Source organism: Ferrimonas pelagia (genome assembly GCF_039543565.1).
Classification (GTDB): domain Bacteria; phylum Pseudomonadota; class Gammaproteobacteria; order Enterobacterales; family Shewanellaceae; genus Ferrimonas; species Ferrimonas pelagia.
The window spans coordinates 1-52933 of the sequence record NZ_BAABJZ010000088.1 but is presented as its reverse complement, the minus strand read 5'-3'; the positions used below and the strand labels follow the sequence as shown (position 1 = coordinate 52933).

The 52933-nt window shown below is 55.5% G+C and carries 46 protein-coding genes, 1 tRNA gene and 2 pseudogenes; 21 read left to right on the top strand and 28 right to left on the bottom strand.

What is annotated here, in order from left to right:
- Window positions 1-384: 384 nt before the first annotated feature.
- The 3 genes from ABEA08_RS14010 to ABEA08_RS14000 form a co-directional block, all read right to left on the bottom strand.
- Entirely contained in the window at window positions 385-2127 is a 1743-nt protein-coding gene (locus ABEA08_RS14010) for an aryl-sulfate sulfotransferase (RefSeq protein ID WP_345335957.1), read from the bottom strand.
- A gap of 126 nt (window positions 2128-2253) precedes the next feature.
- Window positions 2254-3516 (bottom strand): hypothetical protein, encoded by a 1263-nt coding sequence (locus ABEA08_RS14005; protein WP_345335956.1) that lies wholly within the window; start codon window positions 3514-3516, stop codon window positions 2254-2256.
- A gap of 113 nt (window positions 3517-3629) precedes the next feature.
- Complete coding sequence (locus ABEA08_RS14000; RefSeq protein ID WP_345335955.1) at window positions 3630-4892, bottom strand: hypothetical protein; 1263 nt, start codon at window positions 4890-4892, stop codon at window positions 3630-3632.
- A gap of 208 nt (window positions 4893-5100) precedes the next feature.
- On the opposite strand from ABEA08_RS14000, the gene ABEA08_RS13995 reads away from it, so the two are divergent.
- Window positions 5101-5403 carry a hypothetical protein gene (locus ABEA08_RS13995; protein WP_345335959.1) on the top strand — a complete coding sequence of 101 codons (303 nt, stop codon included), beginning with the start codon at window positions 5101-5103 and terminating at the stop codon, window positions 5401-5403.
- Window positions 5404-5461: 58 nt separating this feature from the next.
- On the opposite strand, the gene ABEA08_RS13990 is transcribed toward ABEA08_RS13995, so the two are convergent.
- Window positions 5462-7261 (bottom strand): aryl-sulfate sulfotransferase, encoded by a 1800-nt coding sequence (locus ABEA08_RS13990; protein ID WP_345335954.1) that lies wholly within the window; start codon window positions 7259-7261, stop codon window positions 5462-5464.
- A gap of 317 nt (window positions 7262-7578) precedes the next feature.
- Here ABEA08_RS13990 and ABEA08_RS13985 point away from each other — a divergent pair, with 317 nt between their 5' ends.
- The gene (locus tag ABEA08_RS13985; protein ID WP_345335953.1) at window positions 7579-8277 is read left to right on the top strand and encodes a TetR/AcrR family transcriptional regulator; all 699 of its coding nucleotides are present in this window, start codon (window positions 7579-7581) and stop codon (window positions 8275-8277) included.
- Between the two features lie 319 nt (window positions 8278-8596).
- Here the strand turns inward: ABEA08_RS13985 and ABEA08_RS13980 are convergent, their stop codons facing one another.
- The 7 genes from ABEA08_RS13980 to pomA all read right to left on the bottom strand — a co-directional run bounded on the left by ABEA08_RS13980 (window position 8597) and on the right by pomA (window position 18254).
- Entirely contained in the window at window positions 8597-9202 is a 606-nt protein-coding gene (locus ABEA08_RS13980) for a peroxiredoxin (RefSeq protein ID WP_345335952.1), read from the bottom strand.
- A gap of 198 nt (window positions 9203-9400) precedes the next feature.
- The gene (locus ABEA08_RS13975) at window positions 9401-12496 is read right to left on the bottom strand and encodes an efflux RND transporter permease subunit (protein WP_345335951.1); all 3096 of its coding nucleotides are present in this window, start codon (window positions 12494-12496) and stop codon (window positions 9401-9403) included.
- Window positions 12493-13575, bottom strand: coding sequence for an efflux RND transporter periplasmic adaptor subunit (locus tag ABEA08_RS13970; protein ID WP_345335950.1), 1083 nt, complete (start codon window positions 13573-13575; stop codon window positions 12493-12495). The genes ABEA08_RS13975 and ABEA08_RS13970 overlap by 4 nt, the downstream gene beginning before the upstream one ends.
- A 166-nt stretch (window positions 13576-13741) precedes the next feature.
- Window positions 13742-14800, bottom strand: coding sequence for a 3-deoxy-7-phosphoheptulonate synthase AroG (aroG, locus tag ABEA08_RS13965; RefSeq protein ID WP_345335949.1), 1059 nt, complete (start codon window positions 14798-14800; stop codon window positions 13742-13744).
- A gap of 168 nt (window positions 14801-14968) precedes the next feature.
- Window positions 14969-16429, bottom strand: a complete 1461-nt coding sequence (thiI, locus tag ABEA08_RS13960) for a tRNA uracil 4-sulfurtransferase ThiI (protein WP_345335948.1) — start codon at window positions 16427-16429, stop codon at window positions 14969-14971.
- A gap of 125 nt (window positions 16430-16554) precedes the next feature.
- Window positions 16555-17484, bottom strand: coding sequence for a flagellar motor protein MotB (locus tag ABEA08_RS13955; RefSeq protein ID WP_345335947.1), 930 nt, complete (start codon window positions 17482-17484; stop codon window positions 16555-16557).
- Window positions 17485-17489: 5 nt separating this feature from the next.
- Entirely contained in the window at window positions 17490-18254 is a 765-nt protein-coding gene (gene pomA, locus ABEA08_RS13950; protein WP_345335946.1) for a flagellar motor protein PomA, read from the bottom strand.
- A gap of 195 nt (window positions 18255-18449) precedes the next feature.
- Between pomA and xseB the strand changes: the two genes are divergently transcribed.
- The 3 genes from xseB to dxs are packed head-to-tail and all read left to right on the top strand — an operon-like array spanning window position 18450 to window position 21464.
- Window positions 18450-18683 carry an exodeoxyribonuclease VII small subunit gene (gene xseB, locus ABEA08_RS13945; protein WP_345335945.1) on the top strand — a complete coding sequence of 78 codons (234 nt, stop codon included), beginning with the start codon at window positions 18450-18452 and terminating at the stop codon, window positions 18681-18683.
- 2 nt (window positions 18684-18685) lie between these two features.
- A complete protein-coding gene (ispA, locus tag ABEA08_RS13940; protein ID WP_345335944.1) occupies window positions 18686-19573 on the top strand; it encodes a (2E,6E)-farnesyl diphosphate synthase in 888 nt (295 codons plus the stop codon).
- A gap of 25 nt (window positions 19574-19598) precedes the next feature.
- Window positions 19599-21464 carry a 1-deoxy-D-xylulose-5-phosphate synthase gene (gene dxs / locus ABEA08_RS13935; protein ID WP_345335943.1) on the top strand — a complete coding sequence of 622 codons (1866 nt, stop codon included), beginning with the start codon at window positions 19599-19601 and terminating at the stop codon, window positions 21462-21464.
- Window positions 21465-21573: 109 nt separating this feature from the next.
- Here dxs and ABEA08_RS13930 read toward each other — a convergent pair whose 3' ends face one another.
- Window positions 21574-22188 (bottom strand): transglycosylase SLT domain-containing protein, encoded by a 615-nt coding sequence (locus ABEA08_RS13930; RefSeq protein ID WP_345335941.1) that lies wholly within the window; start codon window positions 22186-22188, stop codon window positions 21574-21576.
- A 361-nt stretch (window positions 22189-22549) separates the two neighbouring features.
- Between ABEA08_RS13930 and ABEA08_RS13925 the strand changes: the two genes are divergently transcribed.
- Window positions 22550-23170, top strand: a complete 621-nt coding sequence (locus ABEA08_RS13925; RefSeq protein WP_345335939.1) for a LysE family translocator — start codon at window positions 22550-22552, stop codon at window positions 23168-23170.
- Between the two features lie 409 nt (window positions 23171-23579).
- Here ABEA08_RS13925 and ABEA08_RS13920 read toward each other — a convergent pair whose 3' ends face one another.
- The 11 genes from ABEA08_RS13920 to ABEA08_RS13870 form a co-directional block, all read right to left on the bottom strand.
- The gene (locus ABEA08_RS13920; protein ID WP_345335938.1) at window positions 23580-24056 is read right to left on the bottom strand and encodes a phosphatidylglycerophosphatase A family protein; all 477 of its coding nucleotides are present in this window, start codon (window positions 24054-24056) and stop codon (window positions 23580-23582) included.
- Window positions 24053-25027: a thiamine-phosphate kinase gene (gene thiL / locus ABEA08_RS13915; protein ID WP_345335937.1), complete on the bottom strand. Its 975-nt coding sequence runs from the start codon at window positions 25025-25027 to the stop codon at window positions 24053-24055. The genes ABEA08_RS13920 and thiL overlap by 4 nt, the downstream gene beginning before the upstream one ends.
- Before the next feature lie 248 nt (window positions 25028-25275).
- On the bottom strand, window positions 25276-25686 hold the full coding sequence (nusB, locus tag ABEA08_RS13910) for a transcription antitermination factor NusB (RefSeq protein ID WP_345335936.1): 411 nt from the start codon (window positions 25684-25686) through the stop codon (window positions 25276-25278).
- 20 nt (window positions 25687-25706) lie between these two features.
- Window positions 25707-26177, bottom strand: a complete 471-nt coding sequence (gene ribH, locus ABEA08_RS13905; protein ID WP_345335935.1) for a 6,7-dimethyl-8-ribityllumazine synthase — start codon at window positions 26175-26177, stop codon at window positions 25707-25709.
- Window positions 26178-26335: 158 nt separating this feature from the next.
- Window positions 26336-27439 (bottom strand): bifunctional 3,4-dihydroxy-2-butanone-4-phosphate synthase/GTP cyclohydrolase II, encoded by a 1104-nt coding sequence (gene ribBA, locus ABEA08_RS13900; protein WP_345335934.1) that lies wholly within the window; start codon window positions 27437-27439, stop codon window positions 26336-26338.
- A gap of 14 nt (window positions 27440-27453) precedes the next feature.
- Window positions 27454-28116: a riboflavin synthase gene (locus ABEA08_RS13895; RefSeq protein WP_345335932.1), complete on the bottom strand. Its 663-nt coding sequence runs from the start codon at window positions 28114-28116 to the stop codon at window positions 27454-27456.
- A 3-nt stretch (window positions 28117-28119) separates the two neighbouring features.
- Complete coding sequence (gene ribD / locus ABEA08_RS13890) at window positions 28120-29247, bottom strand: bifunctional diaminohydroxyphosphoribosylaminopyrimidine deaminase/5-amino-6-(5-phosphoribosylamino)uracil reductase RibD (protein WP_345335931.1); 1128 nt, start codon at window positions 29245-29247, stop codon at window positions 28120-28122.
- Complete coding sequence (gene nrdR, locus ABEA08_RS13885; RefSeq protein ID WP_345335930.1) at window positions 29247-29699, bottom strand: transcriptional regulator NrdR; 453 nt, start codon at window positions 29697-29699, stop codon at window positions 29247-29249. The genes ribD and nrdR overlap by 1 nt, the downstream gene beginning before the upstream one ends.
- A 127-nt stretch (window positions 29700-29826) precedes the next feature.
- The gene (glyA, locus tag ABEA08_RS13880) at window positions 29827-31083 is read right to left on the bottom strand and encodes a serine hydroxymethyltransferase (protein WP_345335929.1); all 1257 of its coding nucleotides are present in this window, start codon (window positions 31081-31083) and stop codon (window positions 29827-29829) included.
- A 223-nt stretch (window positions 31084-31306) separates the two neighbouring features.
- Window positions 31307-32653 carry a hypothetical protein gene (locus tag ABEA08_RS13875; RefSeq protein ID WP_345335928.1) on the bottom strand — a complete coding sequence of 449 codons (1347 nt, stop codon included), beginning with the start codon at window positions 32651-32653 and terminating at the stop codon, window positions 31307-31309.
- A gap of 70 nt (window positions 32654-32723) precedes the next feature.
- The gene (locus ABEA08_RS13870; RefSeq protein ID WP_345335927.1) at window positions 32724-34949 is read right to left on the bottom strand and encodes a TonB-dependent hemoglobin/transferrin/lactoferrin family receptor; all 2226 of its coding nucleotides are present in this window, start codon (window positions 34947-34949) and stop codon (window positions 32724-32726) included.
- A gap of 402 nt (window positions 34950-35351) precedes the next feature.
- Here ABEA08_RS13870 and ettA point away from each other — a divergent pair, with 402 nt between their 5' ends.
- A complete protein-coding gene (gene ettA / locus ABEA08_RS13865; protein ID WP_345335926.1) occupies window positions 35352-37016 on the top strand; it encodes an energy-dependent translational throttle protein EttA in 1665 nt (554 codons plus the stop codon).
- A 73-nt stretch (window positions 37017-37089) separates the two neighbouring features.
- Here ettA and ABEA08_RS13860 read toward each other — a convergent pair whose 3' ends face one another.
- Window positions 37090-37599: a zinc ribbon-containing protein gene (locus ABEA08_RS13860; protein WP_345335925.1), complete on the bottom strand. Its 510-nt coding sequence runs from the start codon at window positions 37597-37599 to the stop codon at window positions 37090-37092.
- Between the two features lie 142 nt (window positions 37600-37741).
- Here ABEA08_RS13860 and leuS point away from each other — a divergent pair, with 142 nt between their 5' ends.
- From leuS to lipA, 14 genes are all read left to right on the top strand, one after another.
- Window positions 37742-40321, top strand: coding sequence for a leucine--tRNA ligase (leuS, locus tag ABEA08_RS13855; RefSeq protein ID WP_345335924.1), 2580 nt, complete (start codon window positions 37742-37744; stop codon window positions 40319-40321).
- A gap of 56 nt (window positions 40322-40377) precedes the next feature.
- Entirely contained in the window at window positions 40378-40884 is a 507-nt protein-coding gene (locus tag ABEA08_RS13850; protein WP_425557368.1) for an LPS-assembly lipoprotein LptE, read from the top strand.
- On the top strand, window positions 40881-41921 hold the full coding sequence (holA, locus tag ABEA08_RS13845; RefSeq protein ID WP_345335922.1) for a DNA polymerase III subunit delta: 1041 nt from the start codon (window positions 40881-40883) through the stop codon (window positions 41919-41921). The genes ABEA08_RS13850 and holA overlap by 4 nt, the downstream gene beginning before the upstream one ends.
- Complete coding sequence (nadD, locus tag ABEA08_RS13840; protein ID WP_345335921.1) at window positions 41918-42583, top strand: nicotinate-nucleotide adenylyltransferase; 666 nt, start codon at window positions 41918-41920, stop codon at window positions 42581-42583. The genes holA and nadD overlap by 4 nt, the downstream gene beginning before the upstream one ends.
- A gap of 38 nt (window positions 42584-42621) precedes the next feature.
- Window positions 42622-42951: a ribosome silencing factor gene (gene rsfS / locus ABEA08_RS13835; protein ID WP_345335920.1), complete on the top strand. Its 330-nt coding sequence runs from the start codon at window positions 42622-42624 to the stop codon at window positions 42949-42951.
- 3 nt (window positions 42952-42954) lie between these two features.
- Window positions 42955-43422, top strand: coding sequence for a 23S rRNA (pseudouridine(1915)-N(3))-methyltransferase RlmH (rlmH, locus tag ABEA08_RS13830; protein ID WP_345335919.1), 468 nt, complete (start codon window positions 42955-42957; stop codon window positions 43420-43422).
- The gene (gene mrdA / locus ABEA08_RS13825; protein ID WP_345335917.1) at window positions 43419-45326 is read left to right on the top strand and encodes a penicillin-binding protein 2; all 1908 of its coding nucleotides are present in this window, start codon (window positions 43419-43421) and stop codon (window positions 45324-45326) included. Before rlmH ends, mrdA begins: the two co-directional genes overlap by 4 nt.
- A complete protein-coding gene (gene rodA / locus ABEA08_RS13820; protein ID WP_345335916.1) occupies window positions 45326-46435 on the top strand; it encodes a rod shape-determining protein RodA in 1110 nt (369 codons plus the stop codon). The genes mrdA and rodA overlap by 1 nt, the downstream gene beginning before the upstream one ends.
- A 9-nt stretch (window positions 46436-46444) precedes the next feature.
- Window positions 46445-47410, top strand: a complete 966-nt coding sequence (gene mltB / locus ABEA08_RS13815; RefSeq protein ID WP_345335915.1) for a lytic murein transglycosylase B — start codon at window positions 46445-46447, stop codon at window positions 47408-47410.
- Window positions 47407-48198: a septal ring lytic transglycosylase RlpA family protein gene (locus ABEA08_RS13810; protein WP_345335914.1), complete on the top strand. Its 792-nt coding sequence runs from the start codon at window positions 47407-47409 to the stop codon at window positions 48196-48198. Before mltB ends, ABEA08_RS13810 begins: the two co-directional genes overlap by 4 nt.
- Window positions 48199-48284: 86 nt before the next feature.
- Entirely contained in the window at window positions 48285-49451 is a 1167-nt protein-coding gene (locus ABEA08_RS13805) for a serine hydrolase (RefSeq protein WP_345335913.1), read from the top strand.
- Window positions 49452-49668: 217 nt separating this feature from the next.
- Window positions 49669-49932, top strand: coding sequence for a DUF493 family protein YbeD (ybeD, locus tag ABEA08_RS13800; RefSeq protein WP_345335958.1), 264 nt, complete (start codon window positions 49669-49671; stop codon window positions 49930-49932).
- A gap of 78 nt (window positions 49933-50010) precedes the next feature.
- Entirely contained in the window at window positions 50011-50676 is a 666-nt protein-coding gene (gene lipB / locus ABEA08_RS13795; RefSeq protein WP_345335912.1) for a lipoyl(octanoyl) transferase LipB, read from the top strand.
- Window positions 50669-51637: a lipoyl synthase gene (gene lipA / locus ABEA08_RS13790; protein ID WP_345335911.1), complete on the top strand. Its 969-nt coding sequence runs from the start codon at window positions 50669-50671 to the stop codon at window positions 51635-51637. The genes lipB and lipA overlap by 8 nt, the downstream gene beginning before the upstream one ends.
- Before the next feature lie 64 nt (window positions 51638-51701).
- Here lipA and ABEA08_RS13785 read toward each other — a convergent pair whose 3' ends face one another.
- The 4 genes and pseudogenes from ABEA08_RS13785 to ABEA08_RS13770 form a co-directional block, all read right to left on the bottom strand.
- Window positions 51702-52052, bottom strand: coding sequence for a DNA polymerase III subunit psi (locus tag ABEA08_RS13785; RefSeq protein WP_345335910.1), 351 nt, complete (start codon window positions 52050-52052; stop codon window positions 51702-51704).
- Between the two features lie 89 nt (window positions 52053-52141).
- Window positions 52142-52218: transfer RNA gene (locus ABEA08_RS13780), tRNA-Trp, on the bottom strand.
- 346 nt (window positions 52219-52564) lie between these two features.
- Window positions 52565-52726, bottom strand: a pseudogene (locus ABEA08_RS13775) (IS66 family transposase); the annotation flags it as partial.
- A gap of 19 nt (window positions 52727-52745) precedes the next feature.
- A pseudogene (locus ABEA08_RS13770) lies at window positions 52746-52933 on the bottom strand (IS630 family transposase); the annotation flags it as partial.

The window sequence follows — 52933 nt, the reverse complement described above, 5'->3', positions numbered from 1 at the left end:
AGGTACTGAGTACTTAAGTAACTACCTCGGTTGGTGGCGTATTGTGACTCAGCGGAAACTTGAAACATCCAGAGCATGGCTCGAAGAAGGGATGCTGACGTGATCAACAGTTCCTTAAAACAGCGCCGTAGGGTACTGGTGCTTATCTTCGCCTCATTGGCAACACCCTTAAAATGAAAAGACACAATCCATTTTCGGAAATAACCCTGCGAGCAGCTTTGACTATCTCGAGTTACGTATTTTTAATCTTATGGCCATTACTGTATCCAGTTATAATTGTTTATGCATTCACAATATGCCCAACCAATAAACTTATCTTGCGCTTTTCCGCAAAAAAAATAAGATAGCAGCACATTTGTGCTGCCATCTTATAATGTTTTAGGCTTATTCACTAAACATCTTGTTGGGCTCAACAATGAGAGATCGGTAGTGCGGTGTGTGTGGTTTGGTATTAAACACATCGATCTCGACCTTCACCTCTTTGGTTTTGTAGTCGATCTCATTGATCCTACCTCGAGTCCCTTGCTCTGGATTGAAGATCTCAATGGAGCCTCCAAAGCCAAACATGGTATCGGTTTCCGGACGATACTCGGTGACGGAAGTGATTGGGCTGTACCAATCGTAACCACGTTCCTTACCGTATTCCCAAACTTGCTCAACCGTGCCTTGCTTCTCATTGACCTTGTACTCAACGAAGCGGGTGTACTTCATGCTAGGCAGTGCGGGTTGCTCCATATGTCGAGCTTCACCATTATCCAAGACGGTAATGGTGCCTTTCGAGGAGATCCAAGCGGTGTGCTGGCTCCAGGTAAAGTCGAAATTATCTTCGCATTTTCCGTTTTCGGTACAGTTGATCTTCTTGCCTTTGCTATTGACCGGCTGCAGAACCTTGCTGGCGAGTTCGTCATTCCAGCCGGCGCGGGCGGCGATGATCCAGGTTACTTCCTTATTACGTCCGATCTTGATGACGGCAGACTGGTGACGCGAGCTGATGATGATGCTGTCGTCTTTCTCGTCATAGGCGATGGAGTTAACGTGGGCCCAGTTACGGCCAGTACCGACACCGGGGATATCACCATAAGGGGCGTCAGGCTCAACCTTAACAGTCTGTCCTTCCTGCTCAGTATCAACGTTCATGCACACTGCGCCAGCGTCCATGCTGACTAAGAAATCATCACGCATGGGGTCCAGGATGGTGTTGAGATCCCAGACATCAACCAGTTGGCCTTTGGGGTCGATCTGCAGGATATGGTCTCGTACCGTGTGAACGATGGTGCCATCGGGGCGCAGATAGTTGCGCTTGGCGGCACGAACTAACACATCACCATTGGGCATCTCTACGGCTTCGTGAGTGGCGTCCTGATAACCACGAGGCAATCTTTCATCGCGGGCCATACGGCCGGTCAGATCCATCTCAAACAGTTTTTGGCCCCGAACAAACGTGTAACTGCCACGCTCGGTGGGGCGGATCCCCATTAGCGAGCCGCGCTTGTCAATATCACGGCCGTTGATGTCGTACATTGAGCTTTGATCCAGCCACCAGCGGTATTCACCCTGAGTATCGATGATGTAGACATTGGGGGCCAAATCAAAGTTAGCGGCGCCGGTACCGTCGCGCCATGCGAGGTCGGCACCATTGGGGTTGTAGGTGAATGAGTTGACCATATAGAGGCGATCTTCAAAGCCCGGTGCAACGGTTTTTACCTCCACGGCCTGAAGGTTGCCCAGGCTGCGGTTGTCGATGGCAATATCACTGATTGCCGGCGTTTGAATGGTGTAGGTTTCGTGGGTTGACTTACCATCGAGCTTATAGCTGACTTCGACGGTGTTACGGAAGTTGGCGTACATACCAACCACAGGAATGCCATCATGGGTTAATAGCGACTTGGGTCCGACCTCGTAGCTGATGTCTATGCCTTTTGCACCTTTGCCCTTGACCGTCACCTTGACGTCGGAGACGTTTTTATTGGCGGTTTCGATCACGGCCGACAGTGGTGCATAGTTGTATGGATTGTGGACGACACGGCCCAGTTCACCGGCGGCGGGTGCCGGCGGGATAGAGGCTGCTGAAAGCATCAATGGCGTAGAGATAGCCAGAGTAAGAACTGAGAGCTTTAAACCTTTCATGTACTTTCCTTAGTATTTATCTATAAATGTTTGGTAAGTAAATCAGTATTTCATATAGATTACACAAATAATATTAGGCGCATCGGTTAGGGCATATTTCATGCGCCCTAACCCTTGGTAACATAACTAGAAATGAATTGTATAATCTAAGGTAAATTTATTAAATGTCATATCTTCAAAAAGATAAAGGTTGCTAACCTTATCATCTCGATAGCCGTTATCTTGCCCGTTAACCCGATGATATTGGATCCAATAGGACAACTTAAGTCCCTTCAGGGCTGGCACCCATTGACTAAAATCTTGTGAGACCTGACTAACTACTTCCCATCGATTATAATCGTCAAACCCTTTTGCATTTTCACTCCACATCCCTTGAATATATCCAGATAAACCAGGCCAAAATACATGACTGAAGTCTTGATGAAGATTGACAAAATAGGCCCTTTCATCTTCAAATAATGGCACATCACCCGCCAAGATCGTATGGTGGCTCATCACTCGAGCTGTTGAACCAATCTGGCCATTAAACTGGTACATATCGCCACCATAGACTTGGTAGGCGGACATCTTCAACTTGGTTGTCGCACTAAGCTCCGTCCGAGTCGTGATAGCCACATAACCTGAATCCACATTCTCTAAAGTAAATTTATCCCCGGCACCGAAAACATTGACCCCAGTTAACTGAACAGTACTCGACATCGAAGGGATATCATAGCCTAATGAAAAGTAACTCCGCTGTAAGAAATCTAAAGCGTTAGAGTATTCGAACTGGTAATCCAGCTCTTTAAACTTGCCTTTGCTTCCTAGCAAGGCTAATAGCGAGATCTTGGTATCGTCATGCCCATACATATAATTCAGATAATCCCCTGAAGAATATCCCTGGAATTTATCCATGACCATCCCATAATAATGTGATCCGCCAATTTGATAATCTAGGTCAATGGCACGACTTGCACTATTAACAACTCGAATGGGATCCTCACCATAGAGTTTGTAAAACCTCCGGTTTTTACCAGCACCCATGCGTAATTTACCATCGCCAAGATCAAATTGAGTCTTCAAATAGAACACACCGATGTTGGAGAGCGTTTCACCATCGCTCTCCAAATTTTTACCCACATACCCTCTTTCATCATCTTTGCTACTCAAGCCTTTGGCAAGACCTGTCGTGTAAGCATGAAAATCGAGCCCTAACCAGTCACCGTACATCTTAGAGCGATATTGGAACTCCAAATTATAGGGGGCCTCTCTAAAATTGCGCGATTCGCTATAATTAAAATCATAATACTGTGCACGAGTTTTTAGAGCCACCGTACCCTCGGTAGCATTTCCTTCAAAAGGGGCACCAATCAACACAAACAAAAAAAAGGGTAAAACTCGCCTTACCATCAAGAACTCCAAGTCATTATTGTTATTTAAGCAAAGCTCTAAGTTGTTAAGATAAAGGCAACCTTACTTAGATTGCCTTTTCAGGCCTAAATTACGCCGATATAATGTTTTATCTAAAACTGGATGGTATAATCCAGAGTGATTCTATTAAGTTTGTAATCCTCAAAGAATCCGAGATTACTGACTTTACCGTCACGATAGCCGTTATCTTCACCACCGACATATTGATACTGACGGAAATAATTGATACTCAAACCCTTCAGGGCAGGGTTCAGCTTGCCGAAATCCTGAGTGATTCGACTCACAACCTCGCGGCGTTTGTAATCATCAAACCCTTCTGCATTATGACTCCACATACCTTGTATCCAGCCTGACAGGCCGGGCCACAGGATATTACTAAAATCCTGATTTATATGTGCATAGAATACTCTTTCATCCTCAAACATCGGAACCTCACCGCCCGGCGCCGCATGATGCGACATCGACCGTGAACTGGAACCTCCTCGAGCATGGAGTTGATACATGTCACCCCCGTATACTTGGTATCCAGAGAATTTCAACTTCGTTCCCGTATCGAACGTTGTCAGACTCGTTAAGGCAACATAACCGGATTCGTAATTCTCAAGGTCGAAGTGTTCACCCGCGCCAAATATATTAACTCCACTCAATTGTACGTTGGTTGATATCGCGGATACATCATGATCCAAGGAGTAGAAACTGCGCTGTAGGAACTCATAGGAATTCATATACTCAAAGGTATAATTAAAACCTCCCAAGTTGCCTTTGGTACCCAGCAAGCCAACAAACTTGAGCTCCTCACCATCAAGGCCATAGAAATGATCTAAATAATCACCGGATGTTTTGTCCTGAAACCTATCTACCATCATGCCATAGTAGTGGGCATTGCCTCTTTTATAGTCGAAATCAATCCCGCGGGTGGCGCTATTGTTTACTCGAATTAGCTGCTCATTATAAAGACGATACCAACGCCTATTTTTACCGGCTCCGATACGTAATTTACCGTCACCGACATCAAATTGGGTTTTTAGATAGAAAACACCAATATTGGATATCGTATCACCATCTGGATGAATGTTACCACCAGTATAACCAAGCTCATCATCCTTGTTGCTCAGACCTTTAACCATCGAGGTAGTATATGCATGAAAATCGAGACCTATCCAGTCGTCATACATACCTGAGCGGTATTGAAACTCAAGGTTTAATGGCGCTTCCTTGAAGTCTCTACTTTTAGAATAGCCATAATCGTAATACTGGAATCGAGTTTTTAACGCAGCACTACCTTCGGTAGCATTTACCGCAACAGGCGAAAGCGCGAGTAATACGGCAGGTAAAGCCAATCCATAGCGAAACATATATTCCTCCAATATGTACAAGGTGAGGTGCCTCACACCTCCCAATTTTGTTTTAATACTTACTTAACGCAACTTGTATTTAAACCCTGATGCGCTAGTAAAACTGTGAGCAAACACGCCAAGACAATTCGTTCAAAAAGGCTACAAATGCGCTAAGATGCACTACCCTGAGTGACACCGAAGAAACGAAAACTGTCAAAACCACTCCGTGAAAATTAAACTTGCCGACCCGTATAGCTTCATAAAAATGCAAGTTGTGCGTATCACAGTTGGTGAAGGCATAGTCAACACAGGCTCATTAACATTGATGTTTAGTCATACCCGTCTGATGACCAATTTTTTAATTGAGTTATCTCTTGATTTACTTGATCAACAACACCGGCTCCAAAAGCTACGTGGCAAGCTCAAGAAAATGTGGTCAGATGTAAAGCATCTTTATCCTACCGCCAAAAAGAAAGGACCGTGTGTTTCCACGACCGGTCCTTTATATACCTTGTCGCTATCCGCTTAGATATAAGCGACAACGCTTATCCGAACGGCATTGCAATAGATAATTGGCCCTTGTTCATTCAATCAGCAAATGGGGGGATGATGACGCTTGCTCTATATCCAGGTGTTCCTGGTGCATTTCCATGTACCCAGATCTCAACCGCTGGTTCATCTTCTCCGTGGGGGATTTCAACCACCTTGCCGACGGTTTTACCAGTGAACAGCCCTGTTGACATGGATGCGATGAGGTTGGAGTCTTTGTCGCTATTGTATTGAGTCAGTGAGGTAACCGGAGAGTGGAACTCATAGCCCCGCTCTTTACCGTACTGCCAAGTTTGCTGGACGGTCATCTTCTTCTGATCGATCTTGTACTCGACACCACGGGTGTACTTCTCCTCTGCCATGACCGGCTGCTCATTGAAGCGACCGTCACCGTTGTCCAATACGAACAGGTTGAAGTGGCGCTTGCCGGAGTCTTTACCTATGTAGGCGGTGTGCTGAGTCCAAGTGAAATCGAACTCGTCCGGATTCGGGCACTTACCTGCTTCGGTACAGTCGATCTTGCGACCTTTGCTGTCCACCGGCTGCAGGACTTTCTTGGCGAGATCACCCTTCCAGCCGCCGCGAGCGGAGAGGATCCACTTCACTTCGTTGTCCCTGCCTATCTTGACATTGGCGGACTGGTGCCGGACGGAAATGATGATGGAGTCATCCAGTTCGTCGTAAGTGACGGAGTTAATATGTGCCCAGTTTCGGCCCGTGCCTACACCAGGTATGTCGCCATAAGGTGCGGAGCGTAACTGATCTTTGTCGGCAGTCTGGCTAGCCTGGTCTTCGTCCACATTGAGACACACTGCACCCATATCTAGGCCCATCAATGTGATATCACGGTAAGGGTCCAAGATAGAGTTCAGATCCCACTCGTGGACTACCTTGCCGTTAGGATCGACCTCGATGATATGATCCCGGATGGTGCTTACCATATCACCCATATCATTGAGGTATTCTTTTTTGGCAACACGCATCAGCATGTTGCCGTTGGGACGGTGGTGAATATCGTGGGAATAGTCGGAGTAGTTGCCTGGCAAACTACGAGAAAAAACGTGCTCGCCCATCAGGCTCATGCGGTGGTAGGCTTGCCCTGCCCCCCAAACCAGATCCTTGCCAACTTGCTTCACACCCATGACGTAGCCGGTCTTACGATAGTGTTCGGCATCACGGAATTTCTGATAATCCATAAACCAGCGTAGATCGCCATTGGTATCAAAAATCATCAAGGTTGGTGAGCGATCCCATAGACCCGCTCCAGGTGCGCCTGGGTTGTTGTGTGATACCACGGCAGCTAAACTGCCATCGCCAAAGCCATCAACTAAGTAGAGTCGGTCCTTGAACCGCTCATCGGCCACCATCTTCGCTTCGCCCTGTGGATGGTTAGCCCATCCGTTGGCAAGAGGAACAAATGAGACTGCTCCAGTGCGCATAGTGTAGGTGTGGCTGTGCGCCTCGTTGTTCTCTTTCCATGATACTTCAACCTGATTTTGGTGTTCCGGATAGAGACCAAATACCGGGATCCCGCTGTGATGCAGGATCTCCGATTGGGAGACGTCATAGCGTAGATCAACGCCGTTATCCCCTTTACCCTTCACTAAGATTGAAACATCGCTGATCCCGCCTCGCCAGGAGGGCATTTCAATGATGGCAGTAAGAGGGGCAAGCCCATACTTGTTCATTTGAACTCTGCCTATCGCATCGCTTTGTTTTGAAAAGGTCGCCATACCACGTACTTTTTCAATACTACTTTTTTCAGCTGCGAGAGCCCCTACCGAAGTGAACGATAATATAGCCAAGGTCGCGATAGTAACTGTTGAAAGCTTATGCACAGATATCTCCCCGTTTTATAACGTTTTTTAGATGTCCCGAACAGGTTAGTTGTGAGCTTGTTTTTGAAACGAGACCTAGCATTTATTAAATACTTAGGACCAAAGTCGAGTAAGCAACCGTGAGCCCACTCGCAACGAATAACGACCCCAATGAGAAGTTATTCCCGCTCGACTTTTGATGTTGTGAGGTTGACGGTGAATCATATGGATTTGATTGGTGGCAATGAGTTGCCCATGTGACAATGAACTGACAATGAACTGACAATGAACTGACAATGCGCTGAGAAATTCTCGGAAACAACTAAAGATGGGATCAGATGAAGCGGAAAAGAGATAAAACTAGGCACAACTTGTTAGCCATCACCAAGAATATCATTCAACAGCAAGGGATCATCGGGTTTCGACTTTGTGACATATCGAAAGCCGCCAATATCTCTGCCGGCTCTTTGTATTCTCACTTTTCTAGTAAAGAGAGCTTGCTCATCTCGCTCTACCTTGAGCGCTTAGAAGCGACAATTGCCTTACGAAAAGAGATAAGCCAGAGTAATCTTTCCTACTATGAAAAGATTTTGGCTGTAAATTTGGTTCTGATAATGTTTAGTTTACATCACGATAGAGGTGATGGACTCAATTTCATGCTTGCTAACCGTAGCCTTTGGGAAAATGCAGAGCCAGCGCTGAAGATGCAAATGGAAGGTGGCTATGCTCTCTTACATGCGCAGCATGTGCAACTTTGGGACGATGCACGGATTAAAGGTGGATTGTTGTCTGATAACAAAATCTGTAACGACGTGAGACATCAACTCTTTTGCTATCAACGCGGCTGCGTCGTTTCTTTGCAGAACCCAATGATTCGAGGAGGGCAGGAACAAAAAACGAGCGCTCATTACTTAGAGATAATGATAAATATTATGAGGCAGTTATGCTGGGAACCAAAAACTGACAGCATAGATAAAAAACATCTTGAAACACACTGTCGAACTTTGGTCGACCAGAGTGATTTAGCTATTATATAAACGGGGACAATCGCCAATCATAACTATTATTTGTAGTACTCCAGATTTGACCTGACAGTGGCGTTGTTGATCAATTCATCCTCGGGACAGCTTCAGGGCGAGAACGCGAAAGGGGTGTAGGGCGGAGCCCCAGCTCTTTTGGTAGATCAAGCCGCCGGGCCGCTCCCGGCAAACCTACCGTGCGTCAGCACAAAAGCCCCGCAACACAGCCGCCAACACTGAGCGGTGCGCTAGCACATCCTCCCCGCGCTGCCAATCATTCACGAAAAACAAACACAAGAAAGCCGCCCCGAGGGGCGGCTTTTCTTAATGCGATAGCTTAAAGCTGGTCAGCATTCTCGGACAGGAAGCGAGCAACGCCGTCAGGCGATGCATCCATTCCCTTTTTACCCTTTTCCCAATTAGCTGGGCACACTTCGCCGTTATCTTCGTGGAACTGCAGCGCGTCGATCATGCGCAGCATCTCGTCAACGTTACGGCCCAGTGGCAGGTCGTTTACGACCTGATGGCGTACCAGCCCCGCTTTATCGATCAGGAACGAGGCACGAAATGCCACGCCCGCCTCTGGGTGCTCTACGTCGTACGCCTGACAGATCTCATGCTTCACGTCGGCAACCAGTGGGTAGCGAACCTGGCCGATACCGCCGTCTTCGATCTTGGTGTTACGCCATGCGTTGTGGCTAAACTGAGAGTCAATCGAGACCCCAATCACTTCAACGCCACGACTCTTAAACTCTTCAATACGCTTGTCGAACGCAATCAATTCGGATGGGCATACGAAGGTAAAATCCAGAGGATAAAAGAACACCACCGCTGGTTTGCCTTTGATCGCAGTCGCGAGATTGAAATTGTCTACAATTTCGCCGTTACCCAATACTGCTGCTGCCGTGAAATCCGGAGCACTGCGACCCACTAAAACACCCATAATATCTCTCCAATCCGAATACGATTTAATTTGTTTTTAATCCAAAAATTCTTTTATATGGCCGGCTGTTAACCGATAGGTAGATAATACGGTGTGCTATTCCCGCTGACCAACGCGTTCCTTCAATTGGGTTAATAGATAAAACCGAATAACGCAGACCAGACGCTCCATTAAGAGGGTTGGTAAGCCCACCACAGATCACACCTTGGCCGCCTTATCCAAAGCCGCATCAAGACGTTGACCTTGAGCTGCAGGAGAACCGGTTTTTATCGCCAACAAGCGGTAGATCCCAGGGGCAATCACCAGCGTCATGACCGTTGCCACCAGTACACCGGAGAAAATCACAATACCGATAGCGCTGCGCGACTCAGCCCCCGCACCGCTGGCCAAGATCAACGGCACGGAGCTGGCCAAGGTGGTGAGCGCGGTCATCAATACCGGCCGCAGCCGCGCGCAAGAACCATCGATGATGGCCTGTTGGTAAGGCACACCTCTGTCGCGCAATTGGTTGATGAACTCGACGATAAGGATCCCATTCTTGGTGGCCAGGCCGATCAACATGATCAGAGCGATCTGCACGTAAAGATCCAGAACCAGTCCAGTAAGCAGCATGCCGGCAAACGCACCGGTCAGAGCGAGGGGCACGGTCAAGAGGATCACCAACGGGTGAATAAAACTCTCAAACTGAGCCGCCAAAATGAGATAGACCACCAACAGCGCCATCAAAAACAGCAAGATCATTGAGCCGCTGGCCCGCTTGAACTCCAGCGATTCTCCCTTGTAATTCACCGTGGCTCGCTCAGGTAATACGGCAATGGCTTGCTGCTCAAGGAAATCCAGTGCCTCACCCAAGGTGTAACCGTCGGCAAGGTTAGCGGATAGGGTAATGCTCTTGGCTCGGTTATAGTGACGCAGTTGGCTAGGCTGACCTTCGATGGCCAGATCCACCAAGGTATCGAGTGAGATCATCTCGCCTTGATCGCTGCGCAGTTGGATCCGTGCCAGCTCCGCCATGGCATTAAAGTCGCCCCGATCCGAGCGGACATGAACGTCATACTCCTCGCCATCCTCCACAAAGGTGGTGATATTGCGTCCCCCCAATACCGTCTCCAATGCCGTGGCGATCTCGGACACAGGGATCCCCAACTCGCGAGCATAGGTACGCTTGATGGTAGTGGCGATCCTCGGTGTGGTTGGCTCGTAGTCGATGTCTAGCCCGACCAGAGATGAATTAGTCTCAGCGGCCTCTAGCAGCCGCAAAGACCATTGTTCCATTTGCTCGTAACTGCCACCGCCGATCACCAATTGAACCGGCGGTTGCGATCTACCGGAGATCGCTGCTGGCACCATGACGCGGGTTTGCAGGGCCGCCACCGGAGCCAGCAAACGTCGCACCTCAGCCGCGATCTCATGTACGCTCTGCTTGCGCTGATCCCAGTGGCGTAAATCGAAGGCGATCCGGGCTTCGTGCTCACCCCGAAGGGTCGGGGTCCGGATCGCAATCGCCGCCACGGGACCATCCTCTTCCATCAAAGGGGCCAGAAGTACCTCCACCTCTTTCAGCAATGGCAGCATGGCCGCTGTTCCTGTTCCTTCAGCACCACGCAATGATGCGTGCAGGATCCCTTGGTCGGCACTATCGACGAACGCCTTCGGGACCGACTGATAAGCATGTCCAACAAAGGTCATGGCCAAGATCACCGCCAACACGGGAACAACAGCAAAGCGCAGCATCAAAGCCAACAAGCGACGATAACCCAACTCCAGGGCGAGCAGACCTCGCCCTATCTGCCGCGTCAGCCAGCCCGGCCGCACATTTGCACTGAGCAAGCGGCTACCCAAAACCGGCCCAAGTGTCAGCGCGACAAAACAGGAGATCACCACACTGGCCGCTAGCGTGACCGCATACTCGCGAAACAACAAACCCGCAGTTCCGTCCATCAGGGTGATCGGCAGGAATACCGCCACCAACACTGCCGTGGTCGCCATAATTGCGGTGCCGACCTCTTTGGTGCCCCGATAGGCCGCCACCAGCGGGAGCTCGCCCTGCTCGATACGACTTTGAATGTTCTCAAGCACCACAATGGCATCATCCACCAGCAACCCCACCGCCAGCACCATCGCCAACAAGGTGATCAAGTTGATGGAGTAGCCAAACAGGGCCAGTACAGCAAAGGTTGCCAGAAGCGATACCGGCACACTCACCGCGGGGATAAGCGTTGCCCGGGCGCTGCCAAGGAAAGTGTAGATCACCGCAACCACAAGCAGTGCTGCCACCAATAAAGTGGTAAACACCTCCTCGATGGCATCATCAATAAACACAGAGGCATCCGTGATCTGCGTCACCGTCATGCCTTCCGGCAGAAAGGGGGTGATCCGATCCAACGCCGCCTTAATATTGTTCACCACCTCCAGGGTATTGGCGTCAGATTGCTTGATGAACTCCATCAGGATCTGATCCTGACCGTTGATCCGAAAGAACTGACTGCTGTCCGCTGCGCCGGTATCTATGTGAGCAACGTCTGACAACAGCAGAGTACTGCCATCGACATTACGACGCACTGGCAGGTTACGATAATCATCGATACTCTGGTAACCCCGCTGCAAGCGCAGACTGTAGCTCCGACCGGGATCGGATAGGTTTCCTGCCGGAGCCTCAATGTTCTCTCGCCTCAACGCCCGTTCAATGTCTGCGACTGTCACACCGCGAGAAGCCATCGCCGCTGGATCCAACTGCACCAGCAACGCATAGGGATGATAACCGCGCAACTCAACGCTGCTGACCCCATCGACCAAGCTCAGCGGGTTGAGCAACTGACGCTGAATGTGATCCCCCAGCGCCACCAACGACATTCGGTCAGAGCCTATGGCCACGCTGATAACCGGATCACCATCGGCATTCGCCTTCGCCACCACTGGCGGGTTCATACCACTAGGTAGATGACGCTGAGCTTTTGCCACAGCGTCACGCACATCGTTGGCCGCTGTATCGATGTCGATCCCGGCAGAAAACTCCAGGCCAATACGAGTCAGTCCATCGGTGTTGTTCGCCTCAATGGTTTGTAAACCTCGGATCCCAGACAATTGATCCTCAATCGCCTTGGTGACTCGTGACTCCATAATGTCAGCAGAGGCTCCCGGATAACTGGCCCGGATCGACACCTCGGGTGGCGCAGCATCAGGATACTCGCGCAGAGCTAGGGTGTTGAAAGCCAGCACACCAAACACGATAAGCAGCAGGTTGAGCACACACGCCACCACGGGCCGACGGATCGACAATTCTGACAGGATCACAACCCTTGCTCCTGCACCCGCACTTTACCGCCATCTCGCACCTTGTTGATCCCTTCGCTCACCACCCACTGTGTCGGATCCAGGCCCGACACGATAGCCGTTGTGGTACCGATAACTTGGCCCGTTTCTACCGCCACTTGGCGTGCTGTTTGCTCCCGTTCGACGACAAACACAAAGGCCTGTGCACCACGATAAAACAGACTGCTCGTGGGCACGGTTATTGCTTCTCGCTCATCAGCCAATAGCTTAACTCGAGCCAACATTCCCGGACGCAGACGGTGATCAGGATTGGCCAAATGGGTACGGATCCGTACATTGCGGCTGTGCGCATCAACCACAGGATCGATCAGTGCGATCTCGGTCGTGACAACTTGCTCCGGATAAGCATCGAAGCTCAGCGCCAGCGACTGGCCGAATTGGATCTGCCCCAAGTACTTACTTGGCAATGTGAAATCAACGTACAAGCTGTCTAAGTTGGTCAAGGATAAGACATCAAATCCTCGACGAAAATACTGGCCAGGGCTGATAGATTCCAACCCGATGACCCCACCAAACGGAGCGTGTACACGGAAATTGTTAAGGGTCGCCTGAGCAGCATCGAGCTGGGCCTTAGACTGTTCGACCAAAGCCTGTTGAGCCTGCAACGCTGAAGCGGAAACAGCTTGGCGTTTGGCCAACCGAGACAGTTCGGCAAGCTGGCGCTGCGCATCATCGAGTTGCACTTGCGCCTCCACTAGGCGGGCTTGCTCCTGAGCGCGTTCAAGACTGAAAAGTAACTGTTCTGGAACTACTTTTTGTCCAGGTTCAACGTGAACCTGTTCAATAAAACCATTCACCCGATTCGCCAACATCACCTGTTCATTGGCGTACACCGTACCCAAAGACTCCAGTGGCTGCCCCCAAGCTTGTGGCTCCACCAAAACGGTCCTAACCAACGGCTGTGCCCGTGGCTCGAAGGCAAACGATGAAGGCATATAGAGCACAACAGCACACAGCAGCAGCGCAATGGTGTACTTGAACGTTTGCTTCAACAGGGGAAGCAATAGGCACAACGAACCAGAGAAGAAAGCATGAAACATCACAACACCTGCTCGCCTTTAATAGGCAGTCTTTTTATGGGATCTGGGCAAGGCGCGAGGGTAGCCGGTGATTGCGGCAAGAGAGGGAATATTTGGTGTCAGTTTCATGACAACCGCAGCATCTGGGCGCTGCGGTTGTATTGGGGAGCGGTATCTGGGGTCAGTATCAAGCCTTACGGCGGGCCAGAACGGCTTGCGCTAGCTGGCCCAGCACGTTCTCGCTGTCATCCCAGCCAATACAGGCATCGGTGATACTCTGGCCGTAATTCAGAGCCTTGCCGTCGACCAGATCCTGACGCCCCTCATTGAGATGACTCTCGATCATCACGCCAACGATGGCGCGATCACCGCCCTCGATCTGGCCGCACACATCCTGACCCACATTCATCTGCCGCTGAAACTGCTTCTCGCTGTTGGCATGACTGAAGTCGATCATCACGTTAGCGCGCACACCGGCGCGCTCCATGTCCGCCACCACCGGCGCAACGTGCTCAGCGCTGTAGTTTGGTCCTTTATCGCCGCCGCGCAAGATGATGTGACAATCCGGATTCCCAGCGGTTTCAACAATGGCGGAGTGACCGTATTTGGTTACCGACAGGAAGTGGTGCGAGGCGCTGGCTGAACGGATCGCATCCAAGGCGATCTTGATGTTGCCGTCGGTGCCATTCTTAAAGCCCACTGGGCAAGACAAACCGGACGCCAACTCTCGGTGGACCTGAGACTCGGTAGTACGGGCGCCGATGGCCCCCCAGCACATCAGATCCGCCAGGTATTGCGGCGTGATCATATCCAGAAACTCGCCCGCCGTCGGCAGCCCCATGCTGTTGAGCTCAAGCAGCAGCTTACGTGCCGCCCGCAGGCCGTCATTGATGCGGAAGCTGTCGTCCATACCGGGATCGTTGATCATCCCTTTCCAGCCGACCGTGGTGCGCGGCTTTTCAAAGTACACCCGCATCACGATCTCCAGCGAATCACGGTACGTTTCACGCAGGGCAACCAAGCGCTGGCCGTACTCCAGTGCAGCCTTCGGATCGTGGATAGAGCAAGGACCGATCACCACCAACAACCGATCATCCTCGCCGTTTAGGATCCGCGAGATCGCCTGCCGTCCAGCAAACACCGTATTGGCCGCCGCTTCCGAGGCCGGGAAGCGCTCCAGGATCGCCACCGGCGGCAACAGCTCCTTGATCTCATTAATACGGACATCATCATTACGGTATGGCATAGCGCTTCCTTGGTGTGCAGTTTGTTATTTAACCTTCACCGTACCACACTTTTTTCCTGCATTGGCCATCCATACGGCTGCTTATGGTTTTATTTCTTACCAATTACTCGGCCCGGGATCAAAAAAGGCGGACCCTGCCGGATCCGCCTTTGTCGGTCATCGGTCCGCTTACGGACGGTAGACCTTGATATTGCTGTGGCCCTGCTCCTGCAGATACAGCGCCTGCAGTTTGCTCATCACGCCGCGATCGCAATACAACAGGTAGGTTTTATCCTGCGGTAATGCCGAGAATTGGCTGGCCAGCTTAAAGAAGGGCAGGGTCACCACCTCGTTGTCCACCAACTCCAGAGGGCTTTCCTCCTCCTCTTCCGGCGCACGAATATCCAATACCACTTCACCGGAGCCCGGTGTGGCCACGGTTTCCATCTCGACCTTGTCGCTTTCGATCTTACCCACCATCGCCAGATCTCGGATGTCGTAGTATTGGGTGGCTTCCACCACACGATCGACCAGATCGTCGGAGAACTTGGCTTCCTCCGCCTCGATCTTCGCTAGGATCGCCTTAACCGTTGGCTTGTTGGAGATCACGCCACAATACTCCGGCATCACCTCAGCGTACGGCAGGGTACCGATGGTGCGGGACAGATCGATGATCTCCTGCTTATCCCAGGTGATCAAAGGACGCAGTACCACCTTATCGGTCGCGCGATCGATCACGTTGAGGTTGGTCAAGGTCTGCGAAGACACCTGGCCCATGGCTTCTCCGGTCACCAGCGCCGGAATGCCGAAGCGATCCGCCACTTTGCCTGCCACCTTCATCATCATGCGCTTGAGCACAACGCCCATCTGACCGTTGTCGACCTTCTCTAAGATCTCTTCCACTACGGGCTCAAACGGCACCGACAGGAAGCGCACCTTGTGGGAGTTGCCAAACTTATTCCACAGGTAGTAGGACACCTCCTGCACACCACGCTCATGCTCGGCGCCGCCGAGATTAAAGAAGCAATAGTGGGTTCGGGCGCCCCGTTTGATGGTCTGGAAGCTGGACACGCCGGAATCGAAGCCGCCGGAGATCAAGCTCAGCACATCCTCTTGCGTGGCGATCGGGAAGCCGCCTAGGCCCGGGTGACGACACTCAACCAGATAGGCGATATCCTCTTCGATCTGGATGTGGATGGTCATGTCCGGATCTTTAAGCTTCACCCCGGCCGCATCGGTGTTCTGATTCAGGCCACCACCGACATAGCGTTCAACGTCCAGCGAGCTGAACTCATGCTTACCGGAGCGCTTGACTCGCACACAGAAGGTCTTACCGGCCAGCTCGTCAGCGAAGATCGACTGACACGCCTGATAGATATCATCGATGCTGTCAAAGCGGTGCTGGGTAACTTCCAAGAAATAGGCGATCCCTGGAATACAGGACAGACGCTCCACCAGCTCATCGCGCAGCCCGTCACGCTCGGTGCGGCAGGTCACGACGATGTGATCCCAGTTAAATCTGACCCGGATATCCTCATCCACCTTACGCAGTACGTTGCGGATGTTGGACACCAAAAGTTTGGAGAAGCGGATCCGCACCGGTTTGGATTTGATCATCACTTCCGGGTGCAGCTTAACGATAAATTTCATGATGTGCCTGTCACTGCCTTACAAAGGCGCGGGAGTATACCCTAGCCCACGCGCCTGAGCGAGAGTTGAGCAATAACTTCCGAGCATAGATCTCCCCTCGTCAGCACGCAATGCGATCTCCGCCATTAAGGCGATACCGAAATGGCCTCTGACAGCTTCGCTTTCCCCTGCTCAATGCTGATCTCCACTCGCCGATTCGCCGCCCGACCAGCCCAGGTGTCATTGCTCTCCTGTGGTTGGGTATCGGCCACACCGCGCAGGATCATCCGTTGGCCATCAAACTTTGGCACCGACAGCAGCTCATGCCCTACCGCCAGCGCCCGTTGCGAGGAGATATCCCAATTGGAGCGATACAGCTCGTTGCTGATCACCGTATTGTCGGTATGCCCGGTCACCGTGATGATCCCCGGCACCTCCGTCAGTAACTCACCGACGGCGTGCAAGACGGGTCGAAACCTGGGCTGCAGAAACGCCGAGCCCGCCGGGAAGGCCCCCTGCTCGCGGATCCGGATGATCAACTGCTGGCCCAAGGACTCGACCTCGATGGCACCGTCCCGGATCTGCTCCTCCAATTCCTGCGCCACCTTCTTGGCTAACTGATCCCATAGCGGCGCCGCCGCCGCTTGCTGCGCTTTCGAGCTTGGCGTGTTCTGGCTGGCGCTCTGACTGGTGCTGCCACCACGACTGTTGCCCGACAGATCTTCCTGGCCACCGGCATCGCTGCTGTCGCCCGGTTGGAAATCGAGCGCCTCGCGCTGATAATCGGCGGTCTGCTGCTGCACCACATCCAGCGGAGTCGGCTCGGGCCGTCCCGGCCGGAACTCCATGGCGATCACCGAGGTACCGCGGGGGATGTCCTGCACCTCGATCTGGTTTTGCACACCGAAGGCGTACTTCATCGAGCCCGCCACCTGTTTGAACTTAAGCACATCCATCTCAGAGAAGGCCAGCAACAGCACAAAGAAACACATCAACAGGGTCGACAGATCGGCAAAGGTCGACATCCAGGCCGGGGCCCCGGTCGGCTTTCTGCGCTTCGGGCCGAATTCACTCATTCGACTCAATCCTCGGTGGTTTCGATCACCCGCTGCTTCTCACGCAGGTAATTTTTCAAGAAGGCCTCGATGACACGCGGGTTTTGCCCATCCTGGATCGCCAACACCGCATCCAGGATCAAACGCCGATTGAGCATCTCTTCCTGCATGCGCAGCTCCAGCTTGTCGGCGATCGGCAGGGCCACCATATTGGCGATAATGGCACCATACAGCGTGGTCAGCAGGGCAATGGCCATCGCTGGCCCAATGGTTTTGGGATCTTCCATATTGTTGAGCATCGCCACCAGGCCGATCAGGGTCCCGATCATCCCCATTGCCGGAGCCACCTCGCCCAACTTGCGGAACACATCGATCCCCAAGCTGTGACGCTCCATGGTCAGGCCGATGTCTTTATTCAGCGTGCTGCGCACCGTCTCTGCATCATGACCATCCACCAGCAAAGCGATGGCCTTCCTCATAAAGGCGTTGCTGACCTCGGCCTCCTCCAGCGCCAAGAAGCCGCCCTTGCGCGCCGAGTCCGCCATGGTGACCGATTGCTCGATCAGCGCCTCCGGTCGATCCAGCCGAAACGCAAAGGCCTTAGCGGCGATCTTGACCGATCCCAGAAACTGCATCAGGTTAAATTTCATCATCACAACGAATAGCGAGCCGAGGATCACGATCAAGGCGCTGGGCGCGCTGATAAAAATGGTAGCGTCGCCACCTTGAACCATTGCCATAATGACAAAGGCGAATGCGCCAACCAGGCCGATCAGGGTTGCCAGATCCACACTTGCTCCTAACGATAAAAAATACCTTTCCAGATCCCTATAACGACCGGAATACTGAAAACTATACGCTTATTCTGCTTATCGCCCTGTGCAGTGGCAAGCTTAAACAATTTTTCTCCGGCCAAGGCGCCGTCGCATTGAATCTAGCGGGGCAAAACAGTACCTTTGGCCCCTTAATTGGACGGGAGCAGTAAAGTGGCCAAAAAACCGGAAAACCTGAGCTTCGAGCAATCCTTGCAGGAGCTGGAGCAGATCGTCGCCCAGCTGGAGCAGGGTGAGGTGCCCTTAGAGCAGGCACTGAAGCAGTTTGAACGCGGGATCGGCTTGGTCAGAGCCAGTCAAGCCAAGCTAGAGCAGGCGGAGCAGCAAGTCCGGATCCTCAGTCAATCGCCGGGCGCAGAGCCGGGCTTGGCCCCGTTCGAGGAATAAGCATGTCGACGCACGCACTCAGCCATTACCAGCAACGGGTCAACCGCACCCTGGAGCAGGCCTTCGACCGGCTGCCTCACTGCGCCCCACGGCTGCTGGAGGCCATGCGCTATGGCACCTTGCTCGGCGGCAAACGGGCCCGACCGTTTTTGGTCTATGCCACCGGCACCATGCTGGGCGCCGAGGAAAGTACCCTCGATCCCATCGCGGCGGCGGTCGAGTGCATCCACGCCTACTCGCTGATCCACGACGATCTGCCGGCGATGGATGACGACCACCTGCGCCGAGGCCAACCGACAGTGCACATCGCCTTTGATGAGGCCACGGCCATCCTGGCCGGTGATGCCCTGCAAGGCCTGGCCTACGAACTGCTAGCCGAATGCGACTTACCGCCCGAGCTGGAGAGCAATCGCATCGCCATGCTGCGCGTGCTGGCCAAGGCCTCCGGCTATCAGGGCATGTGTGGCGGTCAGGCGATCGATCTGGCCCAGACGGGTCAACCCATCGATCTGGCCACCTTGACGCAACTGCACGCGCTCAAAACCGGCGCACTGATCCGCGCCAGCGTCGAGCTGGGCAGCTTGGCGGTCGCCGGTGTCGACGAAACCCAACGCGCCCACCTGCGCCAATTCGCTGAAAAGATCGGCCTGGCCTTCCAGGTGCATGACGATATCCTCGATATCACCGGCGACACCGAACAACTGGGCAAGCCCCAGGGCTCCGATCTGGCCGCCGAGAAAAGCACCTTCCCCGCCCTGCTCGGCCTGAATGGTGCCCGTGATGTAGCGCAGGATCTCTATCAAGATGCACTGACAGCACTGGCCCAGTTACCTTACAATAGCGATCAATTGGAAGGTTTCGCCCGATACATCATCGAGCGCAACCAATAGTAAAGACAAATAAGTGAATCCTTGAATGAGCCAGGCCCTGTCTGATTACCCCTTGCTGTCCCAGGCTTTGATGCCGGATCAGCTTCGGCAGTTGCCCCAAGAGCAACTGACCCCACTGGCGGATGAAGTTCGTCAGTTCCTGCTGCAATCTGTGAGCCGCTCATCAGGACACCTGGCCTCAGGTTTGGGCACTGTAGAGCTGACGCTGGCGCTGCACTATGTCTATAACACACCGTTTGACCGCCTAGTGTGGGACGTGGGCCACCAGGCGTACCCGCATAAGATCCTGACCGGCCGCGCCGATCGACTCCATACCATACGCCAGAAGGACGGCTTGCACCCCTTCCCATGGCGCGGGGAAAGCGAATTCGACACCTTAAGTGTCGGCCACTCCAGCACCTCCATCAGTGCGGCGCTCGGTATGGCGATCGCCGCCGATAAAGAGGGTCAGGGTCGTCGTGTCGCCGCCGTGATCGGCGATGGCGCCTTAACCGGTGGCATGGCTTTCGAAGCGTTGAACCACGCCGGTGATATCCACAAAGACATGCTGGTGATCATCAACGACAACGAGATGTCGATCTCCGAAAACGTCGGTGCCCTCAACAATCATATGGCGCGGATCCTGTCCGGCAGCTTATACACCTCGATCCGAGAAAGCGGCAAGAAGGTGTTGGGCGCGATGCCACCGATCAAGGAGCTGGCGCGTCGTGCCGAGGAGCACCTGAAAGGGATGGTGGTACCGGGCACCCTGTTTGAAGAGTTAGGCTTCAACTACATCGGCCCTATCGATGGTCATGACGTTAACGGTTTGGTGGACACCCTACGCAATATGCGTAATCTCAAAGGTCCGCAGATCCTTCACGTGATGACCAAGAAAGGCAAAGGCTATCAGCCTGCGGAAGAGGATCCGATCGGCTACCACGGCGTGCCCAAATTTGATCCTGCCGAATGGAAGCTGCCCAAGTCTGCCCCAGGTCGGCCGACCTTCTCCAAGGTGTTCGGCGACTGGCTGTGCGACATGGCGGCGCAAGATCCAAAACTGGTGGCGATCACCCCGGCCATGCGTGAAGGCTCCGGCATGGTGGAGTTTTCCCAGCGATTCCCGGATCAATACTATGATGCGGCCATCGCCGAGCAGCATGCGGTCACCCTGGCAACTGGCTTTGCCTGCGAAGGGCTTAAACCCGTGGTGGCGATCTACTCCACCTTCCTTCAACGGGCCTTTGATCAGGTGATCCACGATATCGCCATCATGGATCTGCCCGTCCTGTTCGCCATCGATCGCGGCGGTTTGGTCGGCGCGGATGGTCAAACCCACCAAGGGGCGTTTGACCTGTCGTTCCTGCGGATCATCCCCAACCTGACCATCATGGCCCCGGCCGACGCCAATGAGTGTCGGCAGATGCTCTACACCGGCCACCAGCTCAACGGCCCGGCAGCCGTGCGCTACCCACGGGGCAATGGCATGGAGGTGGAGATCGAAAAAGCGATGACGTCGCTGCCGATCGGCAAGGCGCAGCTGCGCCGGCAAGGCCAGCGGATCGCCATCCTCAACTTCGGCACCTTGTTGCCGTACGCCCTGGAGGCAGCCGAGCAACTGGATGCCACCGTGGTCAATATGCGCTTTATCAAGCCTCTGGATGACGAGATGGTAAAACAGATGGCTGAAAGCCATGACCATCTGATCACCCTGGAAGAGAACGCCATCATGGGCGGCGCAGGCAGCGCGGTGCTGGAGTCGCTGGCCAAACAAGGGCTCTGCAAACCTGTGTTGCAACTGGGCTTGCCGGATCGCTTCGTCGAGCAGGGCACGCAACAGGAGATGCACACGGTCTTGGAGCTGGATGGCCCGGGGATCGTCAAGCGCGCCAAGGCCGCTTTCGACTGCTAAGAGCCAAGCAAAGCAAAACGCCGCTGTGGGAAACCACAGCGGCGTTTTTCATGCAACGGTATAAGACTCAAAGCCCGAGGGCGTCGCGCGCGCCCTCAGTACCCTGCCCCTAGCCGAAGAACAGGCGCCACAGCCAACTGCGATCGAGATCTTTTTTACACTCCCGATATTGCATAGCGTAACGTTTAGAGCGGTCATCGACCCGCCGAGACACCTGGATCAGCCAAGGCTTTTGATTGTAGGTTTGACGCTTATAGCCGCCCCACCCTTCGTGGTAATTCAGGTACTGATGGTACGCATCCCACTTCGACACGCCATTCACTGCATGGCTCTTATAGATAAACCAGCCCATGAAATCATGCGCATCGGCAAAGTTGCTGCGCCGGGCAAAAGAGCGGTTGTTCTCCCGCACATAGTCGTCCCAAGTCATGGTCTTGGCCTGCGCATAGCCATAGGCCGTGGACGCGCGTCCGACCGGAATAAAGCCCAGCCAGTATTGCATCGGTGGACGGGCGTTATGACGGAACGAACTTTCCTGATACATCATGGCCATCGGCACATGCACCGGCACGCCCCACTTCTGCTCGGTGTTCTTCGCCGCCTTATACCAGCTGCGATTCTCCTGAAAGATGTTACAGATATTCTCCGGATCCTTCGGTGGTGGCGTGGCACAACCGGCTAGGCCCCAGATCCACAACAACAACAGTGCGCTCATTCGATTCATTGTTTTGTTTTTTAAGCCTAAATAATTTTTGAAAAATTCTGCCTTGCTTAGGAACTTATTGGAAGGGCGCGAGTCTGAATTTACGAACCGATTTATTCGTTCATCATTATCCTCCTTTATTCGGGAACCTGATTCAGGCAGGGGTTCCCGATTTTTTTTGCCCCCTCGCTCCCAATCGACACAGCACAAACCGCTACCCTTGACCACAACAAGTGCACAATAAAGGGCGCAAGAAGGCGTCTTGACAAGTTTCCGTCCCAACAAGACAGGTCCACTTCGAGTTTTCCTCAACTCCACCTTTACAGACGACCAGCTCGCTGATTAAATATCGCGCCTCTTTACTCCAACTTGAACCGATCTGATGTCGACTGAGCTCTATCTGGTCTATCTGGCAACCGTCATAGTCCTGCTTGCTGCCCCGGGTCCCATGACCCTGATGACCCTCTCCACCAGCGTCCGCTATGGTCACGGCCGAGCGCTGTACACGATCTTGGGCTCAAACATCGCAGGATTGATCTTAATGGCACTGTCCGCGACTGGGATAGGCGCTCTGATCTCCGGCCAGCCTATCGCGTATGAGATGCTGCGCTTCGCCGGCGCCGGTTATCTGATCTGGTTAGGGATCGGCGCTTGGCGCGCACGTGCAGGCGCACTCTCTAACGACGGTTTTGAGCAACGAGACAGCGACAAGCGCAAGCTGTTTCGCAAAACCTTGCTGGTTGGTCTGGCAAATCCGAAAGGCCTGGTATTCTTTGCAGCCCTGTTTCCGCAGTTTATTCGCCCAGAGTCCGATCTGACGACCCAGCTGCTGATCTTATGTGCCACCTTCACCCTAATCGACTTTATCATCCTCAACCTGGTGGCTATGGGAGGCTGTCGACTGGCCAATCAACTGGCCAACCCCAGCGCCCAGACCAAGTTCAACCGCGCCTGCGCCGTCGTATTTATCGGCCTAGGTGGCTCTATGGCTCTGGCGGGTTAATTTCCCCTTTATCTCGGTATCGTCATCCTCTGTTTACGTGCCGCCAGGCGCAATATTGACGCCGCAGGTCGCCCAGTGAGTGCAGCACCGAGAGCGGCATGTCCCGTGAACGCGCCCCGGCTGAGATCTGCGTATCCGCGCTATCCGCGATGGGAGATGGAGATGAAGATGGAGATGGCAGATGGCAGATGGGACAGTGACACGCTGCGTCGGGGCCTGAGGCGGATCGTCCCTGTGCCCTTCACCAAGAAGCGTTCCGTCGCCGACCCCCCTTCGGCTTGTCGGCTGTGCGACCGATTGGAGTAAAACGAACAGACTCAACAGAGCGCGAACGGTTCGCGACGGTACAACCCAAAAAAAGGGGAATGACCGCTGAGATCATCCCCCCTCTTTTGTTTCCATGGTCAGGTTAAACCAACCAGTAAGCCGCCGCTTGCACCACTGCGAGCGCAAAGATCCCCGCCAAGACATCATCGATCATGATGCCAAAACCGCCGTGGACATGCTTATCCAATAACTTAATGGGCCAGGGCTTGAGGATGTCAAAGAAGCGGAAGGCCACAAACGCGGCAATCACCCAGATCCAACCGGCAGGCAAGCAGATCATCGCGATCAACATGCCGACCACCTCATCCCAGACGATCGCCGGATGATCGTGCTCCCCCATCGCCTTCGCGGTGACATCGCACAGGTAGATCCCCACTAACCCCATCACCAGTACGATGGCCAGGTAGATCGGCAGGGACAGCCCCGCCATCAGCAAGAAAAATGGCAGCGCCGCCAAGGTGCCAAAGGTGCCCGGTGCTTTTGGGGCCAGCCCTAAACCAAAGCCCAATGCCAGGAAGTGCACCGGATCGGTCATCCGGATCCCAGGGTATCGCTTCATGAAACGTCCTTAAAATGGTTATAACCCGACAACGACAAGGACACCGGCTGACCGTCTTGACGGTATTGGATCCCTTCACCATTGGTGATCTGGCCGATACAGCAGTAGTCGGCCCCCGCCTCGGCCAACGCCGTCGCGAGCGCGCCCTTTTGCGCCTCGGGCACAGTAAACAGTAACTCGTAATCCTCGCCGCCGGTCAGCGCCATCGCTTGCGCCTGCTCGCGAGGCATCGCGCTGAGCAGGTGCTCTGACAGGGGCAGATCGTTCAACTCGATCACGGCGCCCACCTGAGACGCCGTGAGGATGTGCTGCAGATCCGACGCCAAACCATCGGACAGATCCATGGCGCTGGTAGCGATCCCCCGCAACATCCGACCGGCCAATACTCGAGGTCGAGGACGCAAGTGCGCCTGCTGCAAGGCTCGGTGCAGCTCACTCGGCAGCGTTAACTGGCCCAGCAAACACTGCAATCCCGCCCCACTGTCCCCCAGCTTGCCGGTCACAAACAACCAGTCTCCCACCCGTGCGCCACTGCGGTACAGCGCCTTACCCGCCGGCACATGGCCATGGATGGTCAGGGTCAGACTCAGCGGTCCTCGCGTGGTATCCCCGCCGATCAGCGCAAGGCCGTAATATTGGCAGATCTCAAACAGGCTGGCGGAAAACGCCTCCAGCCAGGGCTCATTGACCTGCGGCAAGGTCAGCGCCAAGGTCATCCAGGCTGGCTCTGCCCCCATCGCAGCAAGATCGCTCAAGTTGACGGCCACCGCCTTGTAGGCCAGATCCGCCGGATCGATGTCCGCCAAAAAATGGGTACCACTGACCAGCGTGTCGGTCGAAACCACCAACTGACTGCCCTCAGGCACACGCAGCACCGCCCCGTCATCCCCCACCCCAAAGATCACATCTTTGCGCTGGTTCGGTCGAGTAAAGTGACGTTTGATCAGAGAAAACTCATCGGTTCCTTTCATTGCATCCCCATCTTCTGAGAGCGTCGGCCGAATGGCGAAAAGAAGCACGCTTGGGGCGAAACAACGGTACCGCCGAACAAGCCAGCGGCACGGCGAACGACCATAACGAACCCAGGCTGACAAGGGCTTATCGCAACGCCTGGTTTCCGCTAAGAAGCCATGTATCGCGACAGCCAGTGTCATTACCACCCGCCCGATAGATAGACGGCCACATAAATGTGGCCGTCTGTCTTACCCGATAAGATCGCTTAGCGATTGATCGAGATGGCGAGCTTATCCAGTACGCCGTTTACGAACTTATGGCTTTCCTCGGCCCCGAAGACCTTGGCCAGCTCAATCGCTTCGTTGATCGCGACCTTGTAAGGCACATCATTGCGATGCAGCAGCTCAAATGCACCCAAACGCAGGATCGCCAGCTCCAACTGATCCACCTCGTCCACCAGACGAGCCAGATTTGGCTTCAGCTTGGCATCCAACTCACTGGCCTGGGCGGATACGCCCACCAGCAGTTCGCGGAAATAGGCGAGATCTGCGCCCTTGGTATCTTGCTCGGTCAGGAACTCATGCTCGACATCAGCGATGGAGTTACCACTCATCTGCCAAGAGTAGAGGGCCTGCACCGCCAGTTGGCGGGCTTTACGACGTTCGGAAGGCTTCACACAATTCTCCAATCAGGCTGTTAATCAGCCAGATGGTTTAGGACGTTGACCATCTCCAGCGCACCCAGGGCGGCTTCACCGCCTTTGTTACCCGCTTTGGTACCGGCGCGCTCGATGGCCTGCTCAATAGTGTCGGTGGTCAGCACCCCGAAGGATACCGGAGTATCAAACTCCAGCATGACTTGGGCCAGTCCTTTGTTACACTCACCGGCGACAAAGTCGAAGTGCGGGGTTCCGCCGCGGATCACTGCGCCCAGCGCAATGATGGCGTCGTACTTGCCACTGGCTGCCAACCGGCGCGCGGCCAGTGGCAGTTCAAAGGCACCCGGTACCCGCACAACAGTGATGTCATCATCATTGACCTGACCAAAACGCTTCAGGGTATCGATCGCACCTTCAGTCAGGCTGTCGACGATAAAACTGTTAAAACGGGAAACCACCAAAGCGATTTTAGCCCCTTTGGCTTCGATGTTGCCTTCGATTACCTTCATATCGTTATCCATTTCTTCTCACGGCCCCAACACGGGCCAAAAAGTTGCAGTATGATAGCACAGAGAAGCGGCAAATGCCGTGCCGCCCTTGCACTGGCGTCATGTCGCACAAAGCATTGAAACATAGAGCGCTTGGCGACATGGACGAGTGAATAAAACTAGACCTCGACGTAATCGGTCACTTCCAGACCAAAACCGGACAAAGCATGGTAGCGTTTCTGACTCGACAGCAAGCGCATCTTACCCACGCCGAGATCGGCCAGGATCTGCGAGCCGACACCCACGGTGCGGGTGGCTTCTACCGAGCGTTTGATGCCGATGGTTTCGCCCTTCTGCTGCGCCGCATAGGCCTTAAGCTGGGCCAACATGGTATCTGAGCTTTGCTCGCGTCCCAGCAGCACCAACACCCCACCCTCTTGTGCGATACGGGCCATCGCCTTATCCAGTGGCCAGGCTGGCGTGCCACTGATGGTGGCCTGCAGCAGGTCCCGGGTCGGATCACTCAGATGCACGCGCACCAAACAGTTGTCGGTGACCTCTCCCTTCACCAAGGCAACATGCAACTGGTTATCGATGGTGTCGCGATAGCAGGTCAGCTCAAATTCGCCGTAGCGGGTCGGCAGGGTGCACTGGGTTTCCCGCACAATGGTGGTCTCATTGTGATTGCGGTACTCGATCAGATCGGCAATGGTGCCCACCTTCAGATCGTGCTCCGCCGCAAACGCTTCCAACTGAGGACGGCGCGCCATAGTGCCATCTTCATTAAGGATCTCGACGATCACCGCCGCCGAGCGGAAGCCCGCCAGGCGCGCCAGATCCACCGAAGCTTCGGTGTGGCCGGCACGGTTCAGCACGCCGCCGTCCATCGCCCGCAGTGGGAAGATGTGACCCGGCTGAACCAGATCCTGCGGCCCTGCCCCTTCGGCAGCCGCGGCTTGGATGGTACGGGCACGATCGCCGGCGGAGATCCCGGTGGTCACCCCTTCGGCCGCTTCGATCGACACGGTAAAGGCGGTGCCGTATTGCTCGGTGTTGTTGCTCACCATCTGATGCAGGCCCAGCGCATCACAGCGCTCAGCACTCATCGGCAAGCAGATCAAACCCCGGCCAAACTTGGCCATAAAGTTGATCGCTTCCGGGGTCACGGCTTCCGCCGCCATGATCAGATCCCCTTCGTTTTCCCGATCTTCGTCGTCCATCAGGATCACCATCTTGCCCTGACGGATATCTTCGATGATCTCTTCAATGCGGTTGAGCGCCATAGCTTGCCTTTCCTTTACTTCACAAAGCCGCTGCGGGCCAAGGTTTCCAGCGTCAGACCACCCGCAGCGTGTGCTGGGGAATCGGCCTGGGGCTGCATCAATTTTTCCAGATAGCGCGCCAGTAGATCCACTTCGATATGGACACGATCACCAGCATGTTTCTCCGTCAGTGTGGTTTCCGTCGCCGTGTGTGGCACGATGGTCAGTCGGAAACGGGCACCGTCCACTTCATTCAGCGTCAAGCTGATCCCATCGATCGTCACCGAGCCTTTGTGCGGCAGATAGCGCCCCAATTCGGCCGGCGCCTGCAACCAGTACTCAATGGCGCGGCCACGGCTTTCCCGGCTGACGACGGTAGCAACCCCATCGACATGACCACTGACCAAATGGCCACCCAGTCGCGTGGTCGGCATCACCGCCCGCTCCAGGTTGACCCGGGTGCCCACGCTGTACTGGGTGAAGTTGGACAGCGCTAGGGTTTCCGCACTGACGTCGGCGACAAAATGATCCGCCCCCAGGCTAACCACCGTCAGGCACACCCCGTTGGTGGCGATGCTGTCGCCCAGTTTGACGTCATCCAGCGGCAAGCCGCCGGTCGCGACCGTGACCTTCAAGTCGCCGCTGCGATGCTCCAATTTACGCAGTGTTCCCACCGCTTCGACAATGCCGGTAAACATCTATTACTTCTCCACACGCGTCAGAGTCAGGCGCAGATCTGCACCGATCCGACGCACGTCATTAAAGGCCAACTCGGGGATCTCACTCATGGCGGTAAACTCAGGCAGCGCCAATAAGCCGCGGGCCGGATCACCCATCAATTTCGGCGCCTGATACAACACCAATTCGTCCCACAACCCCTGCGCGATAAAGGCACCACACAAGGAGGCGCCGGCTTCCAGCAGTACCTCGTTGATCTCGCGCTTGCCCAGCTCAAGCAGCAAGCGGCGTAGATCCAACTTGCCATCCACGGCCGCGCCGCGCCAGACGCTGACCGAGTCAGGCCAGGCGCAAGCATAGTCGGCCAAACTGGCCAGCAGCACGCTCCCCTCGCTGTCGAGCATTTTTAACGGCGGGGCCAGCCGGGCCCGGCCATCCACCACCACCCGCAGCGGCTGCATCAGCGCATCGGCTGAGATCCGCGCCTGCCAGTGGCCCAGTTCGCTGTGACGCACATTCATCGAGGGGTTATCCGAGCGAACCGAATCCGCCCCGGTGATCACCGCATCGCTTTGCGCCCGCAATCGCTGCACATCCTGACGTGCTTCGGGGCCGGTGATCCATTTGGAGACGCCATTGCTCAGCGCGGTGCGGCCATCGATACTCGCCGCCAGCTTAATACGGACATAAGGGAGTCCAGTGCGCATCCGCCGATTAAACCCAGGATTCACCGCCTCGGCCTCAGCCTGCATCAGGCCATGGGCCGTGTCGATCCCAGCCGCCTCGAGCATGGCCAAGCCACGTCCGGACACCTTGGGGTTGGGATCGACCATCGCAGCGATCACCTTGGTCACGCCCGCCTCGATCAGCGCCTGAGCACAGGGCGGCGTCCGGCCAAAATGACTGCAGGGCTCCAAGGTGACGTACGCTGTCGCCCCCTGAGCCCGCGACCCCGCCGCGCGCAAGGCGTGTACCTCCGCATGCGGCTCGCCGGCTTTAAGGTGCGCCCCTTGGCCGACGATCTCACCCGCCCTAACCAGTACGCAGCCCACTCTGGGGTTGGGTCGCGTGGTCAACCAGCCCTGCTTGGCCAGTTGCAACGCCAGCGCCATATAGCGCGCGTCATCCTGACTAAAACCGGCAGCGGACATTAACGTTTTTCCAAGCTGGCGATCGCTTCGCCAAACTGAGCCAGATCGTCAAACGCCCGATACACGGAGGCAAACCGGATGTAGGCCACCTTATCGAGCACAGCGAGCTGCTCCATCACCAAGTTGCCCAGCATATCTGAGCCGACCTCACGCTCACCGGTGGCGCGCAGCGACGATTTGATCTTACTCACCGCCTGCTCCACCAGCTCAGTACTGACCGGCCGCTTTTCCAGCGCTCGCTGCAGGCCGCGTCGCAGTTTATCTTCATCAAACGGCTGGCGCGTGCCGTCCTGTTTAATGATCCGCGGCATCACCAGCTCAGCCGTCTCAAAGGTGGTGTAACGCTCTTTACAGGTCACACACTCACGGCGACGACGCACCTGATGGCCGTCTGCCACCAAACGGGAGTCAATCACCTTAGTGTCGGTGGCAGCGCAGAAGGGACAATGCATGAGGAACCAGCCTTGAATTCATTCGATCTTTGCCCGCAAGAATACCCAATTTTACCCACCTGCGTAAGCAAATCCCCATAGAAAAGCCCGCACGAAGGCGGGCTTTGAGATCAGAATCCAGACTCGCTTACTTATAGACCGGGAATCGGGCGCACAGCTCAAGCACTTGCGCTTTGACACGCTGCTCGACCGAGGCGTCGCCGAAGTTGTCCAAAATGTCACAGATCCAGCCAGTCAGCTCGCGCGCTTCGCTCTCACCAAAACCGCGACGGGTGATGGCCGGGGTGCCGATCCGCAAACCTGAGGTCACAAACGGGCTGCGTGGGTCGTTCGGTACCGAGTTCTTATTCACAGTGATGTAAGCCCGGCCCAGCGCTGCGTCAGCATCTTTGCCGGTAATGTCTTTGCTGATCAGATCCAGCAGGAACAGGTGATTCTGCGTGCCGCCGGAGACCACGTCATAGCCCCGGTTGATGAACACATCGGCCATCGCCTGCGCGTTGACCACCACCTGCTTCTGGTACTCGGTGAATTCCGGCTGCAGCGCCTCTTTAAACGCCACCGCTTTGGCCGCTATCACGTGACACAGCGGGCCCCCCTGCCCCCCTGGGAACACCGCAGAGTTGAACTTCTTCAGCAAGGCTTCGTCGGTGGTGGCCGACAGGATCAAACCGCCACGGGGACCACCCAGGGTCTTGTGGGTGGTGGTGGTGACCACGTGGGCATGCGGTATCGGGTTCGGATACACCCCAGCAGCCACCAGACCCGCGACGTGGGCCATATCGACAAACAGATAAGCACCTACTTCGTCGGCGATCTCACGGAATTTTGACCAGTCGATCAGACCGGAGTAGGCCGAGAAGCCGCCGATGATCATCTTCGGCTTGTGCTCGTGCGCCAATGCGCGGACCTCATCAAAATCGATCGCGCCGGTGTCCTGATTGATGCCGTACTGCACCGCATTGTAGATCTTACCGGAGAAGGAGACGGACGCGCCGTGGGTCAAGTGACCACCGTGGGCCAAGCTCATGCCCAGCACGGTATCGCCCGGCTGCAGCAGCGCCATAAAGACCGCCGCATTGGCCTGAGAGCCGGAGTGTGGCTGGACGTTGGCATAAGTCGAGCCAAACAGCTCATTGGCGCGATCGATGGCCAACTGCTCGGCCACGTCCACGTGCTCGCATCCGCCGTAGTAACGCTTACCTGGGTAGCCCTCGGCGTACTTATTGGTCAGCTGAGAACCTTGCGCTTCCAGTACCCGTGGGCTGGTGTAGTTTTCCGATGCGATAAGCTCGATGTGCTCTTCTTGACGCACACGCTCGGCTTCCATGGCGTTCCACAGTTCTGGGTCAAAATCCGCGATATTCATGTTACGTTCGAACATCCGTCACTCCTGGGCGGTCAATACGATACAAAGGGTTCTGGCGCCGCATTCTACTCTTTGAACCTCATTTCCCCAAGCCTTTGTGAGCCATGTCACGATCAATCCTGTGATAACCGAACTTGGGGGTTCAACCTCTCCATCTGTGAGCCATCCGACAAAGCCCGGCAAAAGCGCACAAAAAAGCCGGACACGAGGTCCGGCTTTCATAGTAACTCTATCGCGATCAATCGATTTCAATCACACCGATAAGCGGTTCGACAAATTGAGCCTGGAAAATCTCTGACTCGATCTCACTGTTGTGCATGCTCCGCCAGAAAGCTTGTGGTGCGCTATCGTTCGCCTGGCCAAATTCTCCACCGGTCAATGCCCATACGTGCTGCGGTTTAGCGCTGTCGATCAACGCAAAGGATTGCGCTACGATCCCAACACCCGGCACGGCATTGGCCGCCGGGAAGCTGAAGCTATCTGACATTGGCGGTACGAAGAACTGGCCATCTTGCGCCATGGCGTAAACATGGCGATATACCACGGTCGCCATTGGTGTCCCCGTCGGGCCATTAAAATAACGGGCCGAGTAATGGGCCACTTTGTCACCATCATAGGCCTCAGCATCAAAGCTCAGAGTCGTCAGGTTCGCCCCTTCCACATCACACGCACCGAACATAGCACAGCGAATGAACGGGTAATCGGTGGCCAGATCTGCCATCTCTGGCAGGCTAACGCCAACCATCGCACCCTCAGCAACCTCACGCGCAATGATTCGGCGATCACGGCCATCATCAAAACTCATCGACAAAACCGTCTGGCCTTCACCGGGAGCAACCACATAGGCTTGCCCAGTTTCAACCGGCGTCTGTACCGAGCTCGTAAACGGCAAAGCCGCCCAGGTGCTGATCAGACTATCGGGCTGAGCGTCAGTAAAGGTCAGTTGTATCGCAGGCGTTTCCAGCATCACTGAAACCCGCTCACCTTCGGCGATCTCGCTGCTGTCCAGCAGTTCTGATCCCGCCACCCCTTGTTCGTTAAAACCACGCAGTAGCACGCTGCCATTTTCACGCATGGCAACCGACTCACCTTGACTCAGCAGACCAAAGGCATCGAGTGCCACATCCTGGTATACAGAGTCGTTTTGCAGCTCAAAACGCTTTTCCGCGTCGGCAATCACGCCGTCGCACGTCACCGCCAGATTTTCTCGCACCAGATTCAACGCAACCGGCCCCTGGACCAGAGCCAGCTCCACCGAGACCACATCCCAATGATCGCCATACAGGTCGTACTCATAGGTCACGTATTTGGCCGCTTCCGGCGCCTCGGAGACATCGATAAACCCATTGCCTGCGGTCGCGAGCTCTTCACCCAACACAGTGCCTTCAGCGTCCTGGAAGAAATAGCGAACACCTGCAATGCCACAGTTGGCAACCTCAGGGTTGCCATTGCTCAGATACAAACCGGTCGCCAATGGCTCCACCGGCAGCACTGGCGGCTCTTGCGGCTCGCCTTTATTGGGGTTATTTGAGTTGCAGCCGGCCAAAAACAGGCCCAAGGCAACGGCGATCAGCGTCTTATTCATGATTCAGCCCTAAATATTGATTCTACGGGACACTGACGCGTCCCGACATTAATGAGTTTGGAAGACCGGCTTAGAAGGTGTATTTGGCACTGATGCCAAAATAACGGCCTGGCTGAGTGAAATTAGACTCCGGTGTGCCCAGCGCGGTCAGCAGGAACTTGGACTGGCCAGCCACATCTGCGTAATCGATGTATTCCTTGTCCATCAGGTTGTAAACCCCGGCGCGCAGCTGCAGCTGCTGCGTCAGTGTCATACCTGCGGTCAGATCCACCACGGCGTAGCCGGAGGTGTTGTAGACCTCATTGAACTCATCCATGCCTGGGAAAATATCGATGTCGGTGGTACGGGTCATCTTGTCGGAAAAACGCACCACCGCGCCCAGATCCACCTCTTGGCCCATCAGGCGGGTAAAGAAGTTAGCACCTACGGTGCCTTTCAGTGGGCTAACGCTATTGAGGTAGTCACCGTTTTGATCTTCACCGCGGGTGTACGCGATGTTGCCCCACAACTGCACATCATTGGTCAGCCAGTGGTTGGCCGAGACCTCTGCACCGTACAAAGTAACTTCATCACGGTTGAAGTACTGATAGTTCAGTGGTGAACCGGTGCTGATCCCTGAGTTACAGGTGTTGCCAATTGGCATCATCCCCTGACAGTATTCCCAGTCGATAAAGTCGTTGGCCAAAATGTAGAAAGCGGTCAATTCATAGTTGGTGTTGCTGTGGTTACCACGCACACCGATCTCCATGGTGTGGCTCTCTTCCGATTCCAGCTCGTAGTTGGCATGGATGTACACATCCATCGGCATATTGCCTTCGCTGACCACCAGTTCACCCCATTTTTGATCCGGGGTTGGCATTTTGTAGCCATAAGCGTACTGACCGTACACACTCACGGTATCCGTCAGCTTATAAATCAGGCCCAGTTTTGGTGACCAGAAGCTGCCACTCATGGATTCAAAGTTGGCTGGATCACGATCGGCATCTTCCGCCATCTGTTGATCCGGAGAGTTGCGGAAATAGTCGTAACGCAAACCTGCAACAATGTTCAGGTTTTGACCTAGAGTAATGTCGTCCTGAACAAAAGCACCAACGCGCCAGCTTTCAGTATCAGCAAAAGCAAATGGGTTGGTAGTAGTCCAGTCGCCGTTTTCCAGATGGTTGTACTGGCGATGACGGCTCATGTGAGAGCGCTCCACATCAACACCATAGGTCAGGTGGTGGCCGTAGTTTTCACCGCCAATATACTTGCTAAAAGTACTGGCCAAGCCGAAACGGTCTTCTTCAAAATCGTAATCCCGCTCGCCAGTAAAGCTGCGAACATAACCCTGATTACCATCGAAATAGTTACGGTGCTCATTTTGGTCGGTAAAGCCGTAATACAACACCACGTCCATATTGTCGTGGGCAAAAGTCGGCTTCTCAGAGCGCAGACGCAAGGAGCTGTTAAACGCATGCGTGGTGCGATCGTAGTCGATGGATTCCGGGCGGGACGCATGGTCTTCCCAACGATCCAATTGCTGATTAAGGAAATCTAAGGTCAACTGAATATTGGTGAACTCATTCAGTACATACTTACTCTTCACCAACAAACTGTCCGTCACCAGATCTGACACCGGCAACGTCTCATCGTAGTTTTGCTGCTCTTCGCCGTAGCGACGCTGATAGCTCACCAGATTTTCAAAATCACCGAACGCATGGGCGAAGGTAAAACCGGCGGAATATTCATTATTCATGCCGGTGTAGCCCACATTAGCGGAGAAGTAACCGGTGTCGCCCAGCAGGTAATCCGACGCATCTTTGGTGTTCATCACCACAACGCCACCCAGTGCATCCGAGCCATACATAGTAGAAGCTGCCGCTTTAACGACTTCGACCTGCTTCAGGGTTTCGACCTCAGTCAGACCACGGCCGGTGCCTTCTGCGCCAGGGCCCAATGGTGACGCGTATTGGCTGTTCACCCGCACGCCATCTTTCACCATCATCACCCGATTACCACCGATACCCCGAATGGTCACGGCAGACGGTTTACCCGCACCGCCCTTCACGTCCACGGCCGCTTCGTTCTGAAACAAAGAGGAAAAGTCGGTGGACATGCTGCGGGCGATCGCTTCTTCATCGATCACCACGACCGAGCCAGCCACGCTGTCCAGACTTTGCTCCAGACGGGAGCCAGACACCACCATCACTTCCACATCCTTACGATGCTTTGACTCAGCTTCTTGCGCCACCACACTCGGTGCCGCCAACGCGGTCACGATGGCCGAGCAGACCAGGCTCAACTTGGTACAGTTCATTCGGTAAAATCCATTAGCAAAGACAACAACGATCTGGATATGACTTCCGCTATATGCGAATACATCTTATTACCCAGAAGTTTGATTGGGCACAGTCTATCAACGCAATGGAGAGAAAAGGTTGCTACGCATCTCGTTTTTTTACCAAAAGTCAGGGTTTTTAGGGTCAAATGTTACACCCAATAATAATTCTCATTTGATGGGGCTCTCGCCACCCACCTGCCGAAAGTAAAATTTGTCGAAGAGCATTCTTTTTCCGAGGCAAGCCATTTCCCCTCCGCAGGGCTCAGCCCAATGAACGGGATAAGTGAAGCGGATCCCGTTGCACCTGACAAAAGGGCGGCGCAGGGCAAGCCATTGAGGTAAAATTTCCCCTTTAAGTCCCACAACTGCAGGTTAACGATGGCTCAATTCATCTACAGCATGCTGCGCGTAGGCAAGGTTGTTCCGCCTAAGCGCCACATTCTTAAAGACATTTCCCTTTCCTTTTTCCCAGGCGCCAAGATTGGTGTGCTGGGCCTGAACGGCTCCGGTAAGTCCACGCTTCTGCGGATCATGGCCGGTGTCGATACCGAATACGAAGGGGAGGCCCGTCCACAGCCGGGCATCAACGTCGGTTACCTGCCGCAGGAGCCGCAGCTCGATCTGACCAAGACCGTTCGTGAAGTGATTGAAGAGTCGGTCGCCGACGTCAAAAACGCGCTGACCCGTCTGGACGAGGTCTATGCTGCCTACGCCGAAGAGGGTGCTGACTTCGACGCGCTGGCCAAAGAGCAGGGCGAACTGGAAAACATCATCGCCAGTAAAGACGGTCACAACCTGGAAAACGCGCTGGAGCGTGCCGCCGATGCCATGCGCCTGCCGCCATGGGATGCGAGTGTAAAAAACCTGTCCGGTGGTGAGCGCCGCCGTGTTGCCTTGTGCCGCCTGTTGCTGGATAAGCCAGACATGCTGCTGCTGGACGAACCAACCAACCACTTGGATGCGGAATCCGTGGCCTGGTTGGAGCGCTTCCTGGTGGAATACACCGGCACCGTGGTCGCCATTACCCACGATCGTTACTTCCTGGATAACGCCGCCGGCTGGATCCTAGAGTTGGATCGCGGTGAAGGGATCCCTTATGAAGGCAACTACTCCTCCTGGCTGGAGCAAAAAGAGACTCGCCTTGAGCAGGAAGCCGCTCAGGAAAAGGCTCAGATGAAGTCCATCCAGAAAGAGCTTGAGTGGGTTCGTCAAAACCCGAAAGGGCGTCAGGCCAAGTCCAAAGCCCGTATGGCGCGTTTTGAGGAGCTGAACTCTTCCGAGTTCCAGAAGCGTAACGAAACCAACGAGCTGTTCATCCCGCCGGGTCCACGTCTGGGCGATCAGGTGCTGGAAGTGAACAACCTGACCAAGTCCTACGACGGCCGCGTGCTGATCGACGACTTGTCCTTCACCGTACCGAAAGGCGCCATCGTTGGCATCATCGGCCCCAACGGCGCGGGTAAATCCACCCTGTTCCGTATGATGAGCGGTCAAGAAGCGCCAGATTCCGGTTCGATTGTTCTGGGTGAGTCGGTCAAACTAGCGTCTGTAGACCAGTTCCGTGACGACATGGACGACAGCAAGACCGTGTTCCAGGAAGTCTCCGACGGTCAGGATATCCTCAAGATCGGCAACTGGGAGATCCCAGCCCGTTCCTACGTGGGTCGCTTTAACTTTAAAGGCTCTGATCAACAGAAGCGGGTCGGCGAGCTGTCCGGTGGTGAGCGGGGCCGTTTGCACTTGGCCAAGCTGCTGCAGGCTGGCGGCAACATGCTGCTGCTCGATGAGCCCACCAATGATCTGGACATCGAAACCCTGCGTGCCCTGGAAAACGCCCTGCTGGACTTCCCAGGCTGCGCCATGGTGATCTCGCACGACCGTTGGTTCCTCGACCGCGTTGCCACCCACATTCTGGATTACCGCGATGAGGGCAAGGTCAACTTCTATGAAGGCAACTTTAACGAGTACGCCGACTGGATGAAGAAAGAGCAGGGGATCGACATCACCCAACCCCACCGCGTCAAGTACAAGCGCATCGACTAAATCGATGTGTGGATGCAGACAAACGCCGGCAGATGCCGGCGTTTTTTGTTCTCGTTCAGAGCCACTGCATGGATTAGGGTTCGAGCGGTCGACGGGAAAACTGCAGCCCATCGCACTCGGGGCACTGAGGCAACGGCGTCGGGTGGAAAAAGGCCATACTGTGGCCGCACTTATCGCACACCAACTCACCTAACCCGACCAACTCGCCCGCGCTGTAGGTGCCGTGATGGCGTAGCTCTTGGCCCAACTCGTGCCACTCAAGCTGGCTGCGATCGGTGATCTCCGCCAGCCAGCGCCACACGGTGCTCTCCAGCCCCAACGTAAAGACGCTGTCCCCCTCCGCTTCGTACTGCTCCCGCGCGTGCCGCTCGGCATAGTCGGCCAGATCGCGCCTTAAAAAGGTTTCCACCAGATCCAGCTCACTGTCACTGAGCTCGGACTCCAACGCCACATAGGTCCGACTTTGTTTGAGAATGTCCTCCAACTGACCTAAGGTCAGATCCGGATCGTGCCGATAGCGCCGCTCCATATCCTGCAGTAAAAATTCGTATTTGCGGACCAATGCTTCATTGCGGGTGTCCATAACGCCTCCCAGGTTTGGGGCTGGTGCAAAATCCGGTTAAGTCTTGGTTGTTGCTTATCCGGCTCCTGCGTTATTCTATGCAGATCTTTATGGGCCATTCCCTGCCCGAAATCAAAATTTCAAGTGGACTCCAGACGTGTCGATGCAAGAGCAATACAATCCCGCACAGATCGAGCCTCAGGTGCAGAAGCACTGGGCAGAGAACGAAACCTTTATCGCTAAGGAAGAGGAAGGCAAAGAGAAATTCTACTGCCTGTCCATGTTCCCGTACCCAAGTGGCCGCCTGCACATGGGCCATGTCCGTAACTACACCATCGGTGATGTGATCAGCCGCTTCCAGCGCCTGCAAGGCAAAAACGTGATGCAGCCGATCGGCTGGGACGCGTTCGGCCTGCCGGCGGAAAACGCCGCGATCAACAACAAGACCGCGCCAGCGCCTTGGACCTACGACAACATTGAGTATATGAAAGGCCAGCTGGCGATGCTGGGTTTTGGCTACGACTGGAGTCGTGAGCTGGCGACCTGTAAGCCGGATTACTACCGCTGGGAGCAGTGGTTCTTCACCGAGCTGTACAACAAAGGCCTGATCTACAAGAAGACCAGCTCCGTGAACTGGTGTGAGAACGATCAGACCGTACTGGCTAACGAGCAGGTGACGGACGGTTGTTGCTGGCGCTGTGACACCCCAGTGGTCCAAAAAGAGATCCCACAGTGGTTTGTGAAGATCACCGAGTACGCCGATCAACTGCTGGGTGACATGGATCAGCTGGAAGGCTGGCCAGAGATGGTGAAAACCATGCAGCGCAACTGGATCGGTCGCTCCGAAGGCATTGAGATGATCTTCGACGTGGACGGCTCTGACGAGTCTGTGGCGATCTACACCACCCGTCCCGATACCGTCATGGGCGTCACCTACGTCGCCGTGGCCGCCGGTCACCCGCTTGCAGAGCAAGCTGCGGCTAACAACGCCGAGCTGGCCGAGTTCATCAACGAATGCAAAAACACCAAGGTGGCCGAAGCTGAGCTGGCTACCATGGAGAAGAAAGGCATGGCCACCGGCCTGTTTGCGGTACACCCGTTGACCGGCAAAAACGTGCCTATCTATGTCGCCAACTTCGTGCTGATGGGCTTCGGTACCGGTGCCGTGATGGCGGTACCGGCGCACGATCAGCGCGATTACGAGTTTGCCACCAAATACGGCATCGCCATTGAGCCGGTGATCAAGCCGCTGGAAGGCGAGCTGGATATCTCCGAGCAAGCCTACACCGACAAAGGCACCCTGTTTAACTCCGGTGAATTTGACGGCCTGGACTTTGACGGCGCGCTTAACGCCATCGCCGACAAGCTGGGTGAGCTGGGCAAAGGCCACAAGACCACCAACTTCCGTCTGCGTGACTGGGGTGTGTCACGCCAGCGTTACTGGGGCGCCCCGATCCCAATGGCGACCTTGGAGAACGGCGATACCGTCGCGATCCCAGCTGAAGATCTGCCGGTGATCCTGCCGGAAGATGTGGTGATGGATGGCGTGACCTCGCCGATCAAGGCCGACAAAGCCTGGGCCGAAACCACGGTTAACGGCCAAAAAGCGACTCGCGAAACCGATACCTTCGACACCTTTATGGAGTCCTCCTGGTACTACGCCCGCTACACCAGCGTGGGCACCGATGATCAGATGCTGGATCCCGCCAAGGCCAACTACTGGCTGCCGGTAGACCAATACATCGGCGGGATCGAGCACGCCAACATGCACCTGCTCTACTTCCGCTTCTTCCACAAGCTGCTGCGCGATGCGGGCCTGGTCAACTCCGACGAGCCGGCCAAGCGTCTGCTGTGTCAGGGCATGGTACTGTGTGATGCCTTCTACTACGTCGGCGACAACGGTCAGCGTGTCTGGGTTGCACCGAATGAGGTGACCCTGGAGCGCGACGGCAAAGGGGCGATCACCAAGGCCACCGATAAGGACGGCCGTGAGCTGGTCCACACCGGCATGACCAAGATGTCCAAGTCCAAGAACAACGGCATCGATCCACAAGAGATGACCGAGAAGTACGGTGCCGATACCGTGCGTCTGTTTATGATGTTTGCCGCGCCACCTGAGCTGACTCTGGAGTGGCAGGAGTCCGGCGTCGAAGGGGCACACCGCTTCCTGAAGCGTTTGTGGAAACTGGCTTTCGAGCACACCAGCAAGGGCGCAGCCCCGGCGCTGGACGTGGCCAGCCTGGACAAAGATCAGAAGGCCCTGCGTCGTAGCCTGCACCAGACCATGGCTAAGGTGCGCGATGACTTTGATCGCCGTCAAACCTTCAACACCGCGGTCGCCGCCGTGATGGAGCTGATGAACAAGCTGATCAAAGCTCCGCAGCAGAGCGACAACGATCGCGCCCTGATGCAAGAAGCGCTGGATGCGGTGGTACTGATGTTGTACCCGATCATCCCGCACACCAGCTACACCCTCTACAACGCCCTGGGCAACGAAGGCGATGTCGATCAAGCACTGTGGCCTGTGGCGGATGAAGCCGCCATGGTGGAAGAGGAGAAGCTGATCATCGTCCAGGTGAACGGCAAGCTGCGCGCACGCCTGACCGTGGCCGCCGATGCCTCCAAAGAGGAGGTGGAAGCTCTGGGCTTAGCGGATGCCAACGTGGTGAACTTCACCGAGGGCAAGACCTTGCGTAAGGTGATCTACGTACCGGGCAAGCTGCTCAACATCGTCGCCAACTAAGACGAGCAAAACGGGCGCCCTTAGGGGCGCCTTTTTTCCCCTTTTTCAACGAGGAGATGAGGGTGACGCAACGCCTTCTTACCGCCTTTCTGGCCCTGAGCCTGACCCTGTTAAGCGGCTGCGGTTTCCGCCTGCAGGGGCAATACCTGTTTCCCGACGAGCTGGCGCAGATCCGCCTAACCAGCTCAGATCAATACGGCGAGCTGCACCGCATGGTGCAAGAGCGTCTACGCCTGTACAACATCCAGCTGGTCAATGATCCCGAAGTGCCACAACTGCGCTTGGGCGATGATCGACTCGAGCGCGCCACTCTGTCGTTGTTCCCCTCCGGCCAAGTGGCGGAATATGAGCTGATCTACGCCGTCAGTTTCTTTGTCACCGTCGGCGAGCAGGAGCCACAGCCGTTTGACATCGAGATCCGTCGTGACTATCTGGACGATCCCCGCACCGCCTTGGCGAAGAATCGCGAGCTGGAATTGCTGCTGAGCGAGATGCGCGAGCAGGCCGCCGATCGGATCCTCCGCGCCCTGGCCGCGACCCAGATCGCCGACAGCGACGCATGAAGATCTTTGCCAGCCAGCTGCCACAACAGCTCAAGCAATTGCCGCAGATCCTACTGGTGTTTGGCGACGATATCCTGATCCGCGAAGAGTGCCGTGACACCCTGCGACAAACGTTGATGGGGCCCGGTGGCGTCGAGGAGCGCCTCTCCTTGGTGCAAGAATCCCCCTTCGACTGGCAGGGGCTGCTGCAGGAGTGTCAGGCGCTGTCGCTGTTTGCCAGCCGCCGCCTGATCGAGCTGGAGCTGCCGACCCTCAAGCCCGGCACTGACGGAGCCGCCGCCCTGCTGGAGATGATCACGCTGCTGGAGAACCAGCAGGACACCTTTGTCCTGTTGCATGGCCCTAAGCCCGGACGTGAGCACAGCAACAGCAAATGGTTTAAGGCGCTGGACAAGGCCGGACTGTATGTCCAAGCGTTAACCCCAGAGGGGCGTCATTACCAGCGCTGGCTCAGCGATCGGGCGCGCCGACATCAGCTCAATCTCGCGCCAGACGCACTGACCCACTTCAGCACCCTGTTTGAGGGCAACCTGATGGCCGCCGATCAGGCGCTGGCGCAGTTGGGCCTGATCAGCGACGGGGCAAGGATCGAAGCATCCACCTTGGCACGCCTGCTGGAGGATCAATCCCGTTACAGCGCCTTTCAGCTGGTGGACGCGCTCTTGGCCGGCCAGATGAAAAAGGCGATGAAGATCCTCAGTCAACTGCAGCTGGAGGGCACTGCGCCGACCCTGATCAGCTGGGCCTTGAGTCGCGAGATCACCACGTTATGCACCCTGGCACGCGCACGTCAGGCCGGTGAGCCACTCCATGCGGCCATGAAAAGCGCGAAGATCTGGGACAAACGCCAGCCGCTCTATAGCAGCGCGATGGGTCGATTGACCGATCGCCAGATCGCCGAGGCGATGGCGAGCACCGGTAGCCTGGAGCTCGCCATCAAGGCGGAAGGGGCCGATGACGAGACGCAATGGCTGGCGTTGGCCGATCTGTGCGCCCGCTTCGATGGCCAGTACCAGCCGCTGGAGTGTCTGTCATGAGCCTACTGGGCCTGTTTGGTGGCACCTTCGATCCGATCCACAACGGCCACCTGCGCTGCGCTTATGAGGTTCAGCAAGCCTTGGCTTTGGATGAGATCGCCCTGTTGCCGAACCGCTTGCCACCGCATAAAGCCAGCCCGGGTGTCAGCGCTGAGCAGCGCTTGGCCATGGCCCAGCTAGCCGTGGCGGATCTCCCTGGTCTGCGTGTCGATCCCCGCGAACTGCAGCGCCAGACCCTGTCCTACACGGTTGATACGCTTGAGGAGCTCAAGGCAGAACAACCAGAGCGCACCTTATGTTTTATCGTCGGCATGGATTCGCTGCTGAGTTTTCATCGATGGCACCGCCCGGAGCGGATCTTGCAGCTGGCTCACCTTGTCGTCTGCCACCGGCCCGGATACGCCCTAGACGTGGACTCCGAAGCACAACACTGGCTGGAGCAACACCGTCTAAGCGCGCCAGCACAGCTGCGCCAGCAAGCCTGCGGCGGGATCTATCTCCAGCCCACGACCTTACTGGACATTGCGTCCAGTACGATCCGTGCGCAGTTGAATCAAGGTCAACTGCCCCACTTTCTTTTACCGCCACAAGTGGTCGCCTATATTGAGCAACACCAGCTCTATCCCCGTGGCGATGGTGGCGCAGGCCACAAACCGCTATAATACGCGGCTTTGTCCATTTCCAGTTTGAGGTACATCGGGTGCAAGCAACCGAATTGAAAGACTTTGTTATTGAAAAAATTGAAGATATGAAAGGCCGCGACGTCGTGGTTCTGGATGTCTCTGACCGTTCCGACATCACCGACTTTATGATCGTGTGTACCGGCACCTCCAAAACACACGTGCGTTCCATCGCAGAAAACGTCTACGTGCAAGCCAAAGACGCTGGCAACATGCCGCTGGGTGTCGAAGGTAAGGACGCCGGTGAATGGGCGCTGGTGGATCTCTCCTCGGTGATCCTGCACGTGATGCAGCAACAGACCCGTGATCTGTACCAGCTAGAGAAGCTCTGGGCCGCGCGTCCGGAATAAGCGATGAAGCTGAAACTGATCGCCGTCGGCACCAAAATGCCGGGCTGGGTCACTACCGGCTTCACTGAGTATCAGCGCCGTTTCCCTCGGGATATGGCGCTGCAACTGGTGGAGATCCCTGCGGGGAAACGGGGTAAGAACGCCGACATAGCACGGATCCTCGAAAAAGAGGGCGAGGCGATGTTGGCGCACACGCACGGATGCCGTATTGTCACTTTGGACATACCGGGCAAGCCTTGGGATACGCCACAGTTAGCGCACCAAATGGAACGCTGGCAAATGGACGGCCGCGATGTGGCGATCCTGATCGGTGGGCCAGAAGGGCTGGCACCGGCGTGTAAACGCGCGGCAGAGCAAAGCTGGTCGCTGTCAAACCTGACCCTGCCTCACCCGCTGGTCAGGGTATTGATGGCGGAAAGCCTCTACCGGGCCTGGAGCATCAACAATAATCACCCCTATCATCGCGAATGAAACGCTATAAGCAACGGGTCGCGTTCCGCGACCACGCCGCCGAAGCGGCCCTATTTACCCGCCGCGCCATCGTTGGCTTTCTCTTCGTCATCGCCCTCGTCGGCCTGTTGCTCACCAACCTCTACAATATTCAGGTCAACGATCACGCGGCCTATCAAACCCGCTCCAACGACAACCGCATTCGTCTGATCCCGGTCGCCCCCAACCGAGGTCTGATCTACGATCGCCACGGCAAGCTCCTGGCCGATAACCGTCCGGTCTATTCGCTCGAGGTGATCCCCGAGCAAGCCGGTGATCTCGATGCCCAACTGGATGCGATCAGCACCTTTTTTCCCCTCAGCGCGGACAGACTGGAGCAGGTGCGCCAACGCCTGCGGGTCTCACGCCGCTTTAAGGCGCAAACGGTGATCCCCCAGCTCAGTGAAACCGATGTTGCCGCCTTCAGCGTGAATCAGCACCGCTTCCCCGGCTTTTATGTCGAGGCCGGCCTAGAGCGCTTCTATCCCCATGGCGCCAGCCTGACTCACCTATTGGGCTATGTGGCGCGGATCAACAATAACGACCAGATCCGCATTGAGCAGGAAGGCGAGCGCGCGCGCTACGCCGCGTCCCGTAACATCGGCAAACAGGGGATCGAACGTTTCTATGAGCGCACCCTGCACGGCGAGCCCGGCATGCAAGAGGTCGAGGTCAATAACCGTGGTCGCATTGTCCGCACGGTCAACGCCGCCCCGACGGAAGCCGGGCAAGATCTGCAGCTGACGCTGGATCTGGGTTTACAACAACACGCCGAACGCCTGATCGCAGGCCGCCGTGGCGCCATTGTCGCCATGGATCCGCGCGACGGCGGGATCTTAGCTATGGTCTCCAGCCCCAGCTACGATCCCAACCTGTTTGTCTCCGGGATCTCCAGCAACGATTACAGCCGTCTGCTCAATGACAACAACCGCCCTCTGATCAACCGGGCGACGCAGGGCCAATACGCCCCGGCCTCGACGGTCAAACCCCACCTGGCGCTACTGGGCTTAGAGAAGGGCCACGTCACCCCCAAAACCAAGATCTGGGATCCGGGCTGGTGGCAGATCCCCGGGGTTGACCGACGCTACCGAGATTGGAAACGCTGGGGCCATGGCTGGGTCGATCTCAACAAAGCCATCGCCCAATCTTGCGATCCCTATTTCTATGAGCTGGCCTACAACACCGGGATCAACGATATCAGTGCCTTCATGTATGAGTTTGGCTTTGGTCAAGGCACCGGCGTCGATATCCTCGAAGAGTCCAGCGGCAACATGCCGACCCGCGACTGGAAACAGATCCGCTATAAAGAGCCCTGGTACATCGGTGACACCATCTCCGTCGGGATCGGCCAGGGCTACTGGACCGCGACACCGCTGCAATTAGCCCTGTCGACCACCATCCTGGCAAACAGCGGCCGCCGCTTTGTTCCCCACTTCCTCAAGGCGCTGTCCGTCGAGGAGCAACTCGAGGAGCAACTGCCGCAAGAGCGTCCACCACTCGAGCTGGAGCGTCCGGAGTCTTGGCAACACATTCAACAAGCCATGTATCTGACGGCCCACCGGCCCGGTGGCAGCGGCTACCGCCAGTTTAACGATGCCCCCTATAAGTCCGCAGTAAAAACCGGTACTGGTCAGGTTTTCGGCTTGGCCGAAGACGCGGATTACGACGATGAAGAGGTGGCAGAGCACCTGCGCGATAACGCCCTGTTTGTCGGTTATGCCCCTTTTGACGATCCCCAGATCGTGATCGCCATTGTCCTGGAGAACGCCGGCTGGGGTGGCGCCAATGCGGGCCCGGTGGCCCGTGCCCTGTTTGATTACCATCTGGATCCGGATTACATCGCCCCATGGGATCGGGTCGACGAGCTTGTTGAGGAAACCGAATAATGTCAGAGATCGCCCGTCGCCAGCCCAATATCTGGATGCGACTGCATCTGGATCTGCCCTTGTTATGTGGCTTGCTGCTGCTCATGGGCTATGGCTTATTGGTGCTCTATAGCGCCAGCGGTGAAAGCGAAGCGATGCTGGAGCGCCAACTGGTTCGCGCCTCGCTCGGGTTTCTGGTGATGTTTGTCCTGGCCCAATTTAACCCGGAGATCTACCGGCGCTGGGCGCTGCCGATCTTCCTTGTCGGGATCGCACTATTGGTGATGGTGAGCCTGTTTGGTGAAACCAATAAAGGCGCGCAGCGCTGGCTCAACTTGGGCTTTATGGAGTTTCAACCCTCGGAGCTGATGAAACTGGCCTTCCCCATTATGATGGCGTGGTATATCAGCCAGTTCCCGCTGCCCCCCAAGAAACGCTACCTGCTGGGTGGGGCGCTGATCCTGCTGATCCCGACCCTGCTGATCGCCTCCCAGCCCGATCTGGGCACCTCGATCCTGGTTGCCTCCTCCGGCGTTTTTGTCCTATTCCTGTCCGGCATGAGCTGGGCCGTCGTCGGCGTATGTGTGGCGGCGGTACTGGCGTTTTTGCCGGTGCTCTGGTTCTTTTTGATGAAGGATTATCAGCGCACCCGAGTCATGACCCTGCTGGATCCAGAAAAGGACCCACTCGGGGCGGGCTACCACATTATTCAGTCAAAGATCGCCATCGGCAGCGGCGGGATCGAAGGCAAGGGCTGGCTGCAAGGCACGCAATCTCAACTCGACTTCCTGCCTGAGCGACACACCGACTTCATCTTCGCGGTACTGGGCGAAGAGTTTGGCTTTATCGGCATCATCCTGTTGTTGGCACTCTACCTGTTTATCATCGGCCGCGGCCTCGTGATCGCCAGTCGAGCACAGACCGCCTTTTCCCGCTTGCTGGCGGGCTCGCTGATCCTCACATTTTTCGTCTACATTTTTGTCAACATCGGTATGGTCTCGGGCTTGCTGCCCGTCGTGGGCGTCCCCCTGCCCTTGGTCTCTTATGGCGGCACATCCATGCTGACATTGATGGCCAGCTTTGGCATTCTCATGGCTATCCATACCCATCGACGCTTCATTAGCCGTTAAGGTCGCATTATGACAGGACGTTCTATCCTGGCCGCATTGGTATTGGGCGGCACCGCGTTGTGCTCCCAGGCCAACGAAGCCAAAAACGAGTTTATCGCCCACTGGCAACAGCAGGGACTGACCCAAGAATATCTGGCCCAAGCGTTTGAGCTGGCCGAGCGGGATCAGGCCATCATTGATGCCATCACCCGCCCCTGGGAAGCGAAGCCTTGGTACCAGTACTACCCTATTTTTCTCACCGAGAAACGCCTTGAGGCTGGCCTGCGCTTTTGGCAGGAACATCAGCAAACTCTGGAAGCCGCGGCAGAGCAATACGGCGTGGAGCCAGAGATCGTGGTTGCCATCATCGGCGTCGAAACCTTCTATGGCACCTATCTGGGCAATTATCCTGTGCTCAATGCGCTGTATACCTTAGGCTTTCACTATCCGCCCCGGCAGACCTTCTTCCGCAAAGAGTTCGGTCACTTCCTGCAATTGGCACAGGAGCAGGGCTGGAGCCTGACGGAGCCCAAAGGCTCCTACGCGGGTGCGATGGGGCTGGGCCAGTTCATCCCCTCCTCTTATCAAGCCTACGCGGTCGACTTTGATGGCGACGGCAAGCGGGATCTGATCGGCAACCCAGAGGATGCGATCGGCTCGGTGGCCAATTACTTTACCCGTCACCGCTGGCAGGCCGGCGCGCCGGTCACTGAGCGCGTTACCCTATCCGCCAACGCCGATATCGGCCCGGTGCAGTGGAATGGCAAGCGTCTCAGTCAGGATGCAGCCAGCCTCAAGGCCGCAGGCGTCCAGCTGCAGTCAGAGCTGCATGGCAAGCTGGGGCTGGTCAAGCTGGAGATCGCGGACGGTGAGTTTGAGTACCAGTTGGTTCACCCCAACTTCTATGCCATCACCCGCTACAACCACAGTCCTCTGTACGCTATGGCAGTCTGGCAATTCAGTCAGCAACTGAAACACGGCATGAGTCAACCATGAAGCCGCGTTCGCTGCTCAGTGGCACGATCCTGACCTTGCTGTTGGTCGGTTGCACCAGCGCCCCACCGCAAGGGCGCTATCAGATGCACCAGGATGCCGCGCCAAAGCAAGCCCCCGACCTGGCGCACCTCGAGCCGCCAACGCCGCGCTATGAACCGCACAGCCGCGGCGGCAATCGCGATTATCAGGTGCGTGGGATCCACTATCAGGTGCTCGACAGCGCAGAAGGGTACCGTCAGGAAGGGATCGCCTCCTGGTATGGCGCCAAGTTTCATGGTCACCTCACCTCCAATGGCGAGATCTATGACATGTACAGCTTCAGCGCTGCCCATCGCAGCTTGCCCTTGCCTACGTATGCCAAGATCACCAACTTGGACAACGATAAGTCGCTGATCGTTAGGATCAATGATCGTGGCCCTTTCCATCCCGATAGAGAGATCGATCTGTCCTACGCGGCCGCCTGGCACCTCGACATGCTCGATGCCGGCACCGCCAGAGTCCGAGTCGACGCCATCCATCTGCAGCCACAGCCGGATCCGTTGGAGCCTGACGCATCCCTGTACATTCAGGTGGCAGCAAGCAGCAACGCAACGCAAGTGCAACAACTTCAGTCTGAGCTCACGCAGCAATATTCCCTGCCTGCGCGGGTGACTCAACAAGATAGCTTGTATAAACTCCAGTTAGGTCCTTTTGAAACCGTCCACCTTGCGCAGCAATGGCTGGATCGGCTGCAACAAGCCGGCTTTAGCGAGGCCTTTCGCGTCTCGGACAGCCCAACAGTTAATTGAAACTTTCGGCGCACTTACGCTGTCTTTGTTATGCAGAGATCGCGCCGGGATCGGTCACACCAACAACCGAACAAAGTCCAGAAAACATGAATTTAATTAAACGCTCTTTAATTTCAGCTTCCACTCTCTTGGCCTCCGCCTCTTTGGTCGCAGCGCCGATGGTGATCCCCAACGCCCCCACCGTGGCAGCGGGCTCCTATGTCCTGATGGACTACAACACCGGCCGTGTGCTGGCAGAAAACAACGCCAGCGATCGTCGTGCACCAGCCAGCCTGACCAAGATGATGACCTCCTATGTGCTGGGTCAGGAAGTCGATCGTGACAACGTCTCCTTGGATGACGTTGTCACCGTCTCTGAAAATGCCTGGGCGAAAAAATTCCCTGGCTCGTCGGTGATGTGGATCGAAGTGGGGACTCAGGTCAAGCTGGCCGATCTGTACAAAGGCATGGTGGTCGTCTCCGGCAACGACGCCTGTGTGGCGATCGCTGAGCACGTCGCTGGTACCGAGTCAGCCTATACCGATCTGATGAACGCCTGGGCCGCGCGCCTTGGTATGCAAGATACCCATTTCGCCAACAGCCACGGCTTGGATTCTGACGACCAGCTCACCACCGCCTACGACATGGCGCTGCTGGGTCAGGCGATCATCCGCGACATCCCTGAGCATTACTCGCTGTACTCTGAAAAAGAGTTCACCTATAACGGGATCCGTCAGCACAACCGCAATGGATTGCTGTGGGATCGCAGCCTCAATGTCGATGGCCTGAAAACCGGCTATACCAACAACGCCGGCTACAGCCTAGTCAGCTCCGCCACCCGTGGTGACATGCGCCTGGTGGCCGTGGTGATGGGCGCAAAGAGCCCACAATCCCGTGAGGCAGAAAGTAAGAAGCTGTTTAACTACGGCTTCCGTTTCTTTGAAACCGTCAGCCCATACAAGGCCGGCGATGAGTTCATTTCACAAAAGCTCTACTACGGCGATAAGCCCGAGGTAAAACTGGGGGTTCTTGAAGACACTCAGGTCACCATCTACCGCGGCCAAAGCGAACAACTCAAGGCCGACTTTGAACTGAGCCAGGAGCTCAAAGCCCCACTGAACCGAGGTGATCGGGTGGGCACTCTGTACTTTAAGCTGGGCGATCAGGACATCGCGACCTACCCACTGATGGTACTGGAAGACGTCGAAGAGGGTAGCCTGTTCTCCAAACTGCTGGACTACCTCAAGCTGCTGTTCTTGTCTTTCTTTAATTAAGAGCCGCAGTAACGGCAGTAAGGGCGATCACATGATCGCCCTTTTTCATTTCCCACTGCCCGGAAGTAACGCATTGATATTCGGATGTACGCCAAGGGATCATCGTCAAACGGTCCCTCCTTGTACACTTTAAAGCCAGTTGTGGCTTGAATTTTGATATAATCGCCCCCATAAATTGCGGCAATCTGATTTACGCTGGAGTGAGCCCATGAACACCATGAACACCAAATTTGATGAACTGCTTGAGTTCCCATGCGCCTTCCCTTTTAAGGTGCTGGGATTGGCCTGTGATACCTTGTCTGACCGTGTCGTCGCCGTGCTGCAGCAGCACTGCCCTGGCGATTACACCCCAAGCCAAAAGCCCTCGACCAAAGGAACCTACCTGTCCGTTTCAGTGACCTGCACCGTCACCAGCAAAGAACACATCGAACTGCTGTATACGGAGCTGGCGAAGATTGACGGGGTTCGCGGAGTCCTCTAAAAGCGTGATCCAACTGGCATTCAGTTGGGTCGCCGGTATAATGCAGGCAACACTTTTCCGGCCAAGAGCGGTTTTGATTTGGTTGCCCATACCCTGAAGATTCGCCACCTCGGCTGCCAGAGCTACGAGCCTATCTGGCGTGCCATGCAAGACTTCACCGATCAACGTGATGACCAAACGCCGGACGAGCTTTGGTTGGTGGAGCACCCTCCGGTCTTTACCCAAGGCCAAGCCGGCAAAGCCGAGCACCTGCTTGCCGCCGGAGACATTCCGGTGGTTCCGGTCGACCGAGGTGGTCAGATCACCTACCACGGCCCCGGACAACTGGTTGCCTACCCCTTACTGGATCTGCGTCGCCACGGATTGGGCGTGCGCGATCTTGTCACCCTGATCGAGCAAAGCTTGGTCGAACTGCTGCACACACATCAGATCCACGCCATAGCCAAACCCGATGCCCCCGGGGTGTACGTTGACGGTCGCAAGATCGCTTCATTAGGACTCAAGATCCGCCGCAAAAGTCGTGGCAGCTATAGCTACCATGGCCTGGCTCTCAATGTGAACATGGATCTCAGCCCCTTCCTTCGGATCAACCCGTGTGGCTACGCTGGCCTGGAAATGGTCCAAACCGCAGAGCTTGGCGGGCCCGATAATGTCGACAGCGCAGGACGGGAGTTGTCCCGGATCATCGCCACCCGATTAGGCTACCAAACCATATTACAACAAGAGGGAGCGCTCCATGCCTGAAGCCCCAGTACGCCTGCAACCCGGCGTCAAACTCCGTGACGCCGACAAGGTCGCACGGATCCCCGTCAAAGTTGTGCCCAGCAACCGGGACGAGATGCTACGCAAGCCCGATTGGCTCAAGATCAAACTACCGCCGACCAGCGAACGCATCGATGAAGTCAAACACGCCATGCGCAAACACGGCCTTCACTCCGTCTGCGAAGAAGCCTCCTGCCCTAACCTGTCGGAGTGTTTCAATCACGGCACCGCCACCTTTATGATCTTGGGAGCGATCTGCACCCGTCGCTGCCCATTTTGCGATGTCGCCCACGGCCGACCGTTAAAGCCCGATCCCGACGAAGCCACCAAACTGGCTCGTACCATTCGTGACATGAAACTGAAATACGTCGTGATCACCTCGGTTGATAGGGATGATCTGCGCGACGGTGGGGCCCAGCATTTCGCCGATTGCATCCGAGAGATCCGCGCCCTCAACCCCCACATCAAGATCGAGATCCTGGTGCCCGACTTCCGCGGCCGTATCGAGCGGGCACTAGAGTTGCTCAAAGACAACCCGCCCGATGTGTTAAATCACAATCTGGAAACCGCGCCACGGCTCTACCGCATGGCGCGTCCCGGCGCCAGTTATCGATGGTCACTAGAACTCCTGCAGAAGTTTAAGCAGCAGCATCCTGAAGTCCCAACTAAGTCAGGATTAATGATGGGGCTGGGTGAAACCAATGATGAGATCCGAGAGGTGTTACGCGATCTCCGAAGTCATGGGGTGGAAATGCTGACTCTCGGGCAGTACCTACAGCCAAGCCGCCACCATCTGCCTGTGAAGCGCTATGTGCCGCCTGCTGAATTTGACGAGCTCAAGACATACAGTGAGTCCATTGGCTTCACCCACGCAGCGTGCGGCCCGCTAGTGCGCTCTAGCTACCATGCCGATCTGCAAGCACAAGGCAAAGAGGTCAAATAACCCATTTCAGCCTCAAAAACACAAAAGGCGCACCGACTCGGTGCGCCTTTTAACGTTCACGGCCTTAGATCGACAACCAGCGCTGCACACCCTGCCACAATCGCCGCTTAGCGTGAGGGTCATGCTGCAACACCGCCAGGTCAGCGGAGTGTAAGTGCGTCTTGGTGACCGGCAGATAGTGCTTAAATTGCCAGTACCGCTTCGCCTTCACTCCCTCCGCCGACGCAACAACAACACAGTCATCCTGAGATAACTGCAGCGCTCGGAGCACATCTTGGATCAAGGCGGAGCCCAAGATCGCTTGATCGTCGGAGATCAGCGCCAACTCAATAGGCTTCTGTGACACCACATACGTAGTGATCCCCATCTGCTGCAAGGCCGCCAATTGGCGCTGATTAGGTTTCAATTGAGTCATGCTCTGAGACTACCATATCCACCCTTGGGCGGAAGTCCAAAACGCAGATACAAAAAAGCCTGCACATCAGTGCAGGCTTTTTCGTTAAGTGGCAGGGGTAGACGGGCTCGAACCGCCAACACCCGGATTTGGAATCCGGTGCTCTACCAATTGGAGCTATACCCCTTGAGAACGAGAAGGGATTATAAGGATCGGCGGCCAAAGGTAAAGGGCTTTTTCCTGCAAAAAACACCAACTGCGCACTTTACACACACCCCTTCACCAAAACGCTGAAAAAGCCGTCGCTCACCTATCGAATTTGACTGTCTTGGCGGATCATTAGCCGTATCGGCTCCTACCGACACATTCGGAATCGGTATAAAACCCCATCTGCCAGGCCCAATTCGCGCCCATAAAAAGTGCGCAATTGTTGCCATAGCATTGCCGTCCGAACGCCTTCCGCCGCAATCGCCAACTGACGGCTACACTTTAGCCTCTTCTTCAGGTAACCGTTCACCCGAGTGGACTTGACCTTAGATCTTGAGGGCTTCAGGTATCGGATACGGACTTTGCTCGATACAGGCTCGAGTGATCTGCTGAAGCCACTCCAGTGGATTGAGTTTCAGCCGCTTGGCTGTCTCTACCAAAGACAGGATCCGCTGCCGGAACAGTTCGCCATGGTGCGATGAAACGCCTTAATACCAATTACATTATCTATTTGGTCAGTCTGGCCCATTCCCTGCTGCACAGATGCCGCACTTGTTCTGCATCTTTACGAAAGCTGTTCCAAGCATCTGCAACCTGGTCGACAATGTGGTCATAGCTTTTGAAGACCCGATTGGAGAGGCACCGCTGCCGTAGCCATTGCCAAACCTGCTCCATCGGGTTTAGTTCCGGTGAGT

Bases quoted from the DNA above. Each gene is read 5' to 3' on its own strand.
- ABEA08_RS14010 (WP_345335957.1), bottom strand. From the start codon at position 2,127: ATGAAAGGTTTAAAGCTCTCAGTTCTTACTCTGGCTATCTCTACGCCA.
- ABEA08_RS14005 (WP_345335956.1), bottom strand. From the start codon at position 3,516: ATGGTAAGGCGAGTTTTACCCTTTTTTTTGTTTGTGTTGATTGGTGCC.
- ABEA08_RS14000 (WP_345335955.1), bottom strand. From the start codon at position 4,892: ATGTTTCGCTATGGATTGGCTTTACCTGCCGTATTACTCGCGCTTTCG.
- ABEA08_RS13985 (WP_345335953.1), top strand. From the start codon at position 7,579: ATGAAGCGGAAAAGAGATAAAACTAGGCACAACTTGTTAGCCATCACC.
- ABEA08_RS13980 (WP_345335952.1), bottom strand. From the start codon at position 9,202: ATGGGTGTTTTAGTGGGTCGCAGTGCTCCGGATTTCACGGCAGCAGCA.
- ABEA08_RS13970 (WP_345335950.1), bottom strand. From the start codon at position 13,575: ATGTTTCATGCTTTCTTCTCTGGTTCGTTGTGCCTATTGCTTCCCCTG.
- aroG (WP_345335949.1), bottom strand. From the start codon at position 14,800: ATGCCATACCGTAATGATGATGTCCGTATTAATGAGATCAAGGAGCTG.
- thiI (WP_345335948.1), bottom strand. From the start codon at position 16,429: ATGAAATTTATCGTTAAGCTGCACCCGGAAGTGATGATCAAATCCAAA.
- ABEA08_RS13955 (WP_345335947.1), bottom strand. From the start codon at position 17,484: ATGAGTGAATTCGGCCCGAAGCGCAGAAAGCCGACCGGGGCCCCGGCC.
- ispA (WP_345335944.1), top strand. From the start codon at position 18,686: ATGTCGACGCACGCACTCAGCCATTACCAGCAACGGGTCAACCGCACC.
- dxs (WP_345335943.1), top strand. From the start codon at position 19,599: ATGAGCCAGGCCCTGTCTGATTACCCCTTGCTGTCCCAGGCTTTGATG.
- ABEA08_RS13930 (WP_345335941.1), bottom strand. From the start codon at position 22,188: ATGAATCGAATGAGCGCACTGTTGTTGTTGTGGATCTGGGGCCTAGCC.
- ABEA08_RS13925 (WP_345335939.1), top strand. From the start codon at position 22,550: ATGTCGACTGAGCTCTATCTGGTCTATCTGGCAACCGTCATAGTCCTG.
- ABEA08_RS13920 (WP_345335938.1), bottom strand. From the start codon at position 24,056: ATGAAGCGATACCCTGGGATCCGGATGACCGATCCGGTGCACTTCCTG.
- thiL (WP_345335937.1), bottom strand. From the start codon at position 25,027: ATGAAAGGAACCGATGAGTTTTCTCTGATCAAACGTCACTTTACTCGA.
- ribH (WP_345335935.1), bottom strand. From the start codon at position 26,177: ATGAAGGTAATCGAAGGCAACATCGAAGCCAAAGGGGCTAAAATCGCT.
- ribBA (WP_345335934.1), bottom strand. From the start codon at position 27,439: ATGGCGCTCAACCGCATTGAAGAGATCATCGAAGATATCCGTCAGGGC.
- ABEA08_RS13895 (WP_345335932.1), bottom strand. From the start codon at position 28,116: ATGTTTACCGGCATTGTCGAAGCGGTGGGAACACTGCGTAAATTGGAG.
- ribD (WP_345335931.1), bottom strand. From the start codon at position 29,247: ATGTCCGCTGCCGGTTTTAGTCAGGATGACGCGCGCTATATGGCGCTG.
- nrdR (WP_345335930.1), bottom strand. From the start codon at position 29,699: ATGCATTGTCCCTTCTGCGCTGCCACCGACACTAAGGTGATTGACTCC.
- glyA (WP_345335929.1), bottom strand. From the start codon at position 31,083: ATGTTCGAACGTAACATGAATATCGCGGATTTTGACCCAGAACTGTGG.
- ABEA08_RS13875 (WP_345335928.1), bottom strand. From the start codon at position 32,653: ATGAATAAGACGCTGATCGCCGTTGCCTTGGGCCTGTTTTTGGCCGGC.
- ABEA08_RS13870 (WP_345335927.1), bottom strand. From the start codon at position 34,949: ATGAACTGTACCAAGTTGAGCCTGGTCTGCTCGGCCATCGTGACCGCG.
- ettA (WP_345335926.1), top strand. From the start codon at position 35,352: ATGGCTCAATTCATCTACAGCATGCTGCGCGTAGGCAAGGTTGTTCCG.
- ABEA08_RS13860 (WP_345335925.1), bottom strand. From the start codon at position 37,599: ATGGACACCCGCAATGAAGCATTGGTCCGCAAATACGAATTTTTACTG.
- leuS (WP_345335924.1), top strand. From the start codon at position 37,742: ATGCAAGAGCAATACAATCCCGCACAGATCGAGCCTCAGGTGCAGAAG.
- ABEA08_RS13850 (WP_425557368.1), top strand. From the start codon at position 40,378: ATGAGGGTGACGCAACGCCTTCTTACCGCCTTTCTGGCCCTGAGCCTG.
- holA (WP_345335922.1), top strand. From the start codon at position 40,881: ATGAAGATCTTTGCCAGCCAGCTGCCACAACAGCTCAAGCAATTGCCG.
- nadD (WP_345335921.1), top strand. From the start codon at position 41,918: ATGAGCCTACTGGGCCTGTTTGGTGGCACCTTCGATCCGATCCACAAC.
- rlmH (WP_345335919.1), top strand. From the start codon at position 42,955: ATGAAGCTGAAACTGATCGCCGTCGGCACCAAAATGCCGGGCTGGGTC.
- mrdA (WP_345335917.1), top strand. From the start codon at position 43,419: ATGAAACGCTATAAGCAACGGGTCGCGTTCCGCGACCACGCCGCCGAA.
- rodA (WP_345335916.1), top strand. From the start codon at position 45,326: ATGTCAGAGATCGCCCGTCGCCAGCCCAATATCTGGATGCGACTGCAT.
- mltB (WP_345335915.1), top strand. From the start codon at position 46,445: ATGACAGGACGTTCTATCCTGGCCGCATTGGTATTGGGCGGCACCGCG.
- ABEA08_RS13810 (WP_345335914.1), top strand. From the start codon at position 47,407: ATGAAGCCGCGTTCGCTGCTCAGTGGCACGATCCTGACCTTGCTGTTG.
- ABEA08_RS13805 (WP_345335913.1), top strand. From the start codon at position 48,285: ATGAATTTAATTAAACGCTCTTTAATTTCAGCTTCCACTCTCTTGGCC.
- ybeD (WP_345335958.1), top strand. From the start codon at position 49,669: ATGAACACCAAATTTGATGAACTGCTTGAGTTCCCATGCGCCTTCCCT.
- lipA (WP_345335911.1), top strand. From the start codon at position 50,669: ATGCCTGAAGCCCCAGTACGCCTGCAACCCGGCGTCAAACTCCGTGAC.
- ABEA08_RS13785 (WP_345335910.1), bottom strand. From the start codon at position 52,052: ATGACTCAATTGAAACCTAATCAGCGCCAATTGGCGGCCTTGCAGCAG.